Here is a 57,671-nt window from a genome sequence, read left to right on the forward strand (position 1 = left end):
CGATCTCGCCAAGGTATCTGTGATTGGTATTGGAATGCGTAGTCATGCAGGTGTTGCCGCTACAGCATTTAAGGCTTTGGCTGAAAAGGGTATTAATATTCAAGCAATTACGACCTCAGAAATTAAAATTTCTATTTTGATTGATAGTGCTTACACTGAACTTGCGGTTAGAACATTACATGCTGTTTATGCACTTGATAAGGGATAAGTATTTTTTAGTTTCAACAGAGTTTCAATAACGTAAAGCTTTAATATATAATTAATAATTTTTGTTAAGGATAATTTATATTTTAAACTTAAATGGAATATTTAATACAGCAGAACTCTCTTATTTTAAACTTGTTCATGATGAATTTAAAATGGTCACTTATATATTACAAGAGAAAGATGTTTAGGTAAAAAACTCTGTTTAAGAAGGGATATAAAATATGCCGTCTATAAACGTTTTAGAACCTATAGAGTGGGATGGAGAAGACTTATACGATAAGCCTTAATAGAACTAAGGAACAATGCACTGCGTTTATTCAAAGAATGCATGTTACATGAGGGACAGCCTCGTGAATACAGATTTAATATTATAAATCTTAGAGAAATGGGCGCTCATTGGATTAGTGACGGAATTACCAAAAATAGAATTGATGATGTATTTTCTAGAGATGTTTAGTTTGTCATCAAATGATTGTTTATGACTTTATGCATATCTTGAAAATTTAATTTTTTCCATATTATGAGGCAATAAAAAAATATATCTTTATAGACAATATTTATGTTGCACTATAAGTTATAAAATTACCATATCTTATGCGTTTATAGCTTATTCAGAAGTACTTTTCATAAAATCATGTAAATATAGATCAAAATTAATGATAATGTTACAGTGTGTTGCTTTTATGATTTTATTAATTAAATTTTTTTTCATGTCTATTTCTCTTTTTTGAATTATGATTAAGATTTTCAAAGTTTTGATACCTCCATATGTTCTTTAGGTTAACTTTCTTCCCTTAACTACTCTATTATAAGTATTTTCTGTGTCATACTGCCAATCACACATGAAATACATTCTTTCGTTTTTGCAGTATATTGTGCTAGTTTCTTATCATATTTACATATTTTGCAAATGGTGGTCTTTGTAAGCAAAACTCTTCTTGTGAGAAATATAGCCATATTATTTTACTCTTCTTGTATTTTATGTGGCGTTGTATAATTTGAAAGTCTCGAAAATATTGCTTTTTAAATTATCTATGAAGAGTATTTTATGGTATCAAGAAATATAGAGCGAGCTCTTTAAACAAAAAGAAAATAAATATCAAATAAGAGCGGAAAAAGGGGAGAACAACGATATATATGCTCTATTTTTCCACCAATCATATGTTTTAGAATAGTCTAAATGACTAGGATTTTCTTTTTTCCCGCGAGTTAATTACGTAAACTAGAGTGCTCCCTATGGAAGCATGCTTCAAGTTTAATTCTTTCATGGAGTGAGACAAGCGATGTGTCGATGATAAAAAACGGGAATATTTTTCCACTCCATTGTCAATCTAGTAGTAATGTTATGACGTTGTTATTCCAAAAAAATCTTTTGTTTTTTGTTACCTGTATCAATATCTAATATCAGCGTAGATGCATGTTTGACGATATATATTGAGACGGGTAAGGGGACTACGAGCAACTCCTGTTTTTGTATGCCAGATAGGAACAAGGATGTTGCGTATACCTGTTGGGGTAATTTCTGAAATGGAGATAAAACCTAATTGGGGGAGAATATGAAGCCATAAAAGTGAAAACCAACTTCCATTTTACAACTTCCTTTTAATTCTGCTTTACAACTTTCAAAGGGGTTGACAGCAATATCTTTTAAATAATGGATATTACACATTGGTTCACGTTTTTGTTTATTGCGTTATTAAATCATATATGCCTTTCACGTAAAAAAAACGCTATTATAGTGCCAATTTACGCGCTTGTTTTAAAGAAATATTTCTCCCCAAGCCCATTACGGCGTTTGTGGATGGTGTAACGTAAAATTTATTGGGGCCCCATCTCCTTCTTAGATCAAAGGTGTCAGTTGGTCGTCATCATTTAATTTTTAGTTTTCGTGTTGAACAGCTCTTGTATGGATATGATGAAGCATTCTTATTTCTTTCCTCAATAATCCATATTTCTCTTCGGCTTGTGACGTGTAAGCGAATAGTCTTGATTGATTCATCATGTACAGATTTGAAATGAAAAAATCATACGATATTTGAATTTCATTCAAGATTTATAATGATAAATTAAATATTTTTACCCAAAAATAATGTGCTTTTTAAGAAGATAAAATTAAAGTTGTTTAGAATACCGGCAATAAAATCAGTAACGAGGAGGGTGGTTTATTGGAAAAAAATAAACCATGGAATTACTTAACTGATTATTGAACTTTGCTTATTCTTATCTGTTTCGTATAATTAAACATAAGATATTGATTCATAATAATTAATTTTTTCTTTATAGTGAATAATAGTCTCGACGAAAGGCAGCTTTTATGAAACCACGAAGCCTTTTATATTGAAACAATTAAAATTATTTCTGTGCACAACATGAGTGGAGCTGGTGCATGAGTAAAAGAATATTGAAGAAAGGAATAAAATATCTCTTATAAGACTTCTTAAGAGTCAAAGGTGTTTCAACATTAGAAGCTCGTAAATAGTATGATGATGTTAGTTTTCTCCTTTATAAGTGTAAAGATGAGGCGAGACAACAGCTTTTACATTAAATATCGTCCGAACCCAACAAATGAGCGAAATCGCTTTTTAAAAGTTCTGCATAAAAATGTATTTTCAGTTAGTTTGTTAGGAACTATGAGAAATTCCTTTATTGCGCTTAATATAAATAAATCCATATCCCAGACCAATAAGAGCAGATAAACCAGAGCCACAGAGGACCCCAATTTTTGCCGCATCAAGCAGAATAATATCTTTAAAAGCGAGCATTGAAACAAAAATAGACATTGTAAAGCCAATTCCTGCTAAAAAACCAATGAGTAAAACGCCTGTCCAGGTCATATGAGGGGGGAGGCGGCATATCCCTGATTTTACAGCTATATAACTGGCAGTGATAATACCAAGAGGCTTACCGATGAAAAGACCAATGACAACACCCAGAACAATCAAGAATGATTTGTCAGAAGAAAGATCAAAGTTTGCAAAACTTACTCCTGCATTTGCGAAGGCAAAAACTGGCATGATACCGTATGCAACCCATGGATGCAATGCTTTTTGAACACGTGTTACTGGGGCGATCATGGCCCGTTGTCCTTTGCGCATCTTTTTCAATGCTGTTGAAATATGATGCAGATCTGTTTTTGTATTTTTTTCTTGAAGAATTTGCATAGCGTTACTGAGCATGGTGAGTGGCGCTACAAGAGTACGGGTAGGAAGAACGGGAGTCATCATCCCTAAGATTACGCCAGCAAGCGATGGGTGAACGCCTGTTACCATTAAACCCCACCAAATGATTGCACCAGGTAAAATGTAAAGCCATGCTGATGCAAGCCCGATCCACTGAAAAAATAGTACCAAAGCAATACCCGCTCCTGCAATCATTAAACCACTAGGATCAATGTTTGTTGAGTAGAAAAAAGCAATAATAAGAACAGCGATAATATCGTCAATAATTGCTAATGATAGAAGAATAATATGAAGATTAGAAGGAATTTTTTTTCCTAGAAGAGCAAGAATACCTAGAGCAAAGGCAATATCTGTTGCTGTTGGCACAGCCCAACCGCGGATATGTCCTTCGTTAAAATTGAAGATAAAGTAAATAATTGCAGGAACACAAACGCCCCCTATTGCAGCAACAATTGGTAAGATTGCTTGTTTAAAATCGGCAAGAGCACCTTCATGAATTTCGCGTCGAATTTCCATTCCAGCGACGAGAAAGAAAATAGTCATAAGGGCATCATTAACCCAGAAATGTAAATCCCATGAAAGAGTGAAATGACCCAAATTAAAGCCAAGAGGTGTATGCCAAAAAGATTCATAGAAAGCAGCATATTTAGAATTGGCAAAAATAAGTGCAGCAGCAGCAGCTAATAAAAGAACAACACCACTAAGAGCTTCAATATGGAGAAAACGCTCGATAGCAGAAAGCGCTTGATTAGTGACACGAGAAACGCGATTAGGCAGGCGATTTGAAGATAAATCAGACATGAACAACTCCAAGCATCGTCAATTTTAGATTCTATACTCTCTGTATAAATGACTTTGTATGATACCTTCTGTATCATACAAAAGAAAAAAGAGGAATAAAGTTCTTAATTTATAGACAAGATCATCATGTTTAAAGCACAAAATGTTTAACGCGACGCTTCATTTTTAATAGTGAGATGTACTTTGCTTAAAGCCTTAGATAGATCATTTTGTAGAGCAGATTCGAGATCAACTATTGCGAGACCTTTATTATCGTTTGCTTTAATTTTAACGATCAATGTTTGTGGATTTTTAGCAAATTCTCCTAAGGATTTTGAAATTTTTTCTGCTTCGTCATGATTTTTTAGCAGAATTTTTGGGGTCTGCGTCATCATTAGATAGAAATCGTCATAAAGTTCCTTTTTTAGATCATGTTGGCTGTCATTAAGATTTTGCGCAAGATAAGAAAAAAGCTTATCAATGAAACCTGCATCCGTATATTGTATATCAATTTCATTGATGCCAAGGTCTTGAGACGCAGCAATCATTATATTTTTCTGACCAGAAAAAAGCTTTTCATCAACATCAATAACCTTAGCCGATATGTTCCCAGATCCAACGTTTTTCATATTGAAAGACATTGTATCAAGAAAGAGTATACGTTTTTTTTCATCGTAAGAAATATCAATTTTTCCTGAAACATTAAAGCGCTCAAAGTTCAGATTTTTGAAGAAATCTAAGTCTTTTTCATTCATTTTTTTAGGTAAAACGGAAAGGTTATTGAGAGAAAGAAAAAGCTTTTTAGGGATAGGTTGTTTCCACAAACTTGGTTTGAATTGGAATGATTCGAGCGTTGCTTTCAACTGCGGTATATCAACGGTGATATTATCAACTTTGGCATCCGCTGAGGTAATGGCGAGCAGTATGTTTAGAAGAAGACCATTTTGTGCTACTTTTTCGGCGATTTTATTATTCTCTTTTCTTGCATTAAGATAAGCTTTGATTAATTTTTCAGGAGGTTGCTCAAGCGGTTTCATCTTTAAACCAGATGTTTTAAACTGCCCAAGGAAGAAAGAGCTGTTTTTTTCTGCTTCTTCAAAAATATCGACACTTATATTATTCAAAGAAATGGGGCCAGTAACGGTTTTACCTTGATTGAGAGCATTGTTTTTTCCAAAAATGATAGAGTAGGCATAGTTGATGTCGATATCATGGGCTTTTATTGTATCACTTTTAGCCATAAGTTGCATCTGTTTGGCACCATTTGCTACGACCGTTTTAAGATCCATATTTTTGATACTAACTGAATGGATATGGTTATTTCTAAAATCAGAAAGCTGGAAATTCTTGACTTCAACCGTTTCTATTCGGTTATTTTTATTTTCTATAGAAAGTTGTATATTGGGAGCAATAATTGAGGAAAGCTCAATACGCATCATTGATTGTAAAAGCCGTGATGTTATCGTTCTATCTTTTTCTTTTAAGGATACACTCCGAAGAGAAATTTGGGGAATTTGCACATGAATATTATTATGCTTTAAATCAACATTATAAAATGTAAAAGTTCCGGGAATAAAGGAAAGGGGAGGACGGGCAGAAATGGCACCAATTCTAAGTGATGTACCAGCTGGAACAGGTAATGTCACATTCTTCAAATTGATTTTACCTAGAATGCTTACTTCAGATGTTCGGGCTTTTATACCACGACGGGCTATTTCTTGTTTTACAAAACTGTCAAGATAGGGTTTTGCGATATAAAATCCACCAACAATTATAATTGCCAAGATAGCAACAAATCCAATAATACAAGTGAGCCAATATCTGAGGTTACTTTGATACCCACTATTAAGATTGACCATTCTTTCTTCTTTCATTTTTATCACTCTTTGAATTGAGAGTGAAGATAAATTCTTTTAAGCAACGACAAAGGTTTAAATATAGCGTGTACCAGTTTCAACAATTATCTACTCTCTATATTAGAGTTATTCTCATCTTTTTTGCAATATAGCTTTATCAACTTTTATCAATTTTCTTTGAGTTTAGCTCTTTATAGAAAAGAACGCATAATAAGGAGAGGTAAGTTTATGCGCATCATAATTTTTTATCACTTTAAAATTATCCTAAAATATTCCGATGTCTGCTTTTATCTTGCTGCTGTTTATAGGAATATTTAAAACATAAAAAATATGTTCTTGTTCATTATAATTTAATGGGGAGAGGTAAGTGTTATGACAGAAAATCAAATAATGGCTTTTTCGATCATTGGTCTCATGATGGTTGTTTTTATTTGGGATCGATTTCGTTATGATCTTGTTGCTATTTGTACATTATTAATAGCTTGTGCCCTTGGTCTTGTCAGTCCGAAGGAAGCTTTTAGCGGTTTTAGTAATGATATCGTTATTATCGTGGGGAGTGTGTTTGTTGTCAGTACGGCTGTATCGCGCTCTGGTATAATGGAGTTTATTATTCAACGGATATGGCCAGACGTGAAATCTGTGCGTCTTCAATTAGCCTTTTTAGTTCTTTCTGTTGTCGTATTATCAATGTTTGTTAAAAATATTGGTGCTTTGGCTATTATGCTTCCGATAGCTTTTCAGTTTGCACGTCGTTCTCAGGTTTCTCCTTCTGTCTTTTTGATGCCCATGGCCTTTGGTTCTTTGTTGGGGGGGCTTATGACACAGATAGGAACATCTCCCAATGTTGTTATTTCAGCGATGCAAGAACGTTTAGCCGGAACACCTTTTACTATGTTTGATTTTACACCAGTTGGTGCGGTTATTGCGACGGCTGGTGTTTTATATTTGGTTCTTTTTTATTGGCTTTTGCCTGTGCGTGTACGTTCAGGTGTATCGTTTGATGATGCCATTGATATTCGTAATTATGTTGCAGAAGTGCATATTCCAATAAATTCACCGATTGTGGGAAAAAATATTGTTGATTTGGTTAAGCCATCAAGTGGTGATGTTATGGTGATTCAAATCATCAGAAACAAAGTATCTATTTCACCGTTACCAGATTTTGTTTTGTCTGAAAATGATATTATTTTGCTGGAAGGGTCGCATACAGGGTTAGATAGCGTGATGAACTCTGCTCGTTTAGAGTTTTCTAAGGGGCGAACTATTGCTGCAGGTGATAAGGACAGTGACATCGATATTATTGAAGCAGTCATCACCCATAATTCACCCCTTATTGGTATTAGTGCGAAAGAGTTTTCCCTATTTGATCACTATAATGTAAATCTGCTTGCGTTAAGTCGTCAACATGAAAGGGTGCGGGGAAGACTTGATGATATTATTTTCCATCTTGGCGATGTGATTGTTTTGCAAGGACAGGATGCAGTTATTCCAAATTTGTTAAGAGAATTGAAATGCCTGCCCCTAGCAAAACGAAATATTGTGTTTGGAAATTTACGACATGGTTTCATCTCTTTAGCTGTTTTATTTATAGCAATTATTTTTACAGCTTTTCATATTGTTCCCGTTGCGTTTTCTTTTTTTTCTGCTGCTGCTGCAATGGTTATCTTTCGCGTTTTGCCCGCGCGTGATCTGTATCAGGCATTAGATGGCCAAATATTAGTACTATTAGCGGCTCTTATTCCAGTGAGTGAAGCGTTAGAGAAAACAGGATGTACGGATCTCATTGGTCAATGGCTGAGCCAATTGGCAATATTTTTCCCACCATCTGGTGCCTTAGCACTTATGTTGGTGACAGCTATGTTGGTCACGCCATTTTTGAATAATGCAGCAACAGTGATGATGGTAGCACCAATTGCGTCAAGTTTTGCTCATTCCCTTCATTATAAGCCTGAAGCTTTTTTGATGGCTGTTGCAATTGGTGCGGGTTGTGAGTTTCTTACACCTATTGGACATCAAAGTAATATGCTCGTGATGGCGCCAGGAGGATATCGTTTTAGTGATTATCCACGTTTGGGTGCTCCATTGGCGGTGTTGATCGTTATTATTGCTGTTCCAATGCTTATGTGGGTTTGGCCCTTACAATAGGATATTTTAAAAAACTTTAAGGATCAATTATAAAAAGTTGTTAATCGCATGAAGATAAGCTGAAGGGATACACTTTGTATATAGAACTTTAACTGAAGATTTGGAATTATACCACACTTTAATCATGGCGCTTCGGTATTTTTGATACAGATAAGATTTATCTATTTGGTTTTAGTAGGTATTCGTGGAAATTTACTGTTTATTCAAGTTTTTTCAAGAATTGGTTTTTCTATTATAATTGTATAATCCAATACAACCAACGATTGCGGTTGAAGACTTCAAAAGATTATCCCTCTATATAATGGGGAGAAAGTTCGCTTGAGATGATAGGCAATCATGATAAATATTAAGGCAGTGAATTTTTCATAAGACTCAATATATGTAAAAGCTGTAATGTGAACAAACAGGGTGCTTACATCATTTTCGATTAAGACTGTTGCAAAAATCTGATTGAATTGGCTACATGTTGATTTAAAATAAATAAACGAGCAATTTAAAGATTTTTAGTTAATTAGGGCTACCATCTTTATCCATTTATGCGTAAAAGCATAGGTGAAGTAACTTTTTTCAAGGTATGATATATGTCGTATGATAGTTTTATTGCTGAAGTGAATGCAGAATTTCGTCAGGAAAAGGCGCTTGCTTTTTGGAGACGGTATGGTTTTTCAATTATTGGAGCAGCTATTCTTTTTATATTCATGATAGTTGCTTATCAAGTTTATCATCATACACAAATAAAGAAAGCTGGTTATATTGGTGATGCATTTGTAAAGAGTCTTGATCTTGCGGATACACGTGATTTTGATAAAGCGATAAAGCAATTAGAAACTGTTAAAACCTCTCATTTTGGGGGGTATCCTTTTCTTGCTCGTTTACGTGAGGCTTCTTTACTCATGGAGAAAGGTGATATTATTAAGTCAGTGGAGATCTTTGATTCTGTTGCAGCGGATGAGAAAGCACCGCAGATTTTGCAGAAAGTTGCAAAAATTCGGGCGGCTTATATTCTGGTTGATACAGGGACATTAACTGATGTTGAAAAGCGCATCAAAGATATGGCAAGTGATACCGATCCTATGCGTATGTCTGCAAGAGAAGCTTTAGGCTTAGCTGCTTATAAGGCGGATAAAATGGATGAGGCGGTTTATTATTTTAAGAAAATTTCTGAAGAAGGTTCTTTGGGTTTAAAAATAACAGATCGGGCTCGAATGATGCTTGAGCTTATACAAGCAGAGGGCAAGGCAAATAAGGAATAAATCGATGAGCCTTACCATTGCTATCGTTGGTCGTCCCAATGTTGGGAAGTCAACACTATTTAATCGTTTGGTTGGGCAAAAATTGGCTTTGGTTGATGATAAGCCTGGTGTAACACGTGATCGGCGTATTCATGCGGCAAAACTTCAAGATCTATGTTTTGATGTGATTGATACCGCTGGGCTGGAAGAAGCAGGTGATCATACACTTGAGGGGCGTATGCGTTCTCATACAAAAGTTGCAATTGATGAAGCGGATCTTATTTTATTTGTATTTGATGCAAAGAGCGGAATAACACCAAGTGATTTAAATTTTTCTTCATTGGTTCGCAAATCAGGAAAGCCAATTGTGCTTGTTGCCAATAAGTCTGAGTCAAGAGCGGCAACAGGAGGAGAGTATGAGGCGTGGTCATTAGGTTTGGGGGAGCCGTGCCCAATATCGGCTGAACATGGTTTGGGACTTAGTGATCTGCGTGATGCAATTATAGATGCTGTTGGGTCAGAGCATGCTTTTGGCAACAACAAAGAAGAAGATAGAATGATACAACCTGCATCTGTTGGTGATGATGTAAAGGATTTGGAAGAAGAGGAGCTTATTTACGATGAAAGTAAGCCCATTAGGATTGCAATTGCGGGGCGTCCCAATACAGGAAAATCCACTCTTATCAATAGTATGTTGAAACAAGAGCGATTGTTAACAGGACCAGAAGCAGGACTCACGCGTGATTCTATTTCTGTAGATTGGGAATGGCGTGGTCGTCATATTAAACTTTTTGATACTGCAGGTTTACGTCGAAAATCGAGAATTCAAGAAAAATTAGAAAAACTATCTGTTGCAGATACTTTACGTGCTATTCGTTTTGCAGAAGTGGTGGTCATTGTTTTTGATGCAACGATACCTTTTGAAAAGCAGGATTTACAAATTGCTGATCTTGTGATTCGTGAAGGGCGTGTTCCAGTTATTGCTTTCAATAAGTGGGACCTTATTGAAAACAGTCAGACCACATTGATTGATTTGCATGAAAAAGGTGCGCGATTTCTTCCTCAAGTTCGTGGTTTGAGAGCTGTTCCTTTATCAGGACAATATGGTCAAGGGATTGATAAACTGATGGAAAATGTCATGATGATGCACCGTGTATGGAATCGTCGCATTTCGACGGCTAAATTGAACCAATGGCTTGGAACTGTTGTGGCACATCATCCACCTCCTGCGGTTTCTGGACGTCGACTTAAGGTTAAATACATCACACAGGTTAAGACACGTCCTCCTGGATTTATGATTTCCTGCTCGCGCCCCAAAAGTATGCCCAAGTCGTATTTGCGTTATCTTGTCAATGGGTTACGTGAAACATTTGATATGTCTGGTATACCCGTTCGCATATCATTACGAGCTTCTGATAATCCTTTTGCGACACGTTCCAAGAAGAAATGATAACTCTTTAATTTTTTAAGTGAATGAAATCTATACTTAAGAATCTTAAAAATAAGTTTTTTAATGATCTTTCTTTTCATAAAAGAAAAAGTTTTATTTGCTAAAGTTTTAATTTTATTGATAATCATTTATCATGAGCGCTATTGAATAGAGCTCTCTCATCTTGATAAAGATCATTTATTTGCATGTCATGAGAAGAGTTTAATAGGGAGTATTTAAGAAAGAGTACATAATCCTCTTAATGGGTTATTTAAGTGCAAGAATAGATGCAATATGAGGGTAGGGGAATATAATTATGATGCTTGTTTGAAAAGCAGCATTAGATTATCGTTTCATAAAAATAAAGCTTATGAATAAGCGCTTTTGCTTGTTTGTCTGAATAAAAAGCAAAAATATTTGCTGAATCCACAGATATTCAATTGTAAGGAGCGAAGTTTATAAAAGTAGATTAAAATTGTATAAAGTGGTATGGTAATCATATTTAAATTTTATTGTGTTCTATTGGCTTAATCTATTTGAAATTTTTGATTTATTAATATCTTGTATTTAAAGGAGCTTCTCTTAATACCCTCAAGCTCATTTCGTGATGAGGCTTGTAATGGTGTATATAAAATACTTTGCGAATAGGATCATACAGAAACCATTGATTATTATCATTTTCATAAAATGAAAAGTGCAAGTTTATTCGAATAAAAGGAGAAAACCAACGTTCTCATACTGTTTTTAGTTTTCTATGTTCTCTTTCAAAACTAGGACTGATATAACATTGGGAGCCGGAAAATAAGATGGTATTAGTTTACACCTTTCGTTAAGCGTAAAATGGTTGTTCTATAAGTTTTATATTATTCACGGGAACTTTTCATTATACATTCACGGGTGCTGTCGTGAAATCGGTTTAGGTGCTTAGAATATCTTTTTAAGAAAGCATGTAAATTGAAAAATACGTTATTTCTGCAATGAAATTTATACGATAACTTGTGATAGATTTCTTTTAGTATCTTGACGAATAAATTCGGGAACAATATGATACACACGGTTTTATGAAATGTATTCTTACGTTGCTTTTTAATTAAGGAGCCAATGATGGCGATGGGCGAGAAACCCGTTATGAGCCGTAAGGAGGCTGAAGAGAAAAAGCAAGGAGAGTGTCTTCATTCAGAGGATTTGGAATGTCGTAGTAGGAACTTAAGCGTAGCTTTAGTGCGCAAGCAAGCATTAAAGAAGTGGGAGTATAAGAGTAAGCGGGAAAAATCACAAGGAAGGATGGCAGGTGCAATTAAGCTTTCCAATGAGTTTCTGGCAAGTATTATAGTTGGTATTGTTTTGGGGTTGGGGTTTGATAAGTTAGCAAGTTCATGGCCTTGGGGATTGGTATTTTTTCTCTTCTTTGGATTTGCTGCGGGTGTATTGAGTATTCTTCGGTCTGTGGGGTATGTTTCCTCCAGTCAATTAGGAAAAAAAGGCGTATTGCGCCAAGATAAACAAGATAAAGGGGCCAATGAGAGGTCCGATAAATGAGGTTGAAGTGACAGCACACGCTCCAGATCCTATTCATCAGTTTGAGGTTTCAAGGCTGATTAAGATTTCCATAGGAAATATGGATTTATCGTTTACAAATGTATCATTGTTTACAGTCCTCACGGTTGTTGTAACTTCTATTTTTCTCTTTATTTCATCATCGAGTCGTGGATTGGTTCCAACGCGGATGCAGTCTCTTTCGGAAATGGCATATGAATTTGTAGCATCGACTCTGCGGGAATCATCTGGTGTGCAGGGAATGCAGTTTTTCCCTTTAGTTTTTTCTCTGTTTACTTTTATTTTGGTTGCTAACTTTATTGGTCTCTTTCCTTATTTTTATACGGTTACGTCTCAAATCATGATCACGTTTTCGTTAGCAATGGTGGTAATCTTGACGGTGATTGGTTATGGCTTTTATAAGCATGGGGTCAGTTTTTTGAAACTGTTCGTTCCCAGTGGAGTTCCTGTTGTGGTTTTACCTCTGGTGACAATGATTGAGGTTATTTCTTTTCTCTCCCGTCCAATTAGTCTTTCTCTTCGTCTTTTTGCGAATATGCTTGCTGGTCATATTACGCTTAAAGTGTTTTCTGGGTTTGTTGTTTCAATGATTGGGGTAGGACTCGTAGGTGTGGGTGGTTCGATTTTACCGCTTATTATGACTGTAGCAATTACTGCTCTTGAGTTTTTGGTCGCATTTCTTCAGGCTTACGTCTTTACGGTTTTAACTTGTATGTATCTTAATGATGCAATTCATCCAGGACATTAATAGAACTGGCGGTTTTCCGTCGAATAATGCAATTTCGCTTTAAAGGAGAATAACATGGAAATGGTGCTTGCAGCAAAATATATTGGTGCTGGTCTTGCTTGCTTTGGTATGGCTGGAACAGCTTTAGGACTTGGTAATATTTTTGGTAGCTATCTTTCTGGTGCATTACGAAATCCATCAGCAGCAGATAGTCAGTTTGGACGTCTCGTCTTTGGTTTTGCTGTAACAGAAGCTTTGGGAATTTTTTCATTGCTCATTGCTTTATTACTTCTTTTTGGGGTTTAATCATCATCAAAAGGGTATATCTGTTCTTGCATGAGGAAAGATTTACCCTTTTAGGCTCTTAACCAGAGAGATGTTAGTCAGTTATCATCGGTTATAGAGGGCTTTGATAAGCTATTTAAGGGATGAAAGAAGATGTTTGTTTCAAGCGCTTATGCACAGAACACTGAAACGTCGATAGAACATATTAAAAAAGTGGCAGAGCATGCAAATCGTGTGTTTCCGCCTTTTGATTTTGTGCATTTTGGTTCGCATTTTTTCTGGTTGGCAATTTCTTTCGTACTTTTTTATCTTTTTATCTCCCGTGTAATTGTACCACGTATTGGCGGTGTTATTGAAACACGGCGAGATCGAATAGCATCTGATTTAGATCAGGCAATGCGCATGAAGCAAGAAGCAGACATTGTTGTTGAAACTTATGAGCGGAAATTAGCGGAAGCGCGTTTGAACGCGCAGGCTATAGCGCAGGTAGCTAGTGAAGAATTAAAAGAAAAGGCAGAGCTTGAACGGAAAGAAATTGAAGAGAGTCTAGAGAAAAAACTCGCAGATGCTGAAAAACAGATAACAAAAATTCGGGATAAAGCGATGCAAAATGTTGGTTCTATCGCTGAAGAAGTAGCTCTTGAAATTGTGAAAAAATTGATTGACGTTGATATCAGCAAAGAGGCTGTTCGTTCAGTTGTTAAAACTGCGGATTATGGAGGAAGACAAAGATGACTGATACTTTTTGGGCATTTGTTGGGTTAGTTCTTTTTTTGGCTCTTTTAGTCTATTTCCAAATTCCACAGAGGGTTATACACCATCTTGATGCACGCGCGAAACGTATCAAAGATGAACTGGATGAGGCGCTGCGTCTTCGTGAAGAGGCACAGGAAATATTGGCTGAATATCAACGCAAACATGCAGAAGCAGAAAAAGATGCGCAAGAAATTATTGCAGCAGCAAAGCATGAAGTTGAATCTGTTATTGCTGAGGCCCGTGCAAAAGCAGAAGAATATGTAAAAAACCGCAATAAATTGGCAGAACAAAAAATTGCCCAAGCAGAAGCCGATGCAATACGCATGGTTTCTTCATCGGCGATTGATTTGGCAATTTCTACAGCACGTACCCTTATTGCAAGGGAAATAGATTCTAACAAGGCTGATGAACTTATCAAAGAGTCTCTTGAGAAAGAATCATTTATCAAAATGAAAACATATCTTAATTAATGATATTTGAGAGATAAAGAACACTCTCTTTGGTTGCATAATTTTCTCAATATTAATTAATAAAAGTCATAAAAAAGAAAAAATTATCTTCATTGTTTTTATCAGTTAATAGGGTATTTTGATTTTAAATGACAAGTTTTGAGAAGTCTGCAACCGATTGTGTCACAATGTAAGTGCGTTTGAGAAGAGCAAGACGGTTAGCACGAATATCAGGTTTTTTATCATTCACCAATACTTTTTCAAAAAATATATCAATCAATTTTCCAAGTGGCGCTAGCACACTGAGGGCAAATGATAAATTTGTTGCATTGATGGGGGCAAGAACCTTTCTTTCTACTTCACAGATTGCATGATAGAGCTGCTTTTCTTCTTTCTCGACAAAGAGCTCAGGATTAATTTCATTCGCTATTGTTGTGCTTTTTTGAAATTCATTTTCAAGAATATTGGCAGTACGTTTTACAGAGGCTACAAAGTTCATTCCATCATAGGTATTGATAAAAGCGATAAGCGATTCGACACGACGTGCAACCAATAAAAAATCATCAGAATCTTTATTTAAAACGGCTTCAAGGGCATCGTAACGAGCACCTTCCTCTTTTAGATAGATTTTCAAACGGTCATGAAAAAAGAATAACAGGTCTGATAAAATATATTCATTTTTTTCTGGAAGCAGATTCATCAATTGTGAATTTTCTCTTTGAGAGATTTCATATTTATTTTTTTGTTGTAAGAAAAGATTCATTGCTAACTGAAACAGTGGCATAAGATTGATTTTCCAATCTCGCGAAAGTACAAGCCTAATAATTCCCAATGCTGCTCGTCTTAACGCATAGGGATCTTTTGAGCCCGTTGGTTTTTCATTAATGAGCCAAAAGCCAACGAGCATGTCAATTTTGTCGGAGAGCATAACGGTTATAGCAAGTGGTTCTTGTGGAAGACGATCTGTTGGTCCTTGAGGTTTATAATGGTCTTCGATTGCTACAGCTATGCGAGGATCTTCCCCTTGAAGAAGGGCGTATTTTTTCCCCATAACACCTTGTAGTTCAGGAAATTCTCCGACAATTTCTGTTTGCAAATCAGCTTTTGCAAGGATGGCTGCACGTTTTGCTAAAAGAGGATCTGTTTGTATCAAAGGGGCAATTTCTTGTGCGAGTGTAGCAATGCGTTCTACCCTTGCTCCTTGTGTACCTAATTTAGCATGAAAAGTTACATTCAAATGATCAAGTCGTGCCATTCTTTGATCGAGAGGCTTTTTTATATCAAGTTGAAATTTTTTTATAGAAGATTCCAATTGTTGAAGATCAGGCAAATCACGCTGATCGGTTTGCCAAAAATGAAGTGCATCAGAAAGACGGGCACGGACAACCTTACTATTTCCTTTCGAAATTTCTTTGCCTTCATCATTTGCAAGAATATTAGAAACGAGAATAAAATGATGAGAAAGTTTTACTTTTTCTCCTTGTTTGCGGGTGACAAAACATTTTTGATTGGCTCGAATGGTCAAGCGAATAATTTCTGGAGGAATATCAAGGAATGATTGGTCAAAATCACCCATCAAGATAACAGGCCATTCAACAAGACCAGCAACTTCTTCTAGGAGGGGATTGTCTTGAACCAGTTCTAAACCGTTTGCAAAGCAGAGATTTTGGGCATCAGCTAAAATAATATTCTTTCGTCTTTCGGCATCCAGAATGACTTTATGGGTTTCAAGTTGAGTAACATAGTCATCAAAGCGGCGCACTTGAAATGGCTTTCCATCACTTAAGAAACGATGACCATAAGTTAAATTATTGCTTTTAAGAGAACCAATTGTAAACGGAATAACATGTGTTTCACCAATTTCTGGTCCGAAGATGCAAAGAATGTTTTGTAAAGGTCTAATCCACTTCAGAGTACCACTTTGTGCTGAATCTTTTCCCCAACGCATAGATTTCGGCCACGGAAAGTTGCGGATAATATCCGGTAAAATATCGGCAATAATTTCTTCTGCAGCTCGACCTTTTTTAACAATTTTAGCAATATAAAAATGACCTTTTTTATCATCATGTCCAATATGCGCTTCAGAAATATCGTTTAATCCTGTTGCACGTAGAAAACCATCAATTACATGCTGTGGTGATTTTATACTGGGACCTTTGCGTTCTTCATGGATATCTTTGGAGCGTATGGAAAGTCCGCGTATGTCCAATGTGAGCCGACAAGGTGTCCAATATTCACGAGCAGCTTCATAGATCAATCCAGCATTCACAAGTTGATCTGTAACAGATTTTTTAAGATCAGCAGCAGCTTTTCGTTGCATACGTGCAGGGATTTCTTCACTGAAAAGTTCAAGAAGAAGATCAGACATTAGGCTTCTCCAGTATATATTTGTCCAGCTTCTGTGAGTAAGAAGGCTTCCCCACAACGGCGGGCGAGATTACGAACGCGAAGAATGTAATTTTGTCGTTCGGTTACAGAAATAACGCCACGTGCTTGCAAAAGATTAAAGATATGGCTTGCTTTAATACATTGATCATAGGCAGGAAAAACACAGCGATGGAATACATTTTCTTTATTTGGTTTTCCAGCATCAAGAAGTGCGCTGCATTCGCGTTCTGCATCGATAAAGTGCTGATGGAGCAGTTTTGTATCAGCAAATTCGAAGTTATAATATGAGTATTCCTGTTCTGCCTGTAAAAAAATATCTCTATAACTTATTTTGTTTTCTCCCTCCAAACCATTAAAGTTAAGGTCATAGACGTTATCAACCCCTTGGATATACATCGCTAGACGCTCAAGACCGTATGTGAGTTCCCCTGAAACAGGAGCGCATTCAATGCCGCACACTTGTTGAAAATAAGTAAATTGAGAGACTTCCATTCCATCGCACCAACATTCCCATCCAAGCCCCCAAGCACCAAGAGTGGGACTTTCCCAATCATCTTCAACAAAGCGAATATCATGCAGTTTTGTATCAAGCCCGATAGCTTGTAGCGACTTTATATAAAGTTCTTGTAGATTGAGCGGAGAGGGTTTGAGAAGCACTTGGAATTGATAATAGTGTTGTAAACGATTTGGATTCTTACCATATCGGCCATCTGTTGGACGTCGAGAGGGTTGGACATAAGCAACTTTCCAAGGGCGTGGTCCTAGAGAGCGTAATGTTGTTGCTGGATGAAAAGTCCCAGCTCCGACTTCCATATCGTAAGGTTGCAAAATTGCACATCCATAGTGTGCCCAATAATTTTGCAAAGTTAAGATTAGTCCCTGAAAAGAACGTTTGGGGTTAAGATGTTCAGGTAGTTTCACGCTTTATACTCTTTATATTGGACTAAACAAAAAACCAAAGTAATTTTAGTTTCTCTATTTATTATTCATGTGGTTTATGGTTAAGCATCGTTTATTGCAAACCAAATTTCAACTTTTCTTGAATTTGTTCAGAATTTTCTGGTTTTCCGTCAATTGCATGGTTCCATTGAAAGATTGCTTCACGTTTACGCCCAACTTTCCAATAGGCATCCCCTAAATGATCATTCAGTGTTGGGTCCTCAGGTTGTAATCTGACAGCATTTTCTAATATTTGCACTGCTTTATTATATTCTTTTAGTTTATAATAAGCCCACCCTAAAGAATCGAGAATATGGCTGTTGTGAGCTTGTAAAGCAGAGGCTTTTTGTAGCATACGGAGCGATTCTTCAAGCTTCTCACCACGTTCCACAAGGGAATAGGCTAAATAATTAAGAACCTGCGGTTGATTTGGGAAAAATTCAAGTGATTTTCGCAAGTCAAGTTCTGCTTTTGACCATTGCTTTAAACGTTCAAAAGCAATACCACGCTGATAAAAGAGTTTCCAATCGTCCTGCTGAAAGTTTTTTATCTTTGTAATAGCGTAGTCTAGAGTTTTAATGGCCTCAAGAAATTTATTGTCCTGCATATAAAAAGCAACGAGCGTTATCAAAATATTACGATCATTGGGAAATTTTTTATTTAACAATGTGAGTAATTTTATTGCTTCTTTGTAATTGTTGTTATTGGCAAGAAGGAATGCAAGATGAAGTTGTCCATCTTTATAATAAGGAGATTTAGGGGATAAAGCGCGATAAAGTTTAATTGCTTGATGTGGATCGTTCAATTTAGCAGAAATGTGTGCGAGCTGAAACAGTGTTGCGTCATTTTGAGGGTATAAGGCGAAAGATAATTGCTTAAAAATACGTGCAATTCGCCCTGAGTTTTTGTAGTTGAGGGCTGTTCCAAAATTATATAATACCTCGGCTGCTCCTTGTTGAGGTGTTTTAATAACTCTCTCTAAGAAAGAATTTTTTTCAATTTTTTCTCGAAAGTTTTTAAGGACTTCTCGATCTGACAACATTTGTTCGCCATGCTGGATTGTTTGAAGAGCTTGGTTGCGCATATTATGGCGCAATTGGAATGAGGCATAGGCTATGATAATACGCTCATAAGTATTAGGAGCGATAAGAGTTCCCTGTTTGTTATTCAGTGCTTTAATGAAATATTTTTTTGCATCCTTTGGCTGTTCTGCAAGGTCGCTCATAAGTGCTAGATGATAAGATATAAAAAGGTCATACCAGACAGGACCTTTGAGTTTCTTAAGATCAGTGATTGCTTGAGATTTTTGTCCAGATCCAAATTTAATCCAAGCACCGATGAGTTCAGGTATTGGATTATTGGATTTCGGAGGTTCTTTTGATTGTAGAAGAAAATTGGCATTCTTATAGTCTTTTTTGATGAGACTTTCTACTGACAAAGTTAAGGAAACAAAGGGAGTTATAACATCTTGCTCTTTGAGTTTTTGGGCTTGTTGGACAGCTTCTTTAAAGTTTCCGACCGAGAGCATAGCTTCAAGGAGCTCTTTTTGTGTTTCAATGTTATCAGGTTGATAAATGAGTGCTTGTTTAAAGTAATTGATAGCAAGTTCTGTTTTATTTTCATGATTTGCAACCCTTCCAGCTAAATAAGCACCTGTAAATGAGCTTGTATGAATTGCGGTGCTTATTTTACTGTAGGTGGGGAATGGCATCAGCATGATACCCACGATAAAGAGGGTAAAAATTCGGGATACCGTTGCAGAGCACATGGAGCTAATCCTTTTCAAGATAATCAATCGATGGTGTTGTTTATAGATCATATCTCATTACTTTATTGAGAAATACTGCGATTCTTGCAAAGAATTCAGTTTACGCGCGCAATACAAAATTCAACAGTCTCAACGAGAGCATTGTAAGCAAGATTTTCGTTCATGGGAACAAGAGCATCAATTGCATGTTTTCCGTAGATGCGTGCTTGTTCTATTGTATCTGTGATACTATCATACTTTTCTATTAAGTGTTGCGCGTATGCGAAGGCTTCATTATTGTTATTGCCATCTTCAAGTGCTTGTTTCCAGAAATTTTTTTCTACTATATTTCCACGTTCATATGCGATAATAACAGGCATTGTTATTTTTCCTTCTCTAAAATCATCCCCTATATTTTTTCCTAAGCTTTGAGCACTACCGCTATAGTCAAGTGCATCATCAATCAATTGGAAAGCTAAACCTAAAGATGTTCCATATTCACGTAATGAAGAACGCTCTTTATGTCCATAGCCAGCAACAATCGGTCCTACTTCAGCGGCTGCTGAAAAAAGTGCGGCTGTTTTGGCATTGATGATTTTGAGATAGTCTGAAGGGCTGGTTTTGATATTTTTTGCAGCAGAAAGTTGCATGACTTCTCCTTCAGCAATAATTGCAGCAGCGTTCGCTAGGACAGAGAGCGCTTCTATGGAACCGACATCGACCATCATTTTAAAAGCCTGACCCAACAGGAAATCACCAACAAGTACGCTTGCTTGATTCCCCCAAATCATCCGTGCCGTGGATTTTCCACGTCGCAAATTACTTTCATCAATCACATCATCGTGTAGTAATGTTGCTGTATGCATAAATTCAACAGCTGTTGCGAGTTTTATATGTCCGTCACTTTGATAACCGAACATATGAGCAGAAGCGAGCGTAATCATTGGGCGTAATCGCTTTCCACCTGATGAAATAAGATGGTTAGAAATTTCAGGGATCATCTCAACCTCTGATTTTGCCATAGAGAGAATAAATTGATTTACACGCTCCATATCTTTTTGAGTAAGATTGACAAGAGATTGAAGAGAAATTTGATTATTTCTTATTTGTTCTGGTTTGATAGCTGCGCTCAATGTGTTTACTCCTAGAGTATTGCAATGGACATATATAAAATTTACTTTATTTACTAGCATAAAGGGGGTTTGGTTTTGACTCAAGCTTTTGATGGCGCTTTGAAGTGTAAGCTTGGAATGTTATTGGCAAGAAATGTTCTTTAGCGAGTGTAATCTTGTTGTTATGAAATAATAAAAAAATTTAAAATAGCAGCTGAATGGCAAAAATGCAGTTTATAAAGGTGAACATTAGGCTTTTAAATGGATAAAACAACGAATCAGAGTGGTGAAACAATTGACAGTTTTCACCGCGGAAAATTTTATTTGGTTCAACCCCATAAATATGGTCATCGTTCTGGAATGGATGCGATGTTATTGGCTAGTTTGGTTCCAAGTAATTTAAAGGGCAAGGTTGTTGATTTAGGCGCAGGTGCTGGAGCTGCAGGGTTGGCTGTTGCTTCGCGTTGTCTGAAAGTTCATGTTACCTTAGTTGAACGTTCAGCTTTTATGGTATCTTACGCTCAAAAAACGCTTATGCTAAAACAAAATAAACAATTTGCTAGCCGAATTTGTTTGCTAGAAGCAGATGTTACCTTCAAAGGGAATGCCCGTATAAAAGCAGGTTTGATAGATAATAGCTTTGATTTTGCGATTATGAATCCACCTTTTAATAATCCCACCGATCGTAAGACACCTGATAAACAAAAATCTGAAGCACATGTTATGTCTGAAGCAATGTTTGATAACTGGTTGCGGAGTGCAGCAGCTATTGTTAAGCCAGGTGGATACTTAGGGCTCATTGCACGTCCACAATCGCTGACAGATATCTTGCGTGCTTTAGAAGGGCGTTTTGGTGGTATTTGTATAATTCCTGTGCATGCCCGTGCGAAAACAGCAGCAATTCGTCTTTTATTTTACGCAAAACGAGGAAGCAGAGCAGCTTTATCTATTTTACCGGCATTGGTTATACATGAAGGTAATGACCATACTTTTTCACCTCGAGTTGATGCAATTAATAATGGATATATAAGCTTGTGGGAACTTTTCTAATAGTATCTTGTGTTTTTTAGTTTATTATTTAAAGTCTACACTTTGTCATTAGGGAGGTTTAGCTTTTGGGTGAAGTTATATTTCTGGTTGTAATGTGGGGATTGATTGGCGCTTTTGGATATTATAGCGTTGTTCCTTTTTGTTGTCCTTGCCTATTTAATTGTTCTTAATTTATAAGGAGATTTTGTTTTGATGGATTTTATTAAAAGTTTTATTCCACGCCGTTTTTCTTCCGATAAACTTGAAATTCCTGTGGTGCGCCTTCAAGGAGCAATTATGGATTCATCAGCATCTATATCTCGTACCCTTTCCCTCAGTAGGTGTGCAAATCTTTTAGAGAAGGCTTTCGCACACAAAAAGTCACCGGCTGTTGCACTTATTATTAATTCTCCTGGTGGTTCACCTGTACAATCGCGTTTTATCTTCAAGCGCATTCGTGACTTGGCAGAAGAAAAAAATAAAAAGGTTCTTGTGTTTATTGAAGATATTGCAGCATCTGGTGGTTATATGATTGCTTGTGCAGGGGATGAAATTTTTGCAGATCCTTCTTCAATTGTTGGTTCCATTGGAGTGGTTTCAGCTTCCTTTGGTTTTCCGGAACTTTTGAAGAAAATTGGTATCGAACGGCGTGTATACACAGCAGGAAAGAACAAAGTTACATTAGATCCATTTCAGCCAGAAAAAAAGGCGGATATTGAGCATTTGAAATCTCTCCAACTTGAAGTGCATCAAACTTTTATCGATTTGGTTAAAGAACGGCGTGCTGAAAAATTATCAGATGATTCGAATCTCTTTACAGGAATGTTTTGGAGTGGAAAACAAAGCGTTGAGCTTGGTCTGGTTGATGGATTGAATGATGTACGTTCTGTTATTAAGGAGCGCTTTGGTAATGATGCAAAACTTCGACTTATTATGCCTCCAAAAAGTTTTTTAGGACCTAAAACGCCTTCAGGAGTGACGGCACATACGGTTTATACAGTCGTTGATAGTGCATTGATGGCAGCAGAAGAGCGAGCGCTTTGGCAGCGTTATGGTTTGTGATGGAAAGGATCATTCAAGCCAGAGAGATTTTTATCTAAAAACAGATGCTAGAAGAAAAAAGGCTTGAAATGATATGAATGAGAACATGTCGTTTATTTTGTATGAGAACTCTTTATATTTATTGTTTTTTTAGAAAACGATTAAGAATATTCCAAGCTGTTTATAGGGCTCGTGCTAAAAGTGTGGGTAAAAGGGGGGAATTTTTAAAAGAACCCTATGTAAGTGAATATTACGTCATATGATATCAAATGTACAAACTTCGTTCCAAAGACATTCCTATTTATTTACACCTATTAAATTGAATTTAGCTCTACATGTTGTGGGGCAACGTGCTGATGGGTATCATTTAATAGAAAGTTTGGTTTATTTTAGTCTTAGCGGTGATTGTCTACACTATGCACCTTGTGAAAATAATCAGTTTGTTTTGACGGGGCCGTTTGCAAAAGGGCTTGTTTCTCATTTAGACAATTTGGTTATTCGCGCACGGGACTTTATGCATAAGACTTTTCCGGAATGTGCTCAACCTGCTTTTTTTCGGCTTGTAAAAACATTACCTGTTGCTTCAGGCATTGGTGGTGGCTCAGGTGATGCAGCTGGGGTTATCAGCATGTTGCGTCGGCAGTGGAATCTTGATTGCTCTTACGAAGAATTAGCAAAAATGAGCTTAGTTCTTGGTGCTGATGTTCCCATGTGCCTTTGTGCATTAAAGTATCAGCAGCCGCTTTTGGTTAAAGGGATTGGTCAAGAGATGATACGACTAAAAGAAGCTTGTTCATTAGCAATGGTATTGGTTAATCATGGACAAGAGATTTCAACACAAGCTGTTTTTAAAGCGTTAGAGAAGCGTCATAATCCTTCTTTAAAAATTAATACAGACGCTTTAAAGAGTGTTGATTCATTAGTTGAAGTTTTACAAGAAACGCGTAATGATCTTTTTTCTCCTGCATTAAAAATAGCACCTCAGTTAGCTGAAGTGTTATCTATATTAGATGAATGTGGGGCTCTTTTTTCCCGTATGTCTGGAACGGGAGCAACTTGCTTTGGCATTTTTAAAAATAAACAAACGGCGCAACAAGCAGCTCTTTTTATCAAATCAATGCACCCAAATTGGTTTATAAAACCTATCATGACTTTAGGAACTATTTGATAAATAAATATAAAAGCTTTTATTTCATCATGATTTTATTATACATAATAAAAGAGGGTAACCAAAGAAATGTGTTTTTTTATTTTTTGTGCAAGAATTCGCGGAATGTTTGAAGAGCCATTTAAAACTGTAATGCTTGCAAAAAATGATCAGTCTACAGAAATAGATGTATGTTTGTTGTATTTGTGATTTATCAAAGATGTTTAATTTTCCGCTACAACCAAATTTTTCGTGCGAATTGTATTTGCAAAAACAGGGTTTTTTTCATATAGCAGGTGTTGATGAAGTAGGACGGGGGCCTCTCGCTGGACCTGTGGTAACAGCAGCAGTTATCTTGGATAAAGATCGTATTCCTAATGGGTTAAATGATTCAAAAAAACTTTCTTTTCTCCAACGAAATAGACTTTATCATGAAATTTTGCAAAGTGCATTAGCGGTTTCAGTTGCCAGTCTTTGTGCTCGTACAATTGATCAATCCAATATTAGAAAAGCAACTTTAGAAGCAATGCGTCGCTGTATTATAGGATTAGCCATTCCAGTCCACTATGTCCTTGTTGATGGGCGTGATATTCCTTCTGAGTTGTCCTGTCCTGCAATGGCGTTGATTAAGGGTGATCAGCGTTCGGTTTCCATTGCAGCCGCATCTATTATTGCAAAAGTAACGCGTGACCGGATGATGGAATGTGCAGGACAAGTTTATAAAGGGTATGGTTTAGAGAAGCATGTAGGTTATGCAACGCTAGCGCATCGTACAGCTCTTGATAAATATGGACCAGTTATAGGATTACATCGTTATAGTTTTGCACCACTAAAAGAGTGTAAAAAAGGCAATTAAAATCAATAATTTATTACAAGAGTAAGGGATTTTATAATCATTGATTCTGTTATGTTTTTTTGGGTGTCTATCCCTAACCTTTTTGAAGCTTTTTTATCACTTATTCCCATCCATTTTTTCCAGATATATAATCAGATATTTCTAACATGGGCTTGACTCTTATTGTTATTAACCGTATAGCAATGATATACGACAAGGGGCAGTATATGGCAATTGTGAGTTTTAAACATAAGGGCTTAAAATTATTTTATACAACAGGTTCCACAAAAGCTATTTGACCAGATCACGTAAAAAATTACGCGTTATCTTAACGGCTTTAACAAGTGCTACTACGCCTGAAATGTTGAGAGCGCCTGCCTTTAAAATACACCCTCTTAAAGGTGAACTTACAGGGTACTATTCTATATGGATGAATGGAAATTGGCGTGTTACTTTTCGCTTTATAGGAACAGATGTGGAGCTTGTTGATTATCAAGATTACCATTGATGAGAGGAATGAAAGAAAATGATGCATAACCCCGCACATCCGGGTGAAGTTCTGAAAGTAGCTTTCTTAGAAGAAATGGGGATAACAATACAAAAATTAGCTGATCATCTCCATATGACAAGAGCTTCTTTATCAAGAGTGATTAACGGACATGCTTCTATAAGTACCGAGCTTGCTATTAAATTAGAATTAGCTGGTTTTAGTAAAGCAAAATTTTGGTTGGATATGCAAACAAACTATAATTTATGGCAAACAAAGCAACAGGCACAACCACCTATTTCTCTTCTTGTTTCTGATACACCTCAAACGCCGCTTTGATTTCGTTAATAATTTTGATGGTGCTTTGGTTTGTTTTTTTAGCTGCTGCCCATTGCTCTAACTTTTTTGTAGCTTTTTGATTGCTTCTATTGCAAGTCGTTTTCTATCGGCTGTTCTGGTACAAAGGGATGCCATTTTATCTTCTGTCCAGCCAAAAAGCGCTTTCATTTGTGAAACCGTAGCACCAGCATTGGCAGCACGTTTTGCTGCTAATTTTCGCAATCGGTGCGCTGATTTTTTAATACCCGCCGCATTACATGCTTCATGAAAGAGGTTGCCAAAACTTTCTTTGACAAGCTTATTTCCACCTTTACCACAAATGAATGTTTCATCACCTATGGGACCAATTTTAAGGGTTTCCTCTAGTTCTGATAAAATAGGAAGAAAAACATCTGTTTTAAATTGGCTCTTTTCTGTTTTTAAATGAATAATATTATCTGTTGTGATATCTTTCCAGCCGATACGAACGGCATCACCACGACGCAAGCCTGTATAAAGAAGAACATCAATCCAGACGCGTTCATGTGTACCATGTGACCAACGGTGATAATATTTGTCTATGTCCTCTTCTAGCCATGGCAGTAATCCCCCACTGTTTAAAGATTTTGGTGCTTTTAATTAAAAGCAGGATTTCTATTCAAAAGATCATTATCAACCGCCCAATTAAAGAGACTGTTTAAAGAGGTCAAAAAATGTTTTACCGCCGCGGGGGTCTCTCGCCTTCTATCTACGGCTTCAAGAATGTGTTGTTTGTTTATGCTTTTATATGCACGATCACCGATATGTTTAGAAACATTATTCAGAATTCGATATTTAATTTTTTTAGTAGATTCTAATTGATTATGCCATTGCATGCTTTGTAAATACTGATGCAATAACCAATCGAAAGAGCCTTTTGTAAGTCTGTTTATTTTCTTGGAGATGCCATTTTGCGCTTGTTTAATAGCCAGCGTATATTTGCTCTGATGGAAATCAATGGACTGTCATAAATTTTAGTATTTCCATAAATTTTAGCTTTTCCACTAATAAATGTGCCACCGTAAACATGTGCATCCCCAAAAACCTTGGCATAACCATAGACTTTTGCATCATCACTTATCCAGCAATTGCCATCATGACTTAGATTGTCTTCTTTTTGTGTAAAAGCGCCAAGATCACCTGCCTTTACATCTCCAAAGTCTCTCAAAGCACGGATGCGGTAAAGTGTAATGTATCCACCAACCTCAATTGTTTCATCGGTCAGTTCATATTTCTTTTCCTTGATTTGCGCAGAATTCACCCGTAGCGTGAATCATGCATCACTTAAAAGTTGTTAGGAATGGGTAGGGGGCTGGGAGGCATATGGGCACTCCCATTTTAAAAAAATATGCAAATTTATTTTTTAGATGTGCTTAATTTCATATTTCCAATCAGGCAATGGAATGAGAGCTAATGCGAGTTGTCCTCTATGACACATGCATACATTGGCTTCAAAACAGGTGATTGCAACGCGCTTTTTGTTAAAAAAATTTGATATAATTTGTTTATTGCACAAGAATTATCCTTGAGAGTTGTATTTTGATAATCTTCAAAAAGGCGATCATAATCTTTTGTGTTTTCAAATTTCTTCGTTTTTCAGAGGCGATTCCAAGTTCAGGCATATGCCATATATTCAATATCAATGTTGTTTACAACTTTCTCTAATTGTCTTTTTGAAAATCCGTATTTTCTGCTTATTGGATTTTTACGAATATCATACAAAAGTTTAATATTATTTTTGATAAGTTGATTGAAATAGTCCTCAAAGGATTTTCTTTCATAGCCAATGGTAAAAAACAAAGCTCTCATCTTTAGCAGACTGTATGATGATATGTTTGATGTTACACACGTTTAATTTCCTTAGTAAATAGGTGGGGGCTCCATGAGTGCCTCTTTCCAAAAGGATAAATCCTCTAGCGATTATCATAGTGTTGTGGAGCAATCAGGCATCAAAGCGGGTGATGGCGGCTTTAATATCATTGTTAAAGACAAAACGACCCTAACCGGAGGCATTATTGCTAGCACAGCCTCGGCGGACAAAAACAGCCTGACCACTGGAAGCATTAGCACCAGTGATATCAGCAACAGTGCCCATGCTAAAGCCAGCAGCCATGGGTTTAGCCTTTCTGGGAATGACACGATAAAAAACATTGCCAAGAATGTTTTAAATCACGGCAAAGCCAAGGATGGAGCAGAAGGGGAAACCAAATCTGCTATCAGTGATGGGACTATCATCCTTACTGATACAACTGGACAGAGGGCGATGGGGCAAGATGCTGGACAAATCATTGGCTCTCTCAACCGCAACACCGCAGCAGCACACCAAGCAGTAGAACAGCTAGATGTCGCATCGCTTGAGGGGGTAGTGCATAATCGCGTAGATATGATCAATGATTTATCGGATGAAGGATTGGGATACTGGGACAAAATACGTGAATTCGCATATCTCAAAGAGCATCCTGAGGGTGAGGTTGAGCATGATGAAAATGGCAATGTCCTCTATGCAACAGATAAAAATGGAAACTATATAAAAGACAGCTATGGAAGAAAAATACCTCTGTATCACTATTTAACACCAGAAGAAGAAAAACATTTACAAAAAGGTTCTGATGGCAAGGTTCATATGTTTTACAATGGTATTTTTACCTCACCAGATGATGCTGCGCGTTATACTGTCCAGTTTGCTGACAATGATCATGGTCCCCTTTATTTTACATACTTCCCAGAAGCTGAAGACTGGGAAGTGGAAGTAGGGATAGCGATTTTTCAGAAGTTTCTGGAAGGTAGATTTTTTTTGGATTGACCAATTCAACCAAGAAATTCCAGGATACAATGTATCTTTATGGCAATACAGGATTGCATGATGATGCCCATAGTCGTGGTACCATAACAGCAGGAAATGGATCACATGATTTAGTAAAGCATGGTGTTCACGGTATAGCAAAGGAAACAACGGTTAATTTTTTTGGTCCAGCTTATAATACTCAAGACATGGCAGATACGTTATATATCTTAAGGGATGGAAAGAAAACCACTGTCGGCTTGGAAAACCATGCAGATGATTTTGTTGGTGTTGTGTTTGGCAAAAATCCCGCTACTTTTGACAAGAGTCCCCTTGGTAGTAACGCAGTTAAAGAGGCAAAGAAAGTACTATTTGATTATCCAAGTCCTCATGTTTGTTATGCAAATGCGGATCGAGCATGTAGACATGATTATGGTTCATCTCACCGGATACAAATTGATTCAATTAATTCATGGAGCAAAAAATGAAACACATTTTAAGATTATTAAGCGGGATAATCCTGTTAAGTATAGCTGGGTGTAATTTTTTTAAGCCTGCTCCAGGGTATATGTATATGTGGGAGAAGCCAGGAGCAGATTTTACTGAGATAGGAAAAGCTTTATTAGAATGTGGAATGCCAACGCCTTATGATGAGGATTCAGAAAGCAGAGAGCAGAGTATTAATGCACAGGCAACAGTCCATGCTTGCATGATTCAATCAGGATTCCACTATAAAGATGAACATGAAGGGGGATGGTGTTATACTTTTAAAGAAGAAAATCTTCCGATTTGTCGTCCAGGTGCTGTCATCCCACAGAGAAGTGTCAAGAGGCGCTTAAATAGCCCTTATTGTAAAAAGCATTCAGAACAACTTGAATGCAAACCTTAAGTCTTACTTCAGCAGAGAAAGCCTTGAATTTACACCAAATAAAGCACCAGGTTGATGAGTTTGAGAAAGCCTTGTCCGTCCTTACGTGACAAGGTTTTCTTTTTATGCCGCGTCGTTATAACGTTGCTGTTTTGCTTGCTCGATGACATTGATAAGATCTGATTGTAACCAACGCGATAAAAAACCAAATTTTAAAGGTTTTGGGAGAGAGCCATTGGTTACATGACGGCGGAAAGTTGAGACACTCATATGAAGCAATTTTGCACTTTCACGGTCAGTTAAAAGAATATCATTTTCTGTCATTCTAAAATCCTTTCACTATAAAAAAAGAAAACAAAATATAACTATTTATTAACCACATTTTGGTTCATTTTTGAAGGTATTGTATTTATAGAAAACAATATTTTATCATAGTTTTTCTGATGTGATCGTTCATGACTCTTATTGAGAAAGAATGAGAGAAAAGAGAGAGAAAGTTATCCACAGATATGGGGTTATTCACCCCATATTTTAGGTTTGACCTGTGACATAAGCCGCCCATTTATCCATATAGACACGGCGCTGTTCTAGATAGTCAGTACGACGATAGGAGCGCTCTACGTGCCCTCCTACTGTATGACTTAGAATGGTTTCAGCAACTTCATAGGGGGCATCGGTTGTTTCAGCAAGCCAATCGCGTAAACTAGAGCGAAAACCATGCGGGCAGGCATCAAGACCAGTTTGTTGCATATAGTGTGACATACAACGTTCAGCGAGGGGACCGCGACCTTTAGCAGAAAAAAGAAATCATTACGAGAAAGCAATCGTGCTTGTTTTAAAATGTCTAATGCTTCAGTTGATAAAGGCACGCGAAATTCTTTTGTTGTATCACGCTTGCCTTTCATATTTTCAGCAGGTATGGTCCATATATCCCCATCAATTTGATCTTTATGAATATGACGCAAAGGATTGCTACGAACCCCTGTAAGGATAAGCAAACGTAATGCCAGATATGTTATGGTTGTTGTTTTACAAAGCGTCTGATAAAAAGCCGGCACTTCTCTCCAATCCATGGCTGGTCTATTAATAACTTTATGGAGTTGCTTTCCTAAGAGAGCGCGTGCTTTTTATGTTGCCTGTAAATCAACGTCCAAACCCAAGGCAGCCGCATGTTTGAGACAAAGATTAAGACGCATCAATGCTGTTCGAGCAGTTCTAGCTTTTGTATGCAAAATAGGGGCAAGGGTATCACGTATCTCTGTTTGTGTAATCTCTGAAACGGGCAGACAGCCTAATTTGGGGAGAATATGGAGGCGTAAATGTAAAAACCAATTACAAGCCTTGCCATCATTTTTTAATTCAGCTTTACGGCTTTCAAAAGCATCTAAAGCAATATCTTTTAAGTAATGGAGATTGCGCATTGCCTCACGCTTTTGTTTGTTGCGTTCTTTAATAGGGTCACGCCCCTCACGTAAAACAGCACGCCACCTAGTTGCCAATTCACGGGCTTGTTTTAAAGAGACATGTCTTAAGGCACCCAATCCCATTTCACGACGACGTTCGTGAAGGGTATACAGTAAAATCCATTGAGCACCACCATCTTTACGCTTATGAAGTAACAAGCCGGCACCATCATTATATTTGCCAGCCCCCAATGTTGCGACAGACCTTGCATTAAGACGGTTCATAAGAGCCATTTTTAGTCCTTTCTTATACAAATTTGATCCACACATTTATCCCGCTTTTGACGTGCAAGCGAATGATTTTGATTAATACAACATGGAACAGATTTTAAATGATAGAATCCTACAGTATTAGTTTTTTCATTCAATATGAAAACAATAAGTTATCATTATAAATCAAAGTGATGTGGCGTGATGAAGATGCTTATGCAAAGAATCTAAAAGTCTTTTTGCAAGTGTTTGAATAAGTTCTTTGTTTTCTTAATTTTAGATACAAAATACTATCGCTAAAGCACCAAAAGTAGATCATGCTGATAATAGATGAAACTTTGATGGCGCTTGGTTTTAAAAAAGGCAACATTTGATTTCACTGTTTGCACAGGCATTGATTTTGCAATAACAGATGATAGTTTATTGCATGCAGAATACGGTTATTCAGATTTCGGTAAAAAGAAATTTATAAAGAATATTATCATTAACAGTTATGCAAAAATTTAATGAAAATGAATCCAACTTTAAGACACATAATTCTAGAGTGATTTAGTTTACAAATTTTCATTGAATGCAAAATTAAAAGTTTAAGAAGCCTTATTTTCAAAAAATCTTTATTTTTTTGTGAGTGTGTCATTTTTGCTACAGATATTTCAGAAAAGATGCTCTATATGAATTTCATTTTGGATATTTGGAGAGATTTTATGAATACAAAACGTTTAATAACAGCGTCTATTTTTTCTTTAATTTCAGCGTCTACAGCACTAGCTGCTGATGTTATGATTCCTCATCAGCCAGCATCATCGACTACTTCTACCATTGTTGCACCTACTTTTTCATGGACAGGTCTTTATTTAGGTGTCCAAGCTGGTGGTTTTTCAAGCAAGGCTGATGTGGCTCTTGTTGGTCAAGAAAAGAGTTTACCACTGGATAAAGAGTTCTCTCCTAAACTTTCAGGTTTTGTAGGTGGTTTTTATGCAGGTTCTAATATTGATCTCGGTGATAACTTTATTTTTGGCATCGATACGGATTTAATGATATCTGGAAAAAAACACACAAAGACCATTACCATAGGTGCGGCTGATAACACTACAGTAGAAAATGCAGTCGTAAGATCCCGCAGATCCGCAGAAGTTGTAACCACAACAGGAACACCAACAGGAAAGACAACACAAACAGCTGCTTCAGAACAACCTGCACCAAAAGTAGCAGATGTAGGAACTACATCAACAAAACCTGCTGCAGAAACAGAAACCTCCAAACAAGTGACGAGATCAGAAGTAAGAGGAACGCCAACGCCAGCAGAGGGCAGCACACAAACTGTTCCATCTAAAAAAATCTCCCCACAGACAGAGGGAAGATCAGTGCAAGCATCATCGGGATTATTGGCAAGATCAGATACAAGACAGCCATCGGTAGCAGTAGGAGGAAATGGATCAAATCCAGTTACATCTAAACCAACAGCTATTGGCACAGGGGCAGGAGTAGCAGGGGAGTCATCATCGTCCTCATTGGTAAAATCAACAGCAGGAAATCAAACAGCAGGAGTAGGGTCAAGTGGAACAAGTGCACCTGCAAAATCTGCAGAAGCAGGATCTGCAAAAACGGCTGAAAAAGCACCAGTATCCTCTGCCTCATCAACAGTATTAGGCGCAAGTCAGCCAGCAGCAAAAGCACCCACATCGGTACAACCTGCATCACAACCATCAGCAGTAGAAAAAACAGTACCGAGCGGATCACTTGTACTCGCGAGATCAGGGTCAACCTCTGAGTCAGCAAAATATTCCAATGGAACAAGCGGAGCCCAAAACGGAGGTCATCATAGTTCTTCCCATGGTAGCGGAAATGCTAATTCGCATGGTGCACCTCATGCAGGTGGGCGTAGCTCTGGTGCTCATCCGAATGGTACTAATCCACATGCTTCTCGTTCTCATGGTGGACAGAATGTGGCTGGACATGGTGCACAAAGTACACAAGCGGTGGATAAGAACAATTCCAGTGTATATGGTATAGAACAAATGAAAAAGATGGCTTCTGAACTTGGTCTTGATCAAGAGGATGAAGTTGAAACTTTAAATCATACTTTCAAACAAAATTGGGGTGGTGCTACACGGGTACGTATTGGTTTTGCTGCTGATCGCTTTATGCCTTATCTTGCTGGCGGTATTGCTTATGGGCAGTTCCAAGACACTGTATCAATATCCGTTAAGGATGAGGATGGAAGAGTCATTTCTTCTAAGAACTTATCTGATGAAACAAAAACCATGATTGGTTACACACTTGGTGGTGGCGTTGATTTCTCGCTTCTGGATAATGTGATTGTACGTGCAGAATATCGTTACTCTGATTTTGGTAAAAAGAAATTTGCAAAGGAAAAACTTGAAGTTAACTACAAAACCAATGATTTCCGCGTTGGTGTAGCTTATAAATTCTAATTTTTTAAAGAGTAAATTTCTAAAGGCTCCACTATTAGTGGAGCCTTTATTTTTTAAAAGATCACTTTTTGGTTTCTTTTCTTGTGAATTTCATGATAAAGCCCATAGAGTGTGATGATATATTTTCCTGATCGCTGCTTAATACGAATGATAAGCTCGGCTTTCCCTATAGATAAAAACCAGAGTTGCAGGGTTCAGGGAAGTTATGCAAAAATGAAATCGTAAAAGTGGACAGGAATATTTCACAATGACTGTGAAAAATGAAACAATAGATTATTCAAAAACTCTTTATCTCCCACAGACAAATTTTCCGATGCGTGCAGGGCTTCCGCAAAAAGAGCTTGAATTGATGGCGCGTTGGGAAAATATGGGGCTTTATGCGCAATTGCGCCAACAAGCAAAAGATCGTCCATTTTATATTCTTCATGATGGTCCACCTTATGCAAATGGACATATTCATATTGGGCATGCTTTAAACAAAGTTTTAAAGGATGTGGTTGTCCGTTCATTCCAAATGCGTGGTTTTAATGCAAATTATGTACCTGGTTGGGATTGCCATGGGCTTCCAATTGAATGGAAAATTGAAGAAAAATATCGAGCACAAGGAAAAAATAAGGATGAGGTACCTCTTAACGAGTTTCGTAAAGAATGCCGTGAATTTGCACAGCATTGGGTAACCGTTCAAAGTGAAGAATTTAAACGCCTTGGTGTTGTGGGAGATTTTAACGCGCCTTATACTACAATGGCTTTTCATGCAGAAGCACGCATTGCCAGTGAATTGATAAAATTTGCTATGTCAGATCAGATTTATCGTGGTTCCAAGCCGGTGATGTGGTCTGTTGTAGAGCGTACGGCTTTGGCAGAGGCTGAGATTGAATATCATGATCATGAATCAGAGGTGCTTTGGGTTAAGTTTCCTGTTTTTGAAGCAAATTCTGATGATTTATATGGTGCTCATGTCGTCATTTGGACAACAACACCGTGGACAATTCCAAGCAATCGTGCAGTGAGTTATTCTTCGCAAATTTCTTATAGTATTTACGAAGTTGAAAGTGCTGAAAATGATTTTGGTCCTCAAGTGGGAGAAAAGCTTCTTTTTGCAGACGCTTTAGCGATGAGTTGTGGAGAAAAAGCCAAACTTGTTTTGAAGCGTCTGCGTGTTATTTCTTCTGAAGAGTTGAAAGCTCTTGTTCTTTCTCATCCACTCAAAGGTTTGGTTGGGGGGTATAACTTTAAAATTCCATTGCTTGATGGTTCGCACGTAACAGAGAGTGCTGGTACAGGTTTTGTCCATACAGCACCAAGCCATGGGCGTGAGGATTTTGAAATTTGGAATGATTATAAGTCCTTACTGAAGCAAGCGGGGATTGATTCATCTATACCGTTTCCTGTTGATGATGCAGGGTTCTATACGAAAGATGTTCCAGGTTTAGGACCAGATCGTGAAGGAGGACCTGCACGTGTTATTGATGATAATGGAAAAATGGGTGATGCCAATAAAGAGGTCATTAACGCTTTAATTAAAGCAGATCGATTGTTTGCACGTGGGCGTTTAAAGCATTCCTATCCCCATAGTTGGCGTTCAAAAAAACCCGTTATTTTTCGCAATACACCACAATGGTTTATTTCAATGGATAAAGATTTTGGGGATGGTTCAACTTTACGTAGTCGGGCTTTGGAAGCTGTTTCAAAAACGCGTTTTGTGCCGTCTTCTGGACAAAACCGCCTAGCTTCTATGATAGAAGATCGTCCTGATTGGGTTCTTTCTCGTCAGCGTTCTTGGGGTGTTCCTATTTGTATTTTTGCGAATGAGGATGGTGTTATTCTAAAAGATGAAGGTGTGAACGAGCGTATTTTACGGGCTTTTGAAGCAGAAGGGGCAGATGCATGGTTTGCTGAAGGAGCACGTGAACGTTTTTTAGGTGAGCGTGCACATGAGCCTTGGGTACAGGTTTATGATATTTTGGATGTTTGGTTTGATTCTGGAGCAAGCCATAGCTTTGTGTTAGAAGATCGGGCTGATTTGAAATGGCCTGCTGATGTTTATTTTGAAGGTTCAGATCAACATCGCGGATGGTTCCAATCTTCTCTTTTGGAAAGCTGTGGTACGCGTGCTCGTTCTCCCTATAAGTCCGTGATCACACACGGTTTTACTTTGGATGAGAATGGTAAGAAAATGTCTAAATCTTTAGGCAATACGGTTGTTCCGCAAGAGATCATTAAAACATCTGGAGCTGATATTTTTCGTCTCTGGGTTATGACAACTGATTATTGGGAAGATCAGCGTTTAGGCAAAAAAATACTTCAAACAAATGTGGATTCATATCGTAAACTACGCAATGCAATTCGTTGGATGCTAGGAACTTTAGCACATGATGATGGAGAAGAAGTATCTTATGGTGCACTGCCGGATCTTGAAAAATTTATATTGCATAGGCTTTTTGAACTTGATCAGTTGATTAATCGCGCTTACGATGAATTTGATTTTAAAAAGATTATGCGTGCATTATTGGATTTTTCAATCATTGAGTTATCGGCATTTTATTTTGATATCCGCAAGGATTCTCTTTATTGTGATGCGCCTTCATCAAAAAAACGCAAGGCCTCCTTGCAGGTTGTCCGTGAGATTTTTGAGCGTATGGTAACATGGCTTGCTCCAATGTTACCTTTTACTATGGAGGAAGCTTGGTTAGAGCGTTACCCAGAAAGCCAATCGGTGCATTTGGAACAATTTCGCTCTGTACCAGAAGAATGGCAAAACCAATCTTTGGCTGAGCGTTGGAAAAAAATTCGGCAGGTCCGTAAAGTTGTGACAGGTGCTTTAGAGCTTGAACGTGCTAATAAGCGTATTGGATCCTCTTTGGAAGCTGCGCCTATTGTTTTTATTTCCAATCTGGTTTTACGAGAGGCATTAGAAAATGTGGATATGGCGGAGATCTGTATTACCAGTGCACTCACAATTACGCAGGACACAATACCTTCTGATGCTTTTACTTTGAATGATGTTGAAGGTGTTGGTGTATATCCAGAGAAGGCATTAGGAAAAAAATGTGCTCGATCATGGCGTTATACACAAGATGTTGGAAGTGATCCAGTTTATCCGGATGTATCTGCTCGTGATGCAGCTGCTTTGCGGGAATTGCAGCTTCTTGGCAAGATTTAAAGTTTTAGATCAAAGGAAAGAAATGCAAGTAAATTTCTCATATTGATGAATATAGTTTTTTGTGGTACGAAAAAATTCCGTTGTTTTATCTGCAGGGGGGAAATTTGTGTATGGACCGTTCTCTCATAAATAACGGGAATATTAATCAGCCATACACCTAGGAAATGGAATAGGCAGTGAGAAAACGTGAAATAAAAATATTTCCAATAGGAATTTTAGGGATGTGCTTTGTTTTAACGGGATGCAATTTATCCGCTCCTACCTATGGTACCAATAAACCAGTTTCAATACAGTTTTTTGAAGATGTTGCTAATATCACTTCATTAACACCAACAAATAACAGCAGCCAGATTGTTATGAAACCTCATCCAAAACTTGTAATACCAAGCCCTAGTTCACGCAGATTTTTGCCGGTACCACAACAAGATAGATCTGTCAATGAAATGGCAGCATCGAAGAAGCATCAAGGAAATACACCTTTTCCTCACAAAGGATCGTCAGTTAATGGCGTTGGTTCAGAAAATCCTTCACAGTTGAATGCGAAGCAACGACAAGAATATTTACGTCGTCAGAGAGCACAAGTTGGAAGTTCAAAATACCGTCGCTATCTCACTGAACCACCTTTAAGTTATCGCCAACCGGCAAAAACCGCACCTATTGGTCGATAGGGAAAAGACAAAACATTTAAAGTAAAGTATTTTTCCAATTACTTATGATACCAAGCTCTCATTCGCGCGCAGTTATAATGCTGCTGTAGGAGGGGGTATTCTCATGAAATAGCAATATGACAACAGCATCGAGAGAGTCCTTATGCGTTTCCTTAACACGAAACATTTCTCAAGCTCATTTTACAACATTGCTCATGTGGATAGTATAACGTAAAATCTATTGTGCTCCAATACTTTATGCTTAGGAAGGAGAAAGTGGATACCATCATTTCATTTTACAGACTCCAATGTTGCGATAATTCTTGCATTTGAGAGCTTTCATAAGAGACATTTTTAGTCTTTTCTAAAACGTTCTTTATCCAGACGATAATTCCGCTTATGATGTGCAAGAAAGAGATTTTTACTGTTTCAATGTAATTTGAAATGAGAGTATATCTACGATATTTTGGACTTTATATTTTATATACAAAATAATGAATTATTCTTTTGAATGAATGTATCATCTAATAGAAACAATATGCAGAATTAAAAGAGAGAAAAAATGCTTCGAAATAGCTTTTGCTATATATATATATCAGAAGAATTAACAGTCTTTTTTGAGAAGTAGGATAGTTTTTAAAGAGTGAAAGTTATGGAAGAAGAATTATTTTTAGTATCGCTTTTGTACAAAAAAGTCTTTAAGTAATTGAGCTGCTTCTTTTTCCTTGAAACCAGAATAAATTTCAGGTTTGTGATGGCAGGTTGTTTGCTGATAAAAACGTGGGCCATTTTCTATAGCACCTCCTTTGGGATCATTTGTTGCATAATAGAGACGTCGTATGCGTGCAAATGAAATGGCAGCGGCACACATAGCACAAGGTTCAAGTGTTACATAAAGATCGCAATCAGGAAGCCTTTCGCTTTGCAATGTTTCACAAGCCATACGGATTGCGCGTATTTCTGCGTGTCCTGTAGGGTCATATGCAGATTTTATAAAGTTACCAGCGCGTGCAATGATAGCTTTTCCACGTGTAATGATAGCACCTACGGGAACTTCATCTTTTTTTGCAGCCTCTTGCGCTTCTAAAAGGGCTATTTCCATGGGCGTCAAGGTCATAATATTCTTTCTACTGAAGGTATAGAAAATCTAAAGGTTATCTCGATAAGGAATGCTATGGAATGAATAATTTATTACGCTTTTATAATGAAAAGAATACCTCTATTTTTTTTAAGAGTTTAAAACAAACTTGCAAGTTGGCAGATACATTATTGTCGTTAAAGGATAGAAAATGATAAATGATTATGCTACTTCATTTTTCAGGATAAGCGGTATGGTGCATGTGAATAATTTTCTGAACATACTTGCAAAGATTGGTTTGAAACGCAAATGAATGAAAATAATGAGAGTGAACGAATTGCTAAAAGATTAGCGCGTGCTGGTATTGCTTCGCGTCGAGATGCAGAAATGATGATTGTTGCAGGTCGTATTTCTGTGAATGGTAAAGTCGTGACAACGCCTGCTTTTAATGTTAGCCGCTCTGATGTTATTATAGTTGATGGCAAACCTTTACCTCCTATAGAACGAACGCGTTTATGGCTTTACCATAAGCCAGCAGGTCTTGTCACCACGAACCGTGATCCTGAAGGCAGACCTACAGTATTTAGTAATTTACCAAAAGGAATGCCGCGTGTTCTTTCTGTTGGAAGGCTTGACATTAATACGGAAGGGCTTTTGCTTTTAACCAATGATGGTGGCTTAGCGCGTGTATTAGAGCTTCCTGTAACGGGGTGGGTCCGCAAATATCGCGTCCGTGCTCATGGAAGAGTAAAACAGAGTGCGCTGGATAACCTTAAAAATGGTATTGCAATTAATGGTATTTTTTATGGTTCGATTGAAGCATCAATTGAACGCGAACAAGGGTCGAATGTATGGCTTTCTGTCGCTTTGCGAGAAGGAAAAAATCGTGAAATAAAGAATGTTTTAGGGGCATTGGGATTATCAGTTAATCGATTAATACGTGTATCTTATGGTCCATTTCATCTCTCTGATTTAGAAGAAGGAGCCGTGCAAGAGTTAAAAGGGCGGATGTTACGAGATCAGTTGGGTGAGCGTTTAATTATGCAAGCCAATGCAGATTTTGATGCTCCTATTCTTAAGCCATTTTCAAATTCTGCAGTTGTTGCAGAAAAGCAAAGCCAGAAAGATCTTTCTGTTGCAAATGATGGTTGGGTTTTCTCAAGTGAAAGGGCGATACGACGCCGACCAAGAGATGGTTCTGTTGAACATAGTCGCGCACGATTAAGTACAAAGTCTCATGAGAATGTAAAGAAGGAGAAAAGTGAAGAAGGAAAAGCAGAGCGTTTTCTATCGCGTTCTCGCCGTGCTAATGTTTGGATGGCTCCTGGTGCACGTCCGCAAAGTGCACGTAGAAAGCCTTCCTATAGTGAGGAGAAATCGCATGATCATAAGAGCGATTTGGATGGTAGAAAATCATTTCATCGAGGCAAGGAAAAACTAAAAGAAAATCCGTCATACAAAGAGAAGAGGGAAAGGTTTGTTCAAAAACATGGCAAAATATCTTACGACGAGACGCATCCCTTTGGTAAGAAAGATCGCTTTTTAAAGGATAAAGAGAAAATGATAAAAGGTGGTCATGATGAGCATTCTTTTGAGAGAAAGAAAAAGGTAAAATCGTTTGGTGGTGCTATGAAAAAATCTAAACCACATAGGGACGGTGCAAAAACTTCGAAGCGATTTGGAGGTCCACGTGCGGATCATAGGCGGTAAATTTGCTGGGCGTGTTTTGTTTTCGCCTGTTAATCAGTCGATTCGCCCAACGAGTGATCGTACACGTGAAAGCCTTTTTAATATTCTTTCTAGCCGTGAAGAACAATTTTGGACCAATAAACGCATTCTTGATCTTTTTGCTGGGACTGGTGCTTTAGGCATCGAAGCACTTTCACGTGGAGCAAAGGCTGCTGTTTTTGTTGAAAACTCGGTTGAGGGGCGTGGGGTAATTCAAAAAAATATCGAAGCCTTTGAATTACAGTCAATAGGGCGGATTTTGCGTCGAGATGCAACCAAACTTGGTAATATTGGAACAATGCTGCCATTTGATGTTATCTGCGCTGATCCTCCCTATAGCCATTGTTTAGGTGAACGTGCTTTTGTAGAAGCTTTGCGAGGAGGGTGGGCAAAAGCTGATACACTCTTCATACTTGAAGAAAAGAAAGATACAATGATTCATTTACCTGACGTCTTTTATCTAGATGATGAGCGTTTTTATGGTGAAACAGCAATACGTCTCTATAAATTACGATCGCTTACATCTTGAGAAAGTTCTTGTGTTTATCCGATAGGATGAAAAAATGCTTTTACACAGTTTTCTTCATTTTATATGGTTTTTAAAAGGTTAAGCAGAAAATCAATAAAAGATTCTAATGTTAAAGGAATTGATGAATTTTTATTAGCTTTACTATAGAAGGATGTTTTTTCTCCAATAGGATATATATTCCTCGATAATAGTTATGATCTTTTTTGTCTAATTTTTTCTGCTATACCTTAATCATCACATTTCATCAGCAGTTGAAAGCTTTAAGCTATGCAGTCTGCATTTATATCTTATATGATGCGTAACGTCTATTTTTGTTATTGTATAAATTTAAAAAAGATATTTTGTTTAGTATTGAAAATATTGTTCATTTATCCTGAATATTTGTGTGTTTAGTTTAGTAGTATCCCTTGTTGATTTAATCATTACATATTAAGTAAATCTGAGAGTATTAAGTATCTTATCGTTGTGCAGCTTTAAGGATACTTTTTTATATTATTCTTTATCACTAAAGATAAGGAATTTGTAAAAAAGGGGAGATTATCATGTTTAAATGGATATATAGTGAAGAGATTAGCACAGAAGCAAGTGCTGAGCAAATTTGGGCTATATGGGAGGACGTAGCAAAATGGCCTTCTTGGGATCACGAACTTGAGTGGGTAGAACTTTTTGGTGCTTTTAAAGTAGGAGCTGTAGGCCAAATGAAACCTAAAAAAGGACCTACAGTAACTTTTACACTTGATAAAGTTATAAAAAATGTTTGTTTTTCTGATTATGCTAAACTTCCTTTTACACGTATGAGTTTTAATCATGAATATATTTGTTCAACAAAATCTGGTTCTTCCAATAACAAAATTCGTCATACTGTAATTATGTATGGCTTACTTGCTCCTTTCTTTGGAGTGATTATTGGATCAAAAATTAAGTTATATCTTCGCGATGCAATGATTGAAATGAGTAGACGTGCTCTTACTGAAAACAAAAGCATCTTGTAAGGGGGTGCATTTATAAAGAAGTTAATACCTTAAAAAAGGTGCAGAAATCTTAGCCTTGTTAGAATGAAATTAGTTATGAGTATATAGCAAATTGATGAGCTATGATTTGGTTTTAGTTAGCTGTTGAAATCGTGTCAAAGCATCTTACGGGATTAATTTTGCGCTAAAAATCTTATGAAATTCATTGAATTTTTTTTATATATAAAAGCTTATAAGATGCTCTCTTCATTGAAAATGAGAAAGTTTCAGAAGTTCATTACTTCTCTATGATGTAGGTCCATATCGTCATAATATTTTCCTGTTTCTAATGTTGCAATATTTTTTGCATTTAAAACCTTCATAAGAGGCATTTTGATTTCTTCTTAAATAGGTTTCATTCATATGCCCCTTATTCATGATATGCTCGCAAATAGTTGTGATTGACTCAACATGAATAGGTTCGAAACAAAGAGAATTTTATGCTATTAGGCTTTTTTATACAAATTACAAAACAATAAATTATAAGTATAAATCAAACTGTTAATTTTATTGAAAGATTACAAGATAATTTCTTGATTACTTTTAAATATAAAAAATGAGTTCTTTATGATATTACGTCCATTAGGGTAAAGAAGTTTATGACTGCTCATTTTGTTGAAACCATAATGGAAGGAAATATTTTTTACTCTGTTTAAGTTTTATTTCATTTACAAGAGTGCCGTCTCATTATGAGAGAGTTTATAGAAGCAAAGAAGTGTATACAAATATAAGGCATTTTCTTGATTCTTTCTTGGAAATTAAAGAATGCTATAGGAAAGATATGAGGTAAGTTTTTTACTACCCAGAGGAAGGAAGACCTGTGATTTAGATCATTTTATACTTTTCGAATTTTTGAGGACTTTGGCTTAAATTCAAGTGTTATTGCTAAGACTTTTGTTAATTGCCAATTGTTCTGTTGATTTGATTGTCAGTGGAGATTTGGCTCCTAAAATGATAAGGGCCCATGAGAAATCTTGAAACTAAAGAGATTTTACGGCATATACGGCATATTACGTCTTTTCATAAAGAAGCTAAAAGGAAAATGATTTAATGCATTAAAAGAAAAAGAATGCATGAATGTGCATAATCTTATGAATCAATACACAAGAGTTATATTTTGATTTGTATAAATTTGTCAGAATGCTTATCAATGTAAATAATAAAATATTTTAGGGAGTCTATAATGACTGATAAAAACCAGATTGAGAAAGCTGTTTCGCTGGTTGAAGCAGCAAAGCGTTCTGGGGCAGATGCTGCTGATGCTGTTATTGTTCATGCTCATTCTACCAGTGTATCAGTTCGTTTTGGGAAAGTCGAATCGACAGAAGCAGCAGAGAGCAATGATTTTACTCTAAGGGTTTTTGTTGGAAAAAAAGTAGCAAGTGTTTCTGCTAATTTAGGATCTTATCCGCAAGAACTTGCGGAACGTGCTGTTGCGATGGCTAAAGCTTCTCCCGATAGTTTATTTGAAGGTTTGGCAGATAAAGAGTGTTTGGTTAAGTATCCTAAAGATCTTGATCTTTTTGATGATTTTGTACCCAGCAGTCATTTTTTAACAGAAGATGCTTTAAAAACGGAGGCAGCAGCTCTTGATGTTAAAGGTGTAAGCAATTCTGGTGGCGCTGCAACAGCTTATGGCCGTAGTGGGTTTATTCTTGTGACCAGCGATGGTTTTTGTGGAGCCTATCGCTCAAGTTGTTTTTCACGTTCTTGTAGTGCTCTTGCAGGTGAAGGAACACAGATGGAGCGGGATTATGATTATACAACAGCCTTACATTTTTCTGATTTAGAGGCAGCAGAAACTGTGGGAAAGAATGCAGGGCTTGGTGCTGTTCGACGTTTGGGGGCAGTTCGTGCGGCGACTGGGAGCGTTGATGTTATTTTTAATCCGCGTACGGCTCGTGGAATTGCAGGGCATATCGCATCTATGGTCAATGGAGCCTCTGTGGCTCGAAAAACGAGTCTTTTACAGAATTTCCTAGGCAAGGAAGTGATGAAGCCTAATGTTAATGTAACCGATCAACCTTTGCGATTACGTGGAAATGCTTCTCATCCTTTTGATGGAGAAGGGGTAGAGGGGCAAACACTCAATATTATTGAAAATGGTATTTTAAAAAATTGGCTTCTTTCATCATCTACAGCACGTGAATTGGGACTTAAAACAAATGGACACGGTATGCGTTCGGCATCATTAGTGCAGCCGACCAGTACAAATTTTGCTATTGAACCGGGTTTAGTATCGCCTTGCGATATGATAAAAGATTTGCGAAATGGATTTTATGTGACCGAATTATTCGGTCATGGCATTGATTTTATTACTGGTCAGTATAGTCGTGGAGCTTCCGGTTTTTGGATTGAAAATGGTGAAATTGCTTATCCGGTAAGTGAAGTAACGCTAGGTTCTGATTTGCTTCATATGTTAGCACATTTAACACCTGCCAATGATATTGATCGGCGTTATAGTACAGCTGCTCCAACATTGTTAATTGAAGGGATGACACTTGCAGGAAAATAACACGCATCATTCTTCTGATTTAAATCTTTTGCGTGACATTTGTCGAGAGGCAGGAGATTTAGCAATGCGGTATTTTGGATGCACGTTGGATGTCTGGATTAAAGAAGGTAATTCCCCGGTTAGTGAAGCAGATTTTGCTATTGATCATTTCTTGAAAGAGAGGCTTCTTGGAGCTCGTCCAAATTATGGATGGATTTCAGAAGAAACAAAAGATAATCGAGAAAAACAAGATTATTATGAGCGCTCTTTTGTTGTTGATCCTATTGATGGAACGCGTGGTTTTCTTTCTGGCAATCCTTATTGGTGTATTTCGGTTGCCATTATTGAGAATGGGCGTCCTATTGTGGGCGTTCTACAATGTCCGGCTCAAGGAGATGTTTATACAGCTGTAACGGGTGGAGGGGCAACATTAAATGGGATAAAACTTCCTCGTTTAGCCTTTGAGGTTCATCGAAAATATAAAATTTCACTTGATAAATCGCTCGCACAAAAATTACCAGATGATTTTCTCAATCAAGTCAGTCTTTATCATTATCTTCCTTCTCTTGCTTATCGTATTGTTCTTGTTGCTCAAGATGAAATTGATATCGTATTAGTTCGTCCAAATTGTCATGAATGGGATATTGCCGCTGCTGATCTTATTTTGCAGGAGTGTGGAGGGTGTTTTTTATCGCTTGATGCCCCTTTACTATCTTATGGAATTGAACCTTACCAGTATGGACTTTTAATTGCTGGTAAAAATAATTGCTGTCAAGATATGATAGATGTTGTTCGTCAAACAAAGTTAGTTTAATCACGTAAAAGCGCGCTAAAATAATCTAAATGATATGGAGGCACATATGACTGAAACCAAAGGAAAAAAACAATATTTACATCTTGTATTTGGTGGGGAATTAAAAAATCTTAACAGTAATCAATTTAAGAATCCTGATGATTTAGATGTGGTTGGTATTTTCTCAGATTATCAATCCGCTCAAGAAGCATGGCAGGCAAAAGCACAAAGCAGTGTAGATAATGCATTACAACGTTATTACATTGTAGATTTGCATCAGTTTCTTGATGCTGAGTTAGGCGATGCAGAATAAAGCTTGAATATTTGGTTATTATAACCTGTAGATTGCTTCATGCTTTTGTTTAGTCGTCCTTTTCATAGGTACGTTCTTCGGGTAAAATAGAATGCCGTAAAAAAGAATATGCTTGTTGTTTAAAATTCATATATTTTTTAAGAAACATCTCCCAAAGCACCCAAGCCCATTTCATAATAGTGTCCGTGCAAGGTATAAAATCCATTATTGCACCACCATCTTTACGCTTAATAAAAATGCAAGACAGTTTCTATCAACCTATTTACAACAGCAATATTATCATGACAGCTATCACTCGAAGTTTATGATTATATTGTGAATAGTCACTCTGCTTTTGAATGGGGTATGAGACACTAATGCGTTAAGATTAATAAAAAGAGTAGCATTATTAATGATAGCAATTATTACTCTGTTGAGATTATTAGCACTCGTTACTTATCTATTGGAATTTTTTCAACGAGTTATTACTATAAGCTTAGAAACCATGAAAGTCGTTAGAAACTTTACCAAAATTAGAAACTTAAAGAAACTAAATAGATTTATGAAGTTAACTTACCTCATAAGGGTTTCTTGAGTACTCATTTAAAACTACAATCTATAAGTTAACCATTTTGTGTTGATTATATACAATCTTAAAAGGAATAATATATCATTGCGACCTCCTGAAAAGAGAGGATTTAAAATTTTGAAAACTCTTATTTAAATTGCTTTAAGACTTTTAAGAAATTCTCTATTAAACAAGATTAGATTTTTCTGGATTACCTTTAAGAGATTATATCACAATTTAAAATGAGAACTCTATACTATTCAAAAGTTTTTTAAGATTAGTTTGACATATTCATTTTATTGAAATGAAATAATAGAGATTGATCTTTCTTTTAAACACATTTTATTTATTGTATTTATATTAGGTTGTAATGTCTATATGGGTTATTTTTTGAAAAATTGACAATACCTAACATATGTAAAAATAAGCTTTTTCTCTAAAATACCAACGTGCAAAATTCAAAGTCTCATTAAAATCAAGTGAGTTGAAAAAATTGATACAATCTATGTCATAGGTTTATCATTTATATTTTAAAAATTATAATCGACTGAAATGTAGTTTTGTTATTTTTGAGTAAGATTTTTTATAGGGTGCAGAATGAAGTGATAAAATCGATATAAGTTACAAAATTTAATTAAAAGAGATTTAAATAATGTGTATATGTATTGAATTTTCTCATGGATTAAGCTTTTTTTATTTAAGATATGGATGATATTAAAAAATATGGATGCAACCAATAGAGTTGATGAATTTTTTAACAAAATAAGTATATAGATATCTTAAAATAGCTGGATGAGGTGATTTTAAATGGTAGAATTAAAGGCACATACGGCTCTTTTAAGCTATCGGATGATTGGTTTTTGCTTATGTCCTGTTATTCCTTTTTATTTGTTCTTTCGTGCTATTCGTGGAAAAGAAGAGTGGTGTCGCAAAAAAGAGCGTTTAGGTAAAAGTTCTCATATACGCCCCCAAGGTTCGTTAGTTTGGTTGCATGCAGCAAGTGTTGGAGAAACACTTGCACTTGTTCCACTTATAAATTATATTTTATCATTGGAAATCAATGTATTAATGACAACTGGGACGGTGACATCTTCTACTCTTGTGAAAAAATATTTTGGTAATAGGTTGATTCATCAATATGCTCCTTTGGATTTAGATTTTGCAGTGCGCCGTTTTATTCGTCATTGGAAGCCTGATCTCGTCTTAATTTGTGAATCAGAAATTTGGCCTCTTCGTATTAAAGAACTTGCAAAAATGCGTATTCCGCAGATTTTGGTTAATGCCCATATGTCTGAACGTTCTTTTAAAGCTTGGCAAAAACGACGTATTCTTGCCAAACATATTTTTAAGGATATTGATTTGGCGATTGGTCAAAATGAAAGAGATGTAGCTTATTACCATACACTTGGCGTAAAATCTGTTACGTTTTCTGGTAATCTCAAGGCTGATGTTTTTCTGGTTGAAAATCAAGAATTGCTTGCACGTTATCGTAATGCTATCGGCAATCGCCCAGTTTGGGCAGCTGTTTCAACGCATGAAGGGGAAGAGGAGATTGCTTTTGAGGTCCATAAAATTGTTAAAAATTATTTGCCAGATTTATTAACAATTATTGTACCTCGTCATCCTGAACGTTCAGAAGATCTTATCAGAAAATGCGATAATAAGGGGTTAAGTTTTATTCGTAGGAGTAGAGACGCTGTTCCAAACATGAATACCGATATTTTATGGGGAGATACCATTGGAGAAATGGGACTTTTTCTTCGCTTATCGAAAGTTTCTTTCGTTGGTAAATCGTTATGTGGAAATGGTGGACACAATCCATTGGAATTGGCTTTGCTTGGTTCCGCTATTTTGACAGGGCCTCATGTTTCAAATTTTCAAGAGATGTTCAAACAATTTCTAACGCATGATGCAGCATATATGGTTCAAGATACAAAACAGCTTGCTATTCAGGTGTATAAGCTTTTAACAAATGAAACATTGCGGCAAGAAATGGTTGATAAGGCTCATGAAGTGGCGACAGGTATGGCAGGTGCATTTGAGCGCACATTAAAGATTTTAGATCCATTTTTACAACCCCTTGTAATACAAACAGGTTTACGTCAGCGTCAGGGTAGATATGCATATTAGCGCCCCTCGTTTTTGGTGGAAAAATAAAAGCTTTTTGCGTTTTGTGTTAGCTCCAGTTTCATGGGGGTATGGTTATTTTTCAAGTCGTTTTATGACAAGACAGCCTCCCGTGATTGATCTGCCAGTTTTGTGTATTGGAAATTTTACATGTGGCGGTGCGGGTAAAACGCCGGTTGTTATTGCTTTTACAAAAGTGGCTAAAGAACTTGGTTTCGTACCTGGTATTGTATCTCGTGGTTATGGTGGATCAGTTAAAGGGGTACATCTTGTAAATGAAAAATATGATACTCCATATAGTGTTGGAGATGAGGCACTTTTACTTGCACGGCATGCTTTTGTAGCTGTATCACCTAATCGTTATGCAGCGGCACAACGGCTTAAACAAGAGGGATGTAATCTTATTTTAATGGATGACGGATTTCAAAGTCGCCGTCTTTATATGGATTATGCGTTACTCGTTGTTGATGCGATGCGCGGTTTTGGTAATGGAGCTGTCTTTCCAGCAGGACCTTTGCGCGTACCATTAAAAACGCAGTTTTCTTTTATGGATAGTGTTTTATTGATTGGTCACTCCGATGCGCCTGATAATGTCGCTTTTCTTGTTTCGCGTACTGGAAAGCCTTTATATCGTGCTCATCTTAAAGCCAGTGCCTCTGATGAGGTTTCAGGAAAATCATTTTTGGCATTTGCTGGTATTGGCAATCCAGATAAATTTTTTAAATCTATTAAAGAATTGTCTGGTCATGTGGTGCAAACTTACATATATCCAGACCACTATTTTTTCACAGATAAAAATTTAAAAAGCCTTATACAAAAGGCTAAAATGCACAATTTATGGCTAGCAACAACAGCTAAAGATTATACCCGTATACAGACAATTCACATGCAAAAAGATTTGAAAAATCTTATTATCTTTGATGTGAATGTCGATTTTGTTCAAAAAGACTTCTGTCGTATGGTCCTTGAAGAGGTCATGACCCGCTTTAGAAAACGTTCCCTTGAATTTTCTTGTCTAAAAGGCAAAAGCTAAATTTATAGCTTTCGAGGGGTTATTTTTCTTTTGTTTTTAACAATTGCTTGAGATATGGGTTGCACTCAAGTTCGCGCTGATAGGAGATTTCACAACTAGCATATGCTTCTTGGCGGTGATGATTCCAATATTTTAAATCATCTATAGGGATTTTTTGCCCGCTAACAGCACAAATGGTATAGGTACCATATTCTATAATGTCATATCCGTTATTAGAATAATGAATTTTTGCTTCGCGTTCACCATTGGGAAACATTATAACTCCTTCTTACTTGATACAAGAGATTCAAGAAAAGTGCCATAAAATGTATTATAAAGTCGAGAGTTAATTTTAAAATATTTTTCTTGTAAAAATGATGCAGGGCTTATTTTCTGCCAAAAAGCCGTTCTATATCTGCCAATTTGAGTTCAATATAAGTAGGGCGTCCATGATTACATGTACTTGTATTAGGTATTGCCTCCATTTGTCGTAATAGTGTGTTCATTTCTTCGGGGCGTAAAAGGCGCCCTGACCGTATTGAGCCGTGACAGGCCATCGTTGCTGCAACATAATCAAGCATTGCTTTTAAATTATTTGTTGTATCATACTCAGCGGCCTCATCTGCGAGATCTTTAATAAGGGCTTGGACGTTGATCTTTCCTAACATGGAAGGTGTTTCACGCACAACAATTGCTCCTGGTCCAAATGGTTCTATTCCTAATCCAAATTTTTGCAAAGCATCTTTATGCGTTAAAAGGCATGTTGCATCCTCTTCAGAGAGTTCTACAATTTCAGGAATAAGTAATAACTGTGAAGGAAGTGGTTTGGAATAAAGTGCATTTTTGAGTGCTTCATAAACCAATCGTTCGTGAGCTGCATGCTGATCGACAATGATCAAACTATCTTGTGTTTGGGCGATAATATAGTTTTTATGGATTTGTGCTCTGGCCGCTCCTAATGGATAAGATAACTCTTCTGATGAAGATGTCGTGCTTGGAATGTATGCATCCCCACTTGGTGTATTTAAGCCCTCCATAATAGGAGCGGCATCTTCTTTTAAATCAAAAGAGTGAGTACTATCCAATGGTTTTTGGACCATTGAAGCGCTGGTAAAATGATGAGGTTGTGAACTGTAAGAAGAGAACTGGTGAGTGTTCTTAAAACTGACTAATGGTTGTTGTGCCAATGATTGTTGTGTTTGAAATGCAGCAAGCATTGCTTCAGAACGGGTTGAAGTAGGACGAATACCAGATTGTTGCAATGCTTCACGAATAGCTCCAACAATCAAACCACGAATTAATCCTGGATCACGGAATCGTACATCAGCTTTGGCTGGGTGAACATTAACATCTACCTCAGCAGGTGGGAGGTCAATAAAAAGAATAGCGACAGGATAACGATCTCGTGTCATGACATCAGCATAAGCGCCTCGGATAGCGCCCCATAGAAATTTATCACGCACGGGACGTCCATTAACATAAGCAAATTGATGAAGGCTGTTATTTCGGTTGAAAGATGGCAAACAGGCAAAACCTGTTAAGCGCACCGCTTCGCGTTCAGCATTCAGCGCAATGCTATTAGGGGCGAATTCTTTTCCCATAATCTGCGTAATACGTTGTAATTGTCCTTGAATATTATTTTCTGTAGCAGACAATTCCATAGATGTTCTGTCTAGTCCTGAAAGAGAAAAGCGGATATGTGGAAATGCGATAGCAATTCGCTTAATCATATCGCTAATAGCATTTGTTTCAGCCCGATCAGTTTTCATAAATTTTAATCGTGCCGGCGTGACAAAGAAAAGATCACGAACTTCAACAATTGTTCCAAGATTCGCAGCAGCTGGTTTGGGTCCTACAATTTTTCCTGCAGTAACGGAAATTTCAGCAGCGCTCTCAGCATCTTTTGTTCGTGAAATGAGTTTAAGTTTAGCAACAGAACCAATAGAGGGGAGGGCTTCTCCTCTAAATCCAAGGAAGCAGATATTGTGTACGTCATCGGTAATCTTTGAGGTACAATGGCGAGAAACTGCTAAAGTTAATTGATCTGCAGGAATTCCATAACCATTATCACTCACCTTTATAAAATTTTTTCCACCATTTGCTGTAATAATTTCAATGCGTGTTGCACCAGCATCAATAGCGTTTTCAACAAGTTCTTTGACAACATTTGCTGGTCGTTCAATAACTTCACCGGCGGCGATTTGATTAATAATATTTTCGCTAAGATGGCGTATAATCATAATAAATTCTAACAGGAAACTTAAGGGTTCTATAGAAAATTATGATAACATCATTTGCGCGACATTCAAGAATAAGAGAGCATGAGAGGTATTATTTTTACAATACCTCCTATTTTATTTTATGTTAACAAGTCGGTTGGAAAAAACATAAAAATAGTTTTTATCACTTTAAAATAGCTTGCACCAATTTATCATCTAGGTCAAAAAAAGAAACAATGTAAAAAGGGAAGGCAATATATATGGCGCGTATAAGCGGTATTTTAGCAGATAGTGATATACAAGCTTTGATTGAGAATAACTTTCTCAAGGCTCAGTATCCATTTGATAGATCTCAAATACAACCAGCAAGTCTTGATCTTCGTTTAGGGGAGAAAGCTTATCGTATACGTGCTTCTTTTATGCCGGGACCTGATACAAAAGTTTTGGATAAGCTTGAACGGTTAAAGTTGCATGAGTTTGATTTACGAGACGGAGCCGTTTTGGAAACGGGGTGTGTTTATATTGTTCCTCTTTTGGAAAGTTTAGCTTTACCAGAATTCTTATCTGCTGTTGCCAATCCCAAAAGTTCTACAGGACGATTAGATATTTTTACACGTGTCATTACGGATAATGCTCAGGAATTTGATAAAATTTGTGCTGGTTATCATGGTCCACTTTATTTGGAAATTAGTCCACGCACATTTCCAATTTTGGTGCATACAGGCTCACATTTATCACAGCTTCGGTTTAGAAAAGGGCAAAGTTATTTAAATGAAATAGAGTTGCACACTTTGCAAAGGCAAGAAACACTGATATCGGATGATTTTCCTAATATTAGTGTTGGTGGTATTGGTCTTTCCATTAATTTAAAGGGAGACGAAAACGGGCTTATAGGTTATCGTGGTAAACATCATACAAGTGTTATTGATATTGATAAACGTGCCGTTGCCCACGTTTTAGATTTTTGGGAACCTCTTTTTGATCGTGGTCAAAGGGAGTTGGTTCTTGATCCTGATGAATTTTACATTTTAGTTTCACGAGAGTCTGTTCATGTGCCGCCGCTTTATGCCGCAGAAATGACACCTTTTGATCCTTTAGTTGGCGAGTTTAGGGTGCATTATGCAGGCTTTTTTGATCCAGGATTTGGGCATAAGGAGGCGGGTGGAAAAGGAGCAAGAGCGGTTTTAGAAGTGCGGAGCCATGAAGTTCCTTTTATCTTAGAGCATGGTCAAATTATTGGCCGTTTGGTCTATGAGCATATGCTTAATCGACCATCAACCCTTTATGGACATGATGTTGGATCACATTATCAAGCACAGGGTTTAAAGTTGTCCAAGCATTTTAAATGAGTTGGGAACCACGAATTTTGATAACATGTATGCAGAAAGCGTATTTTAGATAAAAAAAATTTTGTGCTTCGCAAAACCGGCGTCATGCATTCTATTTTTAATTTCCAAGGTTATTTCATCTCTTGCATTTGAGAGGGTATGAGAGGCATTTTTACTTCTTTTTTCAAGAGGTTCTATCTATACGAACTCCCTTTATGATGTGCAAAAGAATAGTTTTGATTATTTCATCATGACAAAATTTACTATATTCAATATGTTATTCATATTTATTATTATAATAAATCAATAGGTTAATAAAATTCAATATAACAGTAGCTACTCACTTTTCAAAGTAAATATGCGAGATTGGATGCTGCAATTGACTCAATTTTTCTAGAGTGTAATAACCAGTATATTTTATTCCGTATAAAAATTATCCTTAAGAGTTAATAAATAAGTTTTCACTCCAGTTTAGTAACAATTATTTTCAATAAACATTGTTCTAATTTTAGTAACTCATTTATAGCCTCAAGATATAATATTGCTAGAAAATTATTCAATTAAATATGAAGATTTTCTATTGGTATGAACATTAAAAGTTTTTATGCTTTATGTGAATTAGGCACTATGCATGAATAAGTAACAGATCTTAGTTTTGAATATTGATATAAGAAGATTTCTGCATGTATGCGACAGCTTTATTTCCAGTATTAATAAAGGATTTTTTCATCTTTTGGGGGAGATTATGGTTTATACTTAATGACACTCTATATTCTTAATAACTGATAATGTAAGGACCTTTAGAGGGAGAAGCAACTTTAAATTATAACTAATTAAGCTACGGAGCAATCGCTTTTGAAGAGGGATTGCTTTAAAGAGAGTATAACATTTTAATTGCACATGAAGAATATATGAGTAGATACGTTATTAATGATACTTCATACTGTGAGATTTTAAATTTGGATAGGAGAAATAAAGACATTGTTTTTATCAATTAGTTTTTTTAGAAAGTTGCAATCTCTGTTGCTTCTATCTATTCAATAGAGCGTTTTGGGAGAATATCGAGTAGGAAGGTACACGGATTCGCTTTTATGCGTTTTAGGATATCTTCTCTTTTTATTTAGGAACAATGGTGCCATCAATGATTATTTCTTCAACACTTGATTATCGTAAGGCAGCAAAGCGTCGTCTTCCTCCTTTTCTTTTTCACTATATTGATGGTGGGGCTTATGCTGAAGAAACGATGCGACGTAACTGTAAAGATCTTCAAGCTCTTGCACTGCGTCAAAGGATTCTAAGGCAAGTTGGTGAAGTTGATCTTTCAATCAAGCTTTTTGATCAGACACTTGATTTACCGATTGTACTTGCGCCTGTTGGGCTAACGGGCATGTATGCACGTCGTGGAGAGGTAAAAGCAGCGCGTGCCGCAGCGGCAAAAGGGATTCCTTTTACTCTATCCTCTGTTTCAGTTTGTCCCATTGCGGAAGTGCAAGAAGCGATTGGAGGTGCATTTTGGTTTCAACTTTATGTTCTCAAAGATCGCGGTTTCATGCGTGATGCACTAGAACGGGCTTGGTTAGCTGGTGTACGCACGTTGGTTTTTACAGTTGATATGCCAGTTCCTGGTGCACGTTATCGTGATGCGCATTCGGGGATGTCTGGTCCTTATGCTGGTTTACGTCGTTTTTTACAAGCTTTGACTCATCCATATTGGGCTTGGAACGTTGGTGTTATGGGGCGCCCTCATGATCTTGGAAATGTCTCTGCTTATCTTAAAAAGAAAATTGTATTGGATGATTACGTTGGTTGGATTGGTGCAAATTTTGATCCATCAATTGGTTGGCATGATCTACAATGGATTCGCGATTTTTGGAAAGGAAAAATGATTTTGAAAGGTATTCTTGATCCAGAAGATGCACGAGAAGCAGTAAAATTTGGTGCGGATGGTATTGTTGTTTCTAATCACGGCGGACGTCAGCTTGATGGTGTATTATCAACAACACGAGCGTTGCCTGCAATTGCGGATGCTGTAGAGGATCATTTGACTATTTTAGCGGACTCAGGTGTTCGTTCTGGTCTTGATGTTGTACGCATGATAGCACAAGGTGCGGATGCTGTTATGATTGGCCGTGCTTTTGTTTATGCGCTTGCAGCAGCAGGTAAGAAAGGTGTTATGCATCTCCTTGATCTTTTTGCCAATGAAATGCGGGTAGCTATGACACTGACCGGTACTCAGACAATCAAAGATATTACACGCAAGAGTTTAGTAAATATAGATGTTTTTAAGCAATGAAAGCAATATGTTATACTGCTTTCAGAAAAAGAAAGTCTTTTTATAGAGGAGCATAATTATATATTTTACAAATATGTTGACAGTTAAATTTAAATAGAAAAGATCAAAAAGCTCCTCTATAAAAATACAGAAAATACTCAGTAACTAAAATAATACTCCGTAAATACAATAATAATTAACGCAAAAATCTTAATAATAATAAACACAAAAAAAACACTAATAACATTGCATACATCTTTTACTTACTTTATTAAAAGCTCATTCTACGGATAAAAAGGAACAAGCGCTGATATTAAAGGTAAAACAACTGTTGATATAGAAAAAATAGCTATAAATAATGCTGTGAGCATTTTTCCCTCCTATATATAAAAATATAATATGTTAATTAATTCTTTCCCACATTAGCATAAAACGTAAATTTATAAGCTTCATTTAGTTTTATTTTAATATAGAATAATATTAATTATGATATATAAATAAAATTATTAAAAATGTCAATATGTATTTATTAAAAGCTATAATTATAATAAAAAATGGATCTAATAAATAATATTCCTATAATCTATATATTATTTATATTAATTTTATTTGGTAATATATTATATGGATATGATATTTTTTTATGGAGTACATTTTTAAGCAATGAAAAAAATACCCATACAATCTTTAAAAAAGCTCGTTTACTGAGAGCAAGACTGCGTGAATTAATGTGCTTTTCTTTCTTATTTCCTTGCATCCTCAATGAGTTATGATGTTTTTGAACTGGCGAACATATTAGGAAGCAGTTGAATATTTTTTGTATAGTATGTCATTGCTAACACTGTTTATGCTTTCTCTATTGATTGCATAATTTATTAAAGATCCAGTTCGTTTTTATTGCAGATGGTGATGGTAGGGGGACTAATGATACAAATTGGCATAGAATGTTTTGTTCCATAAGCGATTTAACAATTGCATCTCCAAGCTTCTCCTTTGATACTATGCTCTTCACAGACAACAACAGATTGGTGAGATTGGCATAACTCTAGCACTGATCTATTATCTCAAAGTTGAATTGTTGGCACACTTGTAAGCGTTGGGATAACTTCATGTTTTTTGAAGCTCTTCAGCAACATCAAGACAAATCTGAACAGTTTCTTCGGTAGCAAGTAGGAGAACATCTTTTCCTTTTTTAAACAGAAGTTTTGCTGATATCAATTTTTGAAGCATTTTTATGAATATTCATAACAGCACGCTTTCCTAAACCTATATAAATGGGTACAAGATTACTCAGAGTAGAAAGAATTACAGTTTCCATTTGATCGAATTTCTACTCGTAAGTAATTGGATAATATTTACTTTATCGCTGAATAAAAAAGAAAAGTTTTTCTCTCTTTAAACAGAAGATGGATTGTCATCTAGTCAATAGGGATAGTTTGCGAGAAATTTGTTTGATGCAAAACGACTTAATATTGCAGTTACTTTGTATCATTTGAAGCTGTGAAAAGAAGGCTAAGATAGATGAAAGAATGTAAAAAATGATGGATACATTTTAAGATAAAAAATTATAATTTTGTTAATTCTACACCAGTTGCTGCCGATATTGGTGGCAAAAGAAATTTGATCAAAAAATATCAAAATTATTTGAGAACATTCCTCATGGCATGTAGATTAAACCTTTTTGTTGGTATGGGTGAGATTTTCTTTGAGCAGAAATTGATTCTATCCCCTGAAATCAGCAATAATCTCTCAGGTTATGTCGTAAACTTTTTAGGGATGTTACAACGCCACTATTGTCCTTTTATGAAAAAATTAGCATTTCAGATGAGCAGTTGTGAGGAATTTCAACGTTTAATACAGCAAGATCCAGAAACTCTCACGGATTTAGAACGGGCTTCAAGATTTTTATATTTACAGCGATTAAGTTTTAGAGGGAATGTAAATCGTACGATGAGAGTAGAAAACCATCGTAGCGCGCGGGGGGCTTAAGCCTTTCCAATTTGAATGCGTGCTAAAACTTATTTTCCACTGTTTAGCAGGTGTTAGCATTGAACATTTAGACTAGTCTGATTTTATTGTGCGTTATGATCGCCTAAAAATCTTGTTTTATCTTTCACCACTTTAATTGTGGTTTTGAAGGTTATTAAAGAAAGGATTTTTATAAGCGGGAGGATTATCAGCCGATGTCTAAGCTGCTTGCATAATAAGAGGGAGTTTTTTGTCTTTAAACAATATGCTAGAAATTCAAAAAACTTTAGTTAACTTTATAAAAGAGGTTACACTATCTTATACAGACTGCTCTGCAAATAACACAATTGCTGGTAAGGAATGGGGCATCACCAATTTTGATTTCTAAAAAAGAAACAATACGTATTAAATAGTCTTTAACTTTGCAGACTTTTTGAGAATCCTTTCAGAATCTTTTGAAAAAAGTGAACTGATAGAAGATATTTCTATCAAAATATAAAAACAGTACGATATGTAGGCAATCTGGGCTTTAGAAACAAGAATCAAAGCGTATAAAGATGCATAGAAGTGAGATTGAGACATATCATTTTTATGATTCAATAAAAAATAAAAATTAAAGAAAAAATTTTATATCAAAAATTTAAGGTGGTTTAAAAGGTGGACGGGCAATGCATGGAAGGATGAGCGAGAAGGTAAATTAGGGGAGAGCGATTTATAGATTATCAGTATCTTTGTAAAAGTATCTTCTCAAGATAAATATTGTGATGAAATAGATTGTAGTTGAATGTTCGAAAAGATAATACGCACTCTTAACTTTTCCGTTATACACATCACAATAAAAGCCGTGAAAAGCACGGTCTTATTACAAACTTTCTCTAAAAGCAGTACATGAGTTTGCAAGATATTACAGTAATATTTTAAAAGAAGGATTTTATTTCAGGAAAAAATTATCTTAAAATAGTAAAGCAATATTCTTCAAGAAATTGCTAGGCGACTTTTGA

Annotated in this window: 44 protein-coding genes and 3 pseudogenes (1 of these 47 only partly in view); 32 read left to right on the forward strand and 15 right to left on the reverse strand. The window is 36.6% G+C overall.

The features are described from left to right. A protein-coding gene (locus ACFIL7_RS07735; RefSeq protein ID WP_375633544.1) for an aspartate kinase crosses the window boundary here: on the forward strand, positions 1 to 208 show its end. 1,049 nt of this gene lie to the left of the window's left edge; 208 of the gene's 1,257 nt are visible here — the last part of the coding sequence; its start codon lies beyond the left edge, outside the window; it ends in the stop codon at positions 206 to 208. A 2,620-nt stretch (positions 209 to 2,828) separates the two neighbouring features. Here ACFIL7_RS07735 and nhaA read toward each other — a convergent pair. After that, on the reverse strand, positions 2,829 to 4,187 hold the full coding sequence (nhaA, locus tag ACFIL7_RS07740) for a Na+/H+ antiporter NhaA (RefSeq protein ID WP_375636598.1): 1,359 nt from the start codon (positions 4,185 to 4,187) through the stop codon (positions 2,829 to 2,831). Between the two features lie 146 nt (positions 4,188 to 4,333). Next, positions 4,334 to 6,040 carry a hypothetical protein gene (locus ACFIL7_RS07745; RefSeq protein WP_375634701.1) on the reverse strand — a complete coding sequence of 569 codons (1,707 nt, stop codon included), beginning with the start codon at positions 6,038 to 6,040 and terminating at the stop codon, positions 4,334 to 4,336. A gap of 354 nt (positions 6,041 to 6,394) precedes the next feature. Here ACFIL7_RS07745 and ACFIL7_RS07750 point away from each other — a divergent pair, with 354 nt between their 5' ends. The 8 genes from ACFIL7_RS07750 to ACFIL7_RS07785 all read left to right on the forward strand — a co-directional run bounded on the left by ACFIL7_RS07750 (position 6,395) and on the right by ACFIL7_RS07785 (position 14,623). After that, positions 6,395 to 8,167 carry an SLC13 family permease gene (locus ACFIL7_RS07750; protein WP_375634700.1) on the forward strand — a complete coding sequence of 591 codons (1,773 nt, stop codon included), beginning with the start codon at positions 6,395 to 6,397 and terminating at the stop codon, positions 8,165 to 8,167. Positions 8,168 to 8,748: 581 nt separating this feature from the next. Continuing rightward, the gene (locus tag ACFIL7_RS07755; RefSeq protein ID WP_375618447.1) at positions 8,749 to 9,420 is read left to right on the forward strand and encodes a tetratricopeptide repeat protein; all 672 of its coding nucleotides are present in this window, start codon (positions 8,749 to 8,751) and stop codon (positions 9,418 to 9,420) included. Positions 9,421 to 9,424: 4 nt separating this feature from the next. After that, the gene (gene der, locus ACFIL7_RS07760; RefSeq protein ID WP_375634699.1) at positions 9,425 to 10,849 is read left to right on the forward strand and encodes a ribosome biogenesis GTPase Der; all 1,425 of its coding nucleotides are present in this window, start codon (positions 9,425 to 9,427) and stop codon (positions 10,847 to 10,849) included. A gap of 1,083 nt (positions 10,850 to 11,932) precedes the next feature. Then, positions 11,933 to 12,367, forward strand: a complete 435-nt coding sequence (locus tag ACFIL7_RS07765) for an AtpZ/AtpI family protein (protein WP_375633550.1) — start codon at positions 11,933 to 11,935, stop codon at positions 12,365 to 12,367. Between the two features lie 7 nt (positions 12,368 to 12,374). Continuing rightward, positions 12,375 to 13,133 carry a F0F1 ATP synthase subunit A gene (locus tag ACFIL7_RS07770; protein ID WP_375623586.1) on the forward strand — a complete coding sequence of 253 codons (759 nt, stop codon included), beginning with the start codon at positions 12,375 to 12,377 and terminating at the stop codon, positions 13,131 to 13,133. Between the two features lie 54 nt (positions 13,134 to 13,187). Further along, complete coding sequence (locus tag ACFIL7_RS07775) at positions 13,188 to 13,418, forward strand: F0F1 ATP synthase subunit C (RefSeq protein WP_005773968.1); 231 nt, start codon at positions 13,188 to 13,190, stop codon at positions 13,416 to 13,418. A 132-nt stretch (positions 13,419 to 13,550) separates the two neighbouring features. After that, positions 13,551 to 14,132 (forward strand): F0F1 ATP synthase subunit B, encoded by a 582-nt coding sequence (locus ACFIL7_RS07780; RefSeq protein ID WP_375633551.1) that lies wholly within the window; start codon positions 13,551 to 13,553, stop codon positions 14,130 to 14,132. Further along, on the forward strand, positions 14,129 to 14,623 hold the full coding sequence (locus ACFIL7_RS07785) for a F0F1 ATP synthase subunit B (protein WP_375612090.1): 495 nt from the start codon (positions 14,129 to 14,131) through the stop codon (positions 14,621 to 14,623). The genes ACFIL7_RS07780 and ACFIL7_RS07785 overlap by 4 nt, the downstream gene beginning before the upstream one ends. A 124-nt stretch (positions 14,624 to 14,747) precedes the next feature. Here the strand turns inward: ACFIL7_RS07785 and glyS are convergent, their stop codons facing one another. From glyS to ACFIL7_RS07805, 4 genes are all read right to left on the reverse strand, one after another. Then, complete coding sequence (glyS, locus tag ACFIL7_RS07790; protein WP_375634698.1) at positions 14,748 to 16,970, reverse strand: glycine--tRNA ligase subunit beta; 2,223 nt, start codon at positions 16,968 to 16,970, stop codon at positions 14,748 to 14,750. Next, a complete protein-coding gene (locus ACFIL7_RS07795) occupies positions 16,970 to 17,911 on the reverse strand; it encodes a glycine--tRNA ligase subunit alpha (protein WP_375606430.1) in 942 nt (313 codons plus the stop codon). Before ACFIL7_RS07795 ends, glyS begins: the two co-directional genes overlap by 1 nt. A gap of 91 nt (positions 17,912 to 18,002) precedes the next feature. Further along, positions 18,003 to 19,697, reverse strand: coding sequence for a tetratricopeptide repeat protein (locus ACFIL7_RS07800; protein ID WP_375634697.1), 1,695 nt, complete (start codon positions 19,695 to 19,697; stop codon positions 18,003 to 18,005). Positions 19,698 to 19,792: 95 nt separating this feature from the next. Continuing rightward, the gene (locus ACFIL7_RS07805) at positions 19,793 to 20,869 is read right to left on the reverse strand and encodes a polyprenyl synthetase family protein (protein ID WP_273787893.1); all 1,077 of its coding nucleotides are present in this window, start codon (positions 20,867 to 20,869) and stop codon (positions 19,793 to 19,795) included. A gap of 180 nt (positions 20,870 to 21,049) precedes the next feature. Between ACFIL7_RS07805 and ACFIL7_RS07810 the strand changes: the two genes are divergently transcribed. The 6 genes and pseudogenes from ACFIL7_RS07810 to ACFIL7_RS07835 all read left to right on the forward strand — a co-directional run bounded on the left by ACFIL7_RS07810 (position 21,050) and on the right by ACFIL7_RS07835 (position 25,666). Beyond that, on the forward strand, positions 21,050 to 21,838 hold the full coding sequence (locus ACFIL7_RS07810; protein ID WP_375633556.1) for a tRNA1(Val) (adenine(37)-N6)-methyltransferase: 789 nt from the start codon (positions 21,050 to 21,052) through the stop codon (positions 21,836 to 21,838). Positions 21,839 to 22,030: 192 nt separating this feature from the next. Beyond that, entirely contained in the window at positions 22,031 to 22,879 is an 849-nt protein-coding gene (locus tag ACFIL7_RS07815) for a S49 family peptidase (protein ID WP_012754808.1), read from the forward strand. Between the two features lie 238 nt (positions 22,880 to 23,117). After that, on the forward strand, positions 23,118 to 24,026 hold the full coding sequence (locus tag ACFIL7_RS07820) for a 4-(cytidine 5'-diphospho)-2-C-methyl-D-erythritol kinase (RefSeq protein ID WP_375634696.1): 909 nt from the start codon (positions 23,118 to 23,120) through the stop codon (positions 24,024 to 24,026). 166 nt (positions 24,027 to 24,192) lie between these two features. Further along, entirely contained in the window at positions 24,193 to 24,861 is a 669-nt protein-coding gene (locus tag ACFIL7_RS07825; RefSeq protein WP_375633558.1) for a ribonuclease HII, read from the forward strand. 206 nt (positions 24,862 to 25,067) lie between these two features. After that, a pseudogene (locus tag ACFIL7_RS07830) lies at positions 25,068 to 25,348 on the forward strand (type II toxin-antitoxin system RelE/ParE family toxin). 18 nt (positions 25,349 to 25,366) lie between these two features. Further along, positions 25,367 to 25,666 (forward strand): HigA family addiction module antitoxin, encoded by a 300-nt coding sequence (locus ACFIL7_RS07835; protein ID WP_375618459.1) that lies wholly within the window; start codon positions 25,367 to 25,369, stop codon positions 25,664 to 25,666. 57 nt (positions 25,667 to 25,723) lie between these two features. On the opposite strand, the pseudogene ACFIL7_RS07840 reads toward ACFIL7_RS07835, so the two are convergent. From ACFIL7_RS07840 to ACFIL7_RS07850, 3 genes and pseudogenes are all read right to left on the reverse strand, one after another. Beyond that, positions 25,724 to 26,622 (reverse strand): annotated as a pseudogene (locus ACFIL7_RS07840) (tyrosine-type recombinase/integrase); the annotation flags it as partial. Beyond that, positions 26,574 to 26,945: a hypothetical protein gene (locus ACFIL7_RS07845; protein ID WP_375633559.1), complete on the reverse strand. Its 372-nt coding sequence runs from the start codon at positions 26,943 to 26,945 to the stop codon at positions 26,574 to 26,576. The gene ACFIL7_RS07845 and the pseudogene ACFIL7_RS07840, both read right to left, overlap by 49 nt. Before the next feature lie 353 nt (positions 26,946 to 27,298). After that, positions 27,299 to 27,493 (reverse strand): DUF488 family protein, encoded by a 195-nt coding sequence (locus ACFIL7_RS07850; protein ID WP_375634695.1) that lies wholly within the window; start codon positions 27,491 to 27,493, stop codon positions 27,299 to 27,301. 73 nt (positions 27,494 to 27,566) lie between these two features. Here ACFIL7_RS07850 and ACFIL7_RS07855 point away from each other — a divergent pair, with 73 nt between their 5' ends. The 3 genes from ACFIL7_RS07855 to ACFIL7_RS07865 are packed head-to-tail and all read left to right on the forward strand — an operon-like array spanning position 27,567 to position 29,355. Next, a complete protein-coding gene (locus tag ACFIL7_RS07855; RefSeq protein WP_375634694.1) occupies positions 27,567 to 28,487 on the forward strand; it encodes a hypothetical protein in 921 nt (306 codons plus the stop codon). Further along, positions 28,484 to 28,954, forward strand: coding sequence for a hypothetical protein (locus ACFIL7_RS07860; protein WP_375634693.1), 471 nt, complete (start codon positions 28,484 to 28,486; stop codon positions 28,952 to 28,954). The genes ACFIL7_RS07855 and ACFIL7_RS07860 overlap by 4 nt, the downstream gene beginning before the upstream one ends. Then, entirely contained in the window at positions 28,951 to 29,355 is a 405-nt protein-coding gene (locus tag ACFIL7_RS07865) for a hypothetical protein (protein WP_375634692.1), read from the forward strand. The genes ACFIL7_RS07860 and ACFIL7_RS07865 overlap by 4 nt, the downstream gene beginning before the upstream one ends. Before the next feature lie 102 nt (positions 29,356 to 29,457). On the opposite strand, the gene ACFIL7_RS07870 is transcribed toward ACFIL7_RS07865, so the two are convergent. Together ACFIL7_RS07870 and ACFIL7_RS07875 are read right to left on the reverse strand one after the other, a co-directional pair. After that, positions 29,458 to 29,658, reverse strand: coding sequence for an AlpA family transcriptional regulator (locus tag ACFIL7_RS07870; RefSeq protein WP_004860538.1), 201 nt, complete (start codon positions 29,656 to 29,658; stop codon positions 29,458 to 29,460). 207 nt (positions 29,659 to 29,865) lie between these two features. Beyond that, positions 29,866 to 31,031, reverse strand: a pseudogene (locus ACFIL7_RS07875) (tyrosine-type recombinase/integrase). A gap of 680 nt (positions 31,032 to 31,711) precedes the next feature. Here ACFIL7_RS07875 and ACFIL7_RS07880 point away from each other — a divergent pair. The 3 genes from ACFIL7_RS07880 to ACFIL7_RS07890 all read left to right on the forward strand — a co-directional run bounded on the left by ACFIL7_RS07880 (position 31,712) and on the right by ACFIL7_RS07890 (position 37,273). After that, entirely contained in the window at positions 31,712 to 33,442 is a 1,731-nt protein-coding gene (locus tag ACFIL7_RS07880) for an outer membrane beta-barrel protein (RefSeq protein ID WP_375634690.1), read from the forward strand. 247 nt (positions 33,443 to 33,689) lie between these two features. Continuing rightward, the gene (gene ileS / locus ACFIL7_RS07885) at positions 33,690 to 36,605 is read left to right on the forward strand and encodes an isoleucine--tRNA ligase (RefSeq protein ID WP_375634689.1); all 2,916 of its coding nucleotides are present in this window, start codon (positions 33,690 to 33,692) and stop codon (positions 36,603 to 36,605) included. A 176-nt stretch (positions 36,606 to 36,781) separates the two neighbouring features. Next, the gene (locus ACFIL7_RS07890; protein WP_375612104.1) at positions 36,782 to 37,273 is read left to right on the forward strand and encodes a hypothetical protein; all 492 of its coding nucleotides are present in this window, start codon (positions 36,782 to 36,784) and stop codon (positions 37,271 to 37,273) included. 649 nt (positions 37,274 to 37,922) lie between these two features. Here ACFIL7_RS07890 and ACFIL7_RS07895 read toward each other — a convergent pair. Further along, a complete protein-coding gene (locus ACFIL7_RS07895; RefSeq protein ID WP_375632851.1) occupies positions 37,923 to 38,369 on the reverse strand; it encodes a nucleoside deaminase in 447 nt (148 codons plus the stop codon). A 270-nt stretch (positions 38,370 to 38,639) separates the two neighbouring features. On the opposite strand from ACFIL7_RS07895, the gene ACFIL7_RS07900 reads away from it, so the two are divergent. From ACFIL7_RS07900 to lpxK, 8 genes are all read left to right on the forward strand, one after another. After that, positions 38,640 to 40,040 (forward strand): pseudouridine synthase, encoded by a 1,401-nt coding sequence (locus ACFIL7_RS07900; protein WP_375634688.1) that lies wholly within the window; start codon positions 38,640 to 38,642, stop codon positions 40,038 to 40,040. Then, entirely contained in the window at positions 40,021 to 40,587 is a 567-nt protein-coding gene (rsmD, locus tag ACFIL7_RS07905) for a 16S rRNA (guanine(966)-N(2))-methyltransferase RsmD (protein WP_375618629.1), read from the forward strand. The genes ACFIL7_RS07900 and rsmD overlap by 20 nt, the downstream gene beginning before the upstream one ends. 542 nt (positions 40,588 to 41,129) lie before the next feature. Then, entirely contained in the window at positions 41,130 to 41,579 is a 450-nt protein-coding gene (locus ACFIL7_RS07910; RefSeq protein ID WP_375632855.1) for a hypothetical protein, read from the forward strand. A 1,201-nt stretch (positions 41,580 to 42,780) separates the two neighbouring features. Then, entirely contained in the window at positions 42,781 to 44,112 is a 1,332-nt protein-coding gene (locus ACFIL7_RS07915; protein WP_375612375.1) for a TldD/PmbA family protein, read from the forward strand. Continuing rightward, complete coding sequence (locus ACFIL7_RS07920; protein WP_375632857.1) at positions 44,099 to 44,905, forward strand: 3'(2'),5'-bisphosphate nucleotidase CysQ; 807 nt, start codon at positions 44,099 to 44,101, stop codon at positions 44,903 to 44,905. The genes ACFIL7_RS07915 and ACFIL7_RS07920 overlap by 14 nt, the downstream gene beginning before the upstream one ends. 46 nt (positions 44,906 to 44,951) lie before the next feature. Further along, a complete protein-coding gene (locus ACFIL7_RS07925; RefSeq protein WP_375618600.1) occupies positions 44,952 to 45,197 on the forward strand; it encodes a DUF4170 domain-containing protein in 246 nt (81 codons plus the stop codon). A gap of 1,354 nt (positions 45,198 to 46,551) precedes the next feature. Next, positions 46,552 to 47,874, forward strand: coding sequence for a lipid IV(A) 3-deoxy-D-manno-octulosonic acid transferase (gene waaA, locus ACFIL7_RS07930; RefSeq protein WP_375632859.1), 1,323 nt, complete (start codon positions 46,552 to 46,554; stop codon positions 47,872 to 47,874). Continuing rightward, positions 47,864 to 48,904 (forward strand): tetraacyldisaccharide 4'-kinase, encoded by a 1,041-nt coding sequence (gene lpxK, locus ACFIL7_RS07935; protein WP_375618602.1) that lies wholly within the window; start codon positions 47,864 to 47,866, stop codon positions 48,902 to 48,904. Before waaA ends, lpxK begins: the two co-directional genes overlap by 11 nt. A 19-nt stretch (positions 48,905 to 48,923) precedes the next feature. Here the strand turns inward: lpxK and ACFIL7_RS07940 are convergent, their stop codons facing one another. Beyond that, entirely contained in the window at positions 48,924 to 49,160 is a 237-nt protein-coding gene (locus ACFIL7_RS07940) for a DUF2093 domain-containing protein (protein WP_375608064.1), read from the reverse strand. Between the two features lie 109 nt (positions 49,161 to 49,269). After that, the gene (mutL, locus tag ACFIL7_RS07945; protein WP_375634686.1) at positions 49,270 to 51,123 is read right to left on the reverse strand and encodes a DNA mismatch repair endonuclease MutL; all 1,854 of its coding nucleotides are present in this window, start codon (positions 51,121 to 51,123) and stop codon (positions 49,270 to 49,272) included. Positions 51,124 to 51,362: 239 nt separating this feature from the next. On the opposite strand from mutL, the gene ACFIL7_RS07950 reads away from it, so the two are divergent. Beyond that, positions 51,363 to 52,451, forward strand: a complete 1,089-nt coding sequence (locus ACFIL7_RS07950; RefSeq protein WP_375612382.1) for a 2'-deoxycytidine 5'-triphosphate deaminase — start codon at positions 51,363 to 51,365, stop codon at positions 52,449 to 52,451. Positions 52,452 to 53,571: 1,120 nt separating this feature from the next. Further along, complete coding sequence (gene lldD / locus ACFIL7_RS07955; protein ID WP_375629719.1) at positions 53,572 to 54,723, forward strand: FMN-dependent L-lactate dehydrogenase LldD; 1,152 nt, start codon at positions 53,572 to 53,574, stop codon at positions 54,721 to 54,723. Positions 54,724 to 55,894: 1,171 nt separating this feature from the next. On the opposite strand, the gene ACFIL7_RS07960 is transcribed toward lldD, so the two are convergent. Next, complete coding sequence (locus ACFIL7_RS07960) at positions 55,895 to 56,020, reverse strand: hypothetical protein (RefSeq protein WP_375612384.1); 126 nt, start codon at positions 56,018 to 56,020, stop codon at positions 55,895 to 55,897. A gap of 341 nt (positions 56,021 to 56,361) precedes the next feature. Between ACFIL7_RS07960 and ACFIL7_RS07965 the strand changes: the two genes are divergently transcribed. After that, positions 56,362 to 56,691 carry a hypothetical protein gene (locus ACFIL7_RS07965; RefSeq protein WP_375632869.1) on the forward strand — a complete coding sequence of 110 codons (330 nt, stop codon included), beginning with the start codon at positions 56,362 to 56,364 and terminating at the stop codon, positions 56,689 to 56,691. The last annotated feature ends 980 nt before the right edge of the window (positions 56,692 to 57,671 follow it).

This window comes from Bartonella sp. AP3QHHD, assembly GCF_042195765.1.
GTDB lineage: Bacteria > Pseudomonadota > Alphaproteobacteria > Rhizobiales > Rhizobiaceae > Bartonella.

Coding starts and splice junctions, on each gene's coding strand:
- nhaA (WP_375636598.1), bottom strand. CDS start 4,187: ATGTCTGATTTATCTTCAAATCGCCTGCCTAATCGCGTTTCTCGTGTC.
- ACFIL7_RS07745 (WP_375634701.1), bottom strand. CDS start 6,040: ATGAAAGAAGAAAGAATGGTCAATCTTAATAGTGGGTATCAAAGTAAC.
- ACFIL7_RS07750 (WP_375634700.1), top strand. CDS start 6,395: ATGACAGAAAATCAAATAATGGCTTTTTCGATCATTGGTCTCATGATG.
- ACFIL7_RS07755 (WP_375618447.1), top strand. CDS start 8,749: ATGTCGTATGATAGTTTTATTGCTGAAGTGAATGCAGAATTTCGTCAG.
- der (WP_375634699.1), top strand. CDS start 9,425: ATGAGCCTTACCATTGCTATCGTTGGTCGTCCCAATGTTGGGAAGTCA.
- ACFIL7_RS07765 (WP_375633550.1), top strand. CDS start 11,933: ATGGCGATGGGCGAGAAACCCGTTATGAGCCGTAAGGAGGCTGAAGAG.
- ACFIL7_RS07775 (WP_005773968.1), top strand. CDS start 13,188: ATGGAAATGGTGCTTGCAGCAAAATATATTGGTGCTGGTCTTGCTTGC.
- ACFIL7_RS07780 (WP_375633551.1), top strand. CDS start 13,551: ATGTTTGTTTCAAGCGCTTATGCACAGAACACTGAAACGTCGATAGAA.
- ACFIL7_RS07785 (WP_375612090.1), top strand. CDS start 14,129: ATGACTGATACTTTTTGGGCATTTGTTGGGTTAGTTCTTTTTTTGGCT.
- glyS (WP_375634698.1), bottom strand. CDS start 16,970: ATGTCTGATCTTCTTCTTGAACTTTTCAGTGAAGAAATCCCTGCACGT.
- ACFIL7_RS07800 (WP_375634697.1), bottom strand. CDS start 19,697: ATGTGCTCTGCAACGGTATCCCGAATTTTTACCCTCTTTATCGTGGGT.
- ACFIL7_RS07805 (WP_273787893.1), bottom strand. CDS start 20,869: ATGCTAGTAAATAAAGTAAATTTTATATATGTCCATTGCAATACTCTA.
- ACFIL7_RS07810 (WP_375633556.1), top strand. CDS start 21,050: ATGGATAAAACAACGAATCAGAGTGGTGAAACAATTGACAGTTTTCAC.
- ACFIL7_RS07815 (WP_012754808.1), top strand. CDS start 22,031: ATGGATTTTATTAAAAGTTTTATTCCACGCCGTTTTTCTTCCGATAAA.
- ACFIL7_RS07820 (WP_375634696.1), top strand. CDS start 23,118: ATGATATCAAATGTACAAACTTCGTTCCAAAGACATTCCTATTTATTT.
- ACFIL7_RS07825 (WP_375633558.1), top strand. CDS start 24,193: ATGTATGTTTGTTGTATTTGTGATTTATCAAAGATGTTTAATTTTCCG.
- ACFIL7_RS07835 (WP_375618459.1), top strand. CDS start 25,367: ATGATGCATAACCCCGCACATCCGGGTGAAGTTCTGAAAGTAGCTTTC.
- ACFIL7_RS07850 (WP_375634695.1), bottom strand. CDS start 27,493: ATGAGAGCTTTGTTTTTTACCATTGGCTATGAAAGAAAATCCTTTGAG.
- ACFIL7_RS07855 (WP_375634694.1), top strand. CDS start 27,567: ATGAGTGCCTCTTTCCAAAAGGATAAATCCTCTAGCGATTATCATAGT.
- ACFIL7_RS07865 (WP_375634692.1), top strand. CDS start 28,951: ATGAAACACATTTTAAGATTATTAAGCGGGATAATCCTGTTAAGTATA.
- ACFIL7_RS07870 (WP_004860538.1), bottom strand. CDS start 29,658: ATGACAGAAAATGATATTCTTTTAACTGACCGTGAAAGTGCAAAATTG.
- ACFIL7_RS07880 (WP_375634690.1), top strand. CDS start 31,712: ATGAATACAAAACGTTTAATAACAGCGTCTATTTTTTCTTTAATTTCA.
- ileS (WP_375634689.1), top strand. CDS start 33,690: ATGACTGTGAAAAATGAAACAATAGATTATTCAAAAACTCTTTATCTC.
- ACFIL7_RS07895 (WP_375632851.1), bottom strand. CDS start 38,369: ATGACCTTGACGCCCATGGAAATAGCCCTTTTAGAAGCGCAAGAGGCT.
- ACFIL7_RS07900 (WP_375634688.1), top strand. CDS start 38,640: ATGAATGAAAATAATGAGAGTGAACGAATTGCTAAAAGATTAGCGCGT.
- ACFIL7_RS07910 (WP_375632855.1), top strand. CDS start 41,130: ATGTTTAAATGGATATATAGTGAAGAGATTAGCACAGAAGCAAGTGCT.
- ACFIL7_RS07915 (WP_375612375.1), top strand. CDS start 42,781: ATGACTGATAAAAACCAGATTGAGAAAGCTGTTTCGCTGGTTGAAGCA.
- ACFIL7_RS07925 (WP_375618600.1), top strand. CDS start 44,952: ATGACTGAAACCAAAGGAAAAAAACAATATTTACATCTTGTATTTGGT.
- waaA (WP_375632859.1), top strand. CDS start 46,552: ATGGTAGAATTAAAGGCACATACGGCTCTTTTAAGCTATCGGATGATT.
- lpxK (WP_375618602.1), top strand. CDS start 47,864: ATGCATATTAGCGCCCCTCGTTTTTGGTGGAAAAATAAAAGCTTTTTG.
- ACFIL7_RS07940 (WP_375608064.1), bottom strand. CDS start 49,160: ATGTTTCCCAATGGTGAACGCGAAGCAAAAATTCATTATTCTAATAAC.
- mutL (WP_375634686.1), bottom strand. CDS start 51,123: ATGATTATACGCCATCTTAGCGAAAATATTATTAATCAAATCGCCGCC.
- ACFIL7_RS07950 (WP_375612382.1), top strand. CDS start 51,363: ATGGCGCGTATAAGCGGTATTTTAGCAGATAGTGATATACAAGCTTTG.
- lldD (WP_375629719.1), top strand. CDS start 53,572: ATGATTATTTCTTCAACACTTGATTATCGTAAGGCAGCAAAGCGTCGT.
- ACFIL7_RS07960 (WP_375612384.1), bottom strand. CDS start 56,020: ATGGAAACTGTAATTCTTTCTACTCTGAGTAATCTTGTACCCATTTAT.
- ACFIL7_RS07965 (WP_375632869.1), top strand. CDS start 56,362: ATGGCATGTAGATTAAACCTTTTTGTTGGTATGGGTGAGATTTTCTTT.